The organism is Streptomyces sp. NPDC088354, from assembly GCF_044753585.1.
GTDB lineage: Bacteria > Actinomycetota > Actinomycetes > Streptomycetales > Streptomycetaceae > Actinacidiphila.
The window spans coordinates 172,238-229,908 of the sequence record NZ_JBIVNJ010000009.1; the positions used below are offsets into that span (position 1 = coordinate 172,238).

General features: G+C 72.8%; 34 protein-coding genes, 1 tRNA gene, 1 other RNA gene and 1 pseudogene (2 of these 37 running past the window's edge). 24 read left to right on the forward strand and 13 right to left on the reverse strand.

The genetic code is table 11. The annotated features are described in order from the left end of the window. The 3 genes from ACIP98_RS16610 to ACIP98_RS16620 all read left to right on the forward strand — a co-directional run. Positions 1–503 carry the end of a hypothetical protein gene (locus ACIP98_RS16610; protein WP_319663844.1) on the forward strand. It extends 616 nt beyond the left edge of the window, so only the last 503 of its 1,119 coding nucleotides appear in the window; its start codon lies off the left edge, out of view; the stop codon is at positions 501–503. A 58-nt stretch (positions 504–561) separates the two neighbouring features. Beyond that, positions 562–1,320, forward strand: coding sequence for an IclR family transcriptional regulator C-terminal domain-containing protein (locus ACIP98_RS16615; protein WP_319663845.1), 759 nt, complete (start codon positions 562–564; stop codon positions 1,318–1,320). Positions 1,321–1,439: 119 nt separating this feature from the next. Next, the gene (locus ACIP98_RS16620) at positions 1,440–2,543 is read left to right on the forward strand and encodes a PP2C family protein-serine/threonine phosphatase (protein ID WP_319663846.1); all 1,104 of its coding nucleotides are present in this window, start codon (positions 1,440–1,442) and stop codon (positions 2,541–2,543) included. Positions 2,544–2,564: 21 nt separating this feature from the next. Here ACIP98_RS16620 and ACIP98_RS16625 read toward each other — a convergent pair whose 3' ends face one another. Further along, positions 2,565–3,542: an RICIN domain-containing protein gene (locus ACIP98_RS16625; protein WP_319663847.1), complete on the reverse strand. Its 978-nt coding sequence runs from the start codon at positions 3,540–3,542 to the stop codon at positions 2,565–2,567. Between the two features lie 266 nt (positions 3,543–3,808). Here ACIP98_RS16625 and ACIP98_RS16630 point away from each other — a divergent pair, with 266 nt between their 5' ends. From ACIP98_RS16630 to ACIP98_RS16640, 3 genes are read left to right on the forward strand one after another with little or no spacing between them, the layout of a single operon-like run. Next, positions 3,809–4,384 (forward strand): sigma-70 family RNA polymerase sigma factor, encoded by a 576-nt coding sequence (locus tag ACIP98_RS16630; RefSeq protein ID WP_319663848.1) that lies wholly within the window; start codon positions 3,809–3,811, stop codon positions 4,382–4,384. Beyond that, on the forward strand, positions 4,384–5,559 hold the full coding sequence (locus ACIP98_RS16635; protein WP_401976472.1) for a hypothetical protein: 1,176 nt from the start codon (positions 4,384–4,386) through the stop codon (positions 5,557–5,559). The genes ACIP98_RS16630 and ACIP98_RS16635 overlap by 1 nt, the downstream gene beginning before the upstream one ends. Before the next feature lie 17 nt (positions 5,560–5,576). Then, the gene (locus ACIP98_RS16640; RefSeq protein ID WP_401976475.1) at positions 5,577–10,127 is read left to right on the forward strand and encodes an FtsK/SpoIIIE domain-containing protein; all 4,551 of its coding nucleotides are present in this window, start codon (positions 5,577–5,579) and stop codon (positions 10,125–10,127) included. A 90-nt stretch (positions 10,128–10,217) separates the two neighbouring features. Here ACIP98_RS16640 and ACIP98_RS16645 read toward each other — a convergent pair whose 3' ends face one another. Next, the gene (locus ACIP98_RS16645; RefSeq protein ID WP_319663852.1) at positions 10,218–10,526 is read right to left on the reverse strand and encodes a hypothetical protein; all 309 of its coding nucleotides are present in this window, start codon (positions 10,524–10,526) and stop codon (positions 10,218–10,220) included. 49 nt (positions 10,527–10,575) lie between these two features. Continuing rightward, positions 10,576–11,439 (reverse strand): hypothetical protein, encoded by an 864-nt coding sequence (locus ACIP98_RS16650; protein ID WP_401976478.1) that lies wholly within the window; start codon positions 11,437–11,439, stop codon positions 10,576–10,578. A gap of 180 nt (positions 11,440–11,619) precedes the next feature. Here ACIP98_RS16650 and ACIP98_RS16655 point away from each other — a divergent pair, with 180 nt between their 5' ends. The 5 genes and pseudogenes from ACIP98_RS16655 to ACIP98_RS16675 form a co-directional block, all read left to right on the forward strand. Further along, complete coding sequence (locus ACIP98_RS16655) at positions 11,620–31,614, forward strand: hypothetical protein (protein WP_401976481.1); 19,995 nt, start codon at positions 11,620–11,622, stop codon at positions 31,612–31,614. Positions 31,615–31,658: 44 nt separating this feature from the next. Next, complete coding sequence (locus ACIP98_RS16660) at positions 31,659–34,187, forward strand: right-handed parallel beta-helix repeat-containing protein (protein ID WP_401976483.1); 2,529 nt, start codon at positions 31,659–31,661, stop codon at positions 34,185–34,187. A 173-nt stretch (positions 34,188–34,360) separates the two neighbouring features. Further along, positions 34,361–34,576, forward strand: a complete 216-nt coding sequence (locus tag ACIP98_RS16665) for a hypothetical protein (RefSeq protein ID WP_401976485.1) — start codon at positions 34,361–34,363, stop codon at positions 34,574–34,576. Positions 34,577–34,723: 147 nt separating this feature from the next. Continuing rightward, on the forward strand, positions 34,724–35,410 hold the full coding sequence (locus tag ACIP98_RS16670) for a TetR/AcrR family transcriptional regulator (protein ID WP_401976487.1): 687 nt from the start codon (positions 34,724–34,726) through the stop codon (positions 35,408–35,410). A gap of 134 nt (positions 35,411–35,544) precedes the next feature. Next, positions 35,545–35,772 (forward strand): annotated as a pseudogene (locus ACIP98_RS16675) (site-specific integrase); the annotation flags it as partial. A gap of 79 nt (positions 35,773–35,851) precedes the next feature. Here ACIP98_RS16675 and ACIP98_RS16680 read toward each other — a convergent pair. After that, positions 35,852–35,939 (reverse strand) — tRNA-Ser (locus ACIP98_RS16680). A 95-nt stretch (positions 35,940–36,034) separates the two neighbouring features. On the opposite strand from ACIP98_RS16680, the gene ffs reads away from it, so the two are divergent. The 9 genes from ffs to ACIP98_RS16725 all read left to right on the forward strand — a co-directional run bounded on the left by ffs (position 36,035) and on the right by ACIP98_RS16725 (position 45,050). Further along, positions 36,035–36,131, forward strand: an RNA gene (gene ffs / locus ACIP98_RS16685) — signal recognition particle sRNA small type. Positions 36,132–36,234: 103 nt separating this feature from the next. Then, positions 36,235–38,481 (forward strand): DNA polymerase III subunit gamma and tau, encoded by a 2,247-nt coding sequence (locus ACIP98_RS16690; protein WP_401976489.1) that lies wholly within the window; start codon positions 36,235–36,237, stop codon positions 38,479–38,481. A 223-nt stretch (positions 38,482–38,704) separates the two neighbouring features. Further along, entirely contained in the window at positions 38,705–39,040 is a 336-nt protein-coding gene (locus ACIP98_RS16695) for a YbaB/EbfC family nucleoid-associated protein (protein WP_319663863.1), read from the forward strand. A 46-nt stretch (positions 39,041–39,086) separates the two neighbouring features. Next, complete coding sequence (gene recR / locus ACIP98_RS16700; RefSeq protein ID WP_319663864.1) at positions 39,087–39,686, forward strand: recombination mediator RecR; 600 nt, start codon at positions 39,087–39,089, stop codon at positions 39,684–39,686. Then, positions 39,679–40,326, forward strand: coding sequence for a DUF5063 domain-containing protein (locus ACIP98_RS16705; RefSeq protein WP_319663865.1), 648 nt, complete (start codon positions 39,679–39,681; stop codon positions 40,324–40,326). Before recR ends, ACIP98_RS16705 begins: the two co-directional genes overlap by 8 nt. Before the next feature lie 217 nt (positions 40,327–40,543). Beyond that, entirely contained in the window at positions 40,544–41,818 is a 1,275-nt protein-coding gene (locus ACIP98_RS16710) for an aspartate kinase (RefSeq protein WP_319663866.1), read from the forward strand. A gap of 553 nt (positions 41,819–42,371) precedes the next feature. Then, the gene (locus tag ACIP98_RS16715) at positions 42,372–42,944 is read left to right on the forward strand and encodes a SigE family RNA polymerase sigma factor (RefSeq protein ID WP_319663881.1); all 573 of its coding nucleotides are present in this window, start codon (positions 42,372–42,374) and stop codon (positions 42,942–42,944) included. Then, positions 42,941–44,104 (forward strand): hypothetical protein, encoded by a 1,164-nt coding sequence (locus ACIP98_RS16720; protein WP_319663867.1) that lies wholly within the window; start codon positions 42,941–42,943, stop codon positions 44,102–44,104. The genes ACIP98_RS16715 and ACIP98_RS16720 overlap by 4 nt, the downstream gene beginning before the upstream one ends. A gap of 85 nt (positions 44,105–44,189) precedes the next feature. After that, positions 44,190–45,050 carry an SURF1 family protein gene (locus ACIP98_RS16725; RefSeq protein WP_319663868.1) on the forward strand — a complete coding sequence of 287 codons (861 nt, stop codon included), beginning with the start codon at positions 44,190–44,192 and terminating at the stop codon, positions 45,048–45,050. On the opposite strand, the gene ACIP98_RS16730 is transcribed toward ACIP98_RS16725, so the two are convergent. The 3 genes from ACIP98_RS16730 to ACIP98_RS16740 form a co-directional block, all read right to left on the reverse strand. Next, positions 45,006–46,796 carry a prolyl oligopeptidase family serine peptidase gene (locus ACIP98_RS16730; protein WP_401976494.1) on the reverse strand — a complete coding sequence of 597 codons (1,791 nt, stop codon included), beginning with the start codon at positions 46,794–46,796 and terminating at the stop codon, positions 45,006–45,008. The genes ACIP98_RS16725 and ACIP98_RS16730 overlap by 45 nt on opposite strands. Before the next feature lie 120 nt (positions 46,797–46,916). Continuing rightward, the gene (locus tag ACIP98_RS16735) at positions 46,917–47,468 is read right to left on the reverse strand and encodes a DoxX family protein (protein ID WP_319663870.1); all 552 of its coding nucleotides are present in this window, start codon (positions 47,466–47,468) and stop codon (positions 46,917–46,919) included. A gap of 229 nt (positions 47,469–47,697) precedes the next feature. Continuing rightward, the gene (locus ACIP98_RS16740; RefSeq protein ID WP_319663871.1) at positions 47,698–48,456 is read right to left on the reverse strand and encodes a DeoR/GlpR family DNA-binding transcription regulator; all 759 of its coding nucleotides are present in this window, start codon (positions 48,454–48,456) and stop codon (positions 47,698–47,700) included. Positions 48,457–48,528: 72 nt separating this feature from the next. On the opposite strand from ACIP98_RS16740, the gene ACIP98_RS16745 reads away from it, so the two are divergent. Beyond that, a complete protein-coding gene (locus ACIP98_RS16745; protein WP_401976497.1) occupies positions 48,529–49,737 on the forward strand; it encodes an MFS transporter in 1,209 nt (402 codons plus the stop codon). A gap of 28 nt (positions 49,738–49,765) precedes the next feature. On the opposite strand, the gene ACIP98_RS16750 is transcribed toward ACIP98_RS16745, so the two are convergent. The 3 genes from ACIP98_RS16750 to ACIP98_RS16760 form a co-directional block, all read right to left on the reverse strand. Next, positions 49,766–50,134: a YciI family protein gene (locus ACIP98_RS16750; RefSeq protein WP_319663873.1), complete on the reverse strand. Its 369-nt coding sequence runs from the start codon at positions 50,132–50,134 to the stop codon at positions 49,766–49,768. Between the two features lie 109 nt (positions 50,135–50,243). After that, positions 50,244–50,627 carry a hypothetical protein gene (locus ACIP98_RS16755; protein ID WP_401976500.1) on the reverse strand — a complete coding sequence of 128 codons (384 nt, stop codon included), beginning with the start codon at positions 50,625–50,627 and terminating at the stop codon, positions 50,244–50,246. A 384-nt stretch (positions 50,628–51,011) separates the two neighbouring features. After that, positions 51,012–51,350 (reverse strand): hypothetical protein, encoded by a 339-nt coding sequence (locus tag ACIP98_RS16760; protein ID WP_319663875.1) that lies wholly within the window; start codon positions 51,348–51,350, stop codon positions 51,012–51,014. Between the two features lie 268 nt (positions 51,351–51,618). On the opposite strand from ACIP98_RS16760, the gene ACIP98_RS16765 reads away from it, so the two are divergent. After that, positions 51,619–52,848, forward strand: a complete 1,230-nt coding sequence (locus ACIP98_RS16765) for an MFS transporter (protein WP_401976584.1) — start codon at positions 51,619–51,621, stop codon at positions 52,846–52,848. Positions 52,849–53,025: 177 nt separating this feature from the next. On the opposite strand, the gene ACIP98_RS16770 is transcribed toward ACIP98_RS16765, so the two are convergent. Then, the gene (locus tag ACIP98_RS16770; RefSeq protein ID WP_401976502.1) at positions 53,026–53,652 is read right to left on the reverse strand and encodes a GNAT family N-acetyltransferase; all 627 of its coding nucleotides are present in this window, start codon (positions 53,650–53,652) and stop codon (positions 53,026–53,028) included. A gap of 417 nt (positions 53,653–54,069) precedes the next feature. Here ACIP98_RS16770 and ACIP98_RS16775 point away from each other — a divergent pair, with 417 nt between their 5' ends. After that, on the forward strand, positions 54,070–54,378 hold the full coding sequence (locus ACIP98_RS16775; RefSeq protein ID WP_401976587.1) for a tyrosine-type recombinase/integrase: 309 nt from the start codon (positions 54,070–54,072) through the stop codon (positions 54,376–54,378). A 925-nt stretch (positions 54,379–55,303) separates the two neighbouring features. After that, a complete protein-coding gene (locus ACIP98_RS16780; RefSeq protein ID WP_401976504.1) occupies positions 55,304–56,119 on the forward strand; it encodes a phosphotransferase family protein in 816 nt (271 codons plus the stop codon). Positions 56,120–56,532: 413 nt separating this feature from the next. Here ACIP98_RS16780 and ACIP98_RS16785 read toward each other — a convergent pair whose 3' ends face one another. After that, positions 56,533–56,946 carry a hypothetical protein gene (locus ACIP98_RS16785; RefSeq protein WP_401976507.1) on the reverse strand — a complete coding sequence of 138 codons (414 nt, stop codon included), beginning with the start codon at positions 56,944–56,946 and terminating at the stop codon, positions 56,533–56,535. A gap of 38 nt (positions 56,947–56,984) precedes the next feature. Further along, positions 56,985–57,671, reverse strand: the 3' portion of a protein-coding gene (locus ACIP98_RS16790; protein WP_401976510.1) for a helix-turn-helix domain-containing protein. The gene runs 549 nt beyond the window's last position; 687 of the gene's 1,236 nt are visible here — the last part of the coding sequence; the start codon falls outside the window, past its right edge; its stop codon occupies positions 56,985–56,987.

Consider the following 57,671-nt stretch of genomic DNA (forward strand, 5'->3'; position numbering starts at 1 on the left):
AAGGCCGCGGGTCCGTCCCGTGCCCGCAGTGCAAGGGCTCCGGCACCGTCCCGCACGACGCCTGCGGCGGCACCGGCGTGCTCACCACATGGACCGGCGCCGTCATCGAGGAGCGCGACCGCGCCGACGCGGTGACGCTGCCCCGCAAGCGGCCGCCCCAACGGGCGCGGCGCCGCGCCCGGTCCGCCGGCGACTGGCGCGAGACGGTCCTGACCTCCTCCCGCGCCGGTCTGCCGGCCGACCTGGAGCACGAGCACCACGAGGCGATCGCCCCCCGGCTGGGCCGCACCCCCGGCGAGGTCGCCCGCCGCGTCACCATCCGCCACCTGCCCCTTGCCCGGCTCGTCGCCGACCAGGATCCGGACCGGGTCTTCTACGTCTTCCCCGGCCGTTCCGGCCTGGAGGTCGTCCCGCTCCCCTCCCGGCGGCGGGTGGTGCAGGCGGCCGCCGTGGCGGTGGCCGCGCTGGTGGTGGTCGTGCTCGTGCTGGCACTGGTCCTGTAGCGCCCGGTCGCGGGGCAGGGGGGTTGCCCGGCCGGTGCGCCCGGCGCAGGCTGGGGGCATGGGTGCTCAGGACGGCCCGACGCTCATCACGTCCGTCCAGCGAGCTTTCCGCCTGATGGAGGCCATAGGGGCACACGAGGGCGGCGCCCCGGCGAAGCAGCTGGCACGCGAGGTGGGCCTGCCCCTGCCCACGGCCTACCACCTGCTGCGGACCCTGTGCCACGACGGCTACGCACGGAAACTGGACGACGGCGGCTTCGTCCTCGGCGACCACCTGCACTCGCTGTCGACCGGCGGCCGGGCCCAGTGCCTGCTGACCCGGGTCCGGCCGACGCTGGCCGTCCTGCGGGACGAGGTGTCGGCGGCGGCCTACCTGACGTTCTACGAGGACGGCGAGATCCGTGTGGCCGAGATCGTCGACGGGCCCCGGGCCCCGCGCGTCGACCTGTGGGTGGGGTCCGAGGAGGCCGGGCACGCCACCGCGCTCGGCAAGTGCGTGCTGCGCGAACTCGACGGCGAGGGCCGCCAGGACTACCTGTCCCGGCACCCCCTCGCCGACCTCACGCCGAAAACCGTCACCGACCGCCCGGAACTGCTCCGGCAGCTCGACGCGCCACCGCTGGCCCCCGCGGTGACGGACCTGGAGGAGTACGTGCTCGGCACCGTCTGCCTGGCCGTGCCCGTCCGCTGCGGCGACGTCCTCGGGTCGCTGGGCGTCTCCCTGCCGGCCGGCCGGCTTCCGCAGGCCGAACAGGTCCGGTCCCGGCTGCTCGCGGCGGCGGGCCGGGTCACCCGGAGCCTGTCGCTCACTATCTGAAAACGCGGCCCTTGCCGCCGCCCGGTCTGCCCTGTTCCCTGGAGTCCATTGGACAAAGCGGACATCCAGACGTCGCGTCCCGCGCGTGCGTCGTGAACGGGAGAAGTGCGGAAGCGGACATGACCAGCGCCCCGAACCGAGACCTCGAGCACCACCGCCCGTTCGCCGCCGGCTCCCGCCTCGCCGCGGCCCTTCCCGTACTCCTGCTGTGCACCGTCGCGCTCGCCGCGGTCGCGATCGGCGCCGGGCCCGGATGGCTGCCGCTGCTGGCGGTCGTGCCGGCGCTGGCCGCCGTCACCTGCCGGCCCTGCGGCGTGCTGGCGGTCGGCCTGCTCGCCGTGACACTGGGCTCCCTCGCCGGGTGCCGGGGCGACGGGCCGGGACGGGAACAGACCATCGTGCTGTGTACCCTGGTCGCCGTCACCCTCGCCGGCGCCCTGGCCAGCCGGCTGCGGGTGCGCCGCGAACGCGTCCTGGCCGCGGTGCGCTCGGTCGCCGAGGCCGCCCAGCACGCGCTGCTCCAGCCGGTCCCGGCCACCGTCGGCCGGTTCCAGGTGGCCGTCCGCTACAGCGCCGCCGCGGCCGAGGCCCGGATCGGCGGCGACCTGTACGCCCTGGTCCACAGCCCGTACGGGGTCCGGGTGATCGTCGGGGACGTGCGCGGCAAGGGCCTGCCCGCGGTCGGTACCGCCGCCCTCGTGCTGGGCGTCTTCCGCGAGGCCGCCTACGACGAGCCCGACCTCCTCGACGTCGTCGCCCGCATCGAGCGCAGCCTCGCCCGCAACCTCGGCCCGGACGACTTCGTCACCGCCGTCGTCACCGGCCATCCCGGCGCCGACCGCCTGGAGGTCGTCAACTGCGGCCACGCGCCGCCGCTGCTGATGCGCGGTGGCGACAGCGGCGGCGTCCGGACCGTACAGCCCGTCGAACCGCCGCACCCCGCGCCGCCGTTGGGGCTGCGGGCGCTGACCGGCCAGGCGCCGGCCCTGCAGGTGGTGCCCTTCGCCGACGGCGACCAACTGCTGCTCTACACCGACGGCGTCATCGAAGCCCGCAACCGCGACCGCGAGTTCTACCCGCTCGCCGACCGGGTCCCGCTGCACCTGACCGACGAGCCGTCCCGCACGCTGAGCACGCTCGGCGACGAACTGCTCAGCCATGTCGGCGGCCGGCTCCACGACGATGCCGCGCTCCTCCTGATGCGCAAGCCGGCGGCGGTCTGAGTCCGGCCCCGGGGGCGGCCGTCAGCCCTTGTGCCACTTCTGGTTGGACTGGCCGTTGCAGGTCCACAGCTGGAGCCGGGTGCCGGCGCCGGTTCCCTCGTCCACCACGTCCACGCATTTGTCGGCCTGAGGGTTCACCAGGTCGCCCGCGGCACTGAGCCGGAACTGCTGGGCGCCGCTGTCGTGGCAGTTCGCGAGTTGAATGACAGCGCCATTTTCATGGGATCCCCATGCCACATCCATGCAGAGGCCGAGTGCGCGCAGAGTGCCGTCGGAGGCGAATTCCCACTTTTGGTTGGCCCTGCCGTTGCAGTTCCAGATCTGCAGCGGGGTGCCGTCCTTGCCCTTGCCGTCGTTTGCGTCGGTGACGTCGATGCAGCGCTGGGAGGCGTTGCCGACCAGGGCCGTGCCGGGCACCGTGCCCGTGCCGCCGCCGGACCCGCCGCCCGACGAGCCGCCGGGGGTCGCGGAGGCGGTCGTCTTGGTACCGCCGCTGTGCACGGTGCCGGAGGGCTGCTCCTTGGTGCCGGTGCCGGACTGCGCCCCCGATGTCCCGGTGCCCGTGCCGGTGCCGCCACCGGTGCCCGCGGCCGGCAGGCCGACGCCACCGGAGCCGGAACCGCCGGAACCGCCCCCGACCGTGCCCGCGGCCGCGGACCGGGGCAGCTGGCCCGCGGGCTGCCGGCCCGCCCGCGCCGAGGGCACGGGGCTACCGGGCGCGGTCGCCGCCGCGTCCGGGGTGGCTCCCGCGACCGTCCTGACGGAGGTCGCCGGGGACTCGGAGAACAGGTCTATTCGTGCCAGCAGGGGCACGATCAGGACGCCCGCCACGGCCAGCGCCACCACCCCGACGGTGGTGGCCCACACACGGGCGCCGGGCAGCAGCCCGCGACGCGGCAGGGTGGGGCGCCGGGCGAAGGACTCGGTGAACCGTGCCGCCTGGTCGTCGCCCGGGTCCGTGGCGGACCCGGAGGACTTGGGAGAGAGAACGGACGGCACGTCGCCTCCTTGAAGCCGAGAAGAATTCATCGGAAATGCCCCTTAGGGGCTTGCGGGGGAAATCCGCCGCCCCGGCCCGATCCGCTGAGGCGTTCGAGGGGGCAGGGACACGGTAGCGAATTCTGGCGGCTGTACCATCACCGGAGTGAACGGTCGGCCGTTTTCCGGCCGCCCTCGCCCCGAGTGCGGTGTACGCCCGATGACGGGCGCTGATTTGATCTGCGCCACAAACACCGCCGCAAACACTTCCGACTCCTGGGGAGATTGTGAGCCTCGCCGACCATGACCGTGCGGACGACCTGGCCGACGCCGTCGGGCTCCTCGTCGCCGAACGGGACAGTCTCCGTCGCTATGTCGCGGGACTGATAGGACGCGACCCCCACACCGTGGAGGACGTGGTCCAGGAGACCCTGCTCCGGGCCTGGCAGCACGCGCCGCTCCTGGAGTGGCGCGACCGTCCGATCCGCATGTGGCTGTTCCGGGTCGCCCGCAACCTCGTCGCCGACCGGGTCCGCAGGAACCGGACCGTGCCGGTCGGCGTCACCCCCGACGACTTCGCCGCGGCGACCACCGCCTGCGTCCCGGACCACGCGGACGAGGTCGGGGACCGCCGCCTGCTGGTCGACGCCCTGCACACGCTGGCCCCGGCGCACCGCGAGGCGGTCACCCGGGTGCACCTGCTCGGTGAGGCCGGCGAGGACGTCGCCCGGAGCCTCGGGGTGCCGCGCGGCACCGTGAAGTCCCGCACCCACCACGGCATACGGGCGCTCCGCGACGAGCTGGGCGCGCGCGGCTACGGCCGCCCGGCGCAGGGCGCCGCTCGCGGAAAGGCCGCGGCGTGATGGGCGACGGTGGGCTGACCACCTGGTTCGGGCTGGCCGGCGCCGTCATCCTCGTGGTGGCGGTGACGCACTGGCTCGTCAGGCGCGGGGGCGGATGGAAGGCGCTGCTGCGCCGTACACGGCACGAAGCACGGCTGACGGTCCGGGCGTTCACGGGGCCGGTGCGGACCGAGATCCGCTACCGGAGCGGGCTGCGGCTGCTGGTGCGGCTGCTGCGGGACCGGGACCTGTGGGCCGACGCCGAGCGCGCCGTGGCCATGGCCGGTGACGTGGACCCGACGGCCCGCCCGTACGGGGTGCTCGCCGGCCCGGACCTGCTCGGGGTGCTGGTGGCCGCGGGAACGGCGAACGGCTCCCCGGCCCCCGTCCCGCCGGAGCCGTGGGCCGCGGACCCCGCCGACCCGCTGCTGTGGTGGATCTCCCGCGGCGACGTCGGCGGCGCCGGCGGGGCCGCCGCGCCGCTCCTGGTCTGTGCGGGCACCGACGGGCGCCACGCCGTCCTCCTCGACCTGGCCACCGGCCCCACCGCGGTCTCCGTGCACGGCGCGCCCCGGACCGCCCGCGCGGTCCTCCAGGCGCTCGCGGCCCAGCTGGAGGTGCGCCTCCCGGCGGGCACGGTGGCGGTCTCCGACGGCGTCCACCCGCGCCACCCGGGCCGCCCCGCGGACGAGATCGTGGACCAGCCGGGCGTCGGCTTCGTGGTCACCGCGCAGGCGCCGTCCCGGCCGGTGCCGGACGACGTCCGGCTGTTGACCCTCGGCCCGGCCCGCGGCCGGGTGCGGCTGCTGGCCGCCTCCCCGGACGGGATGCTCACCGTCCACGGCGCCCCCGCCGTCGGGCGGATCGACGCCCTGCCGCTCGCGCGCGCCGTGGTGAAGGCGCTGAACGCGCTGCCGCCCCACCCGGCGTCCGGCGGCCCCGGCCCCGACGACGAGCCGCCGGTCCAGATCGCGCCCGTGGAGCATCCCGACGTCCTGCCCGCAGGCGTCGCCGCGGCACCCCACGACGACCTGGCCGAGCCCGACTTCACGCTCGGTGTCACCTCCGAGACGCCCCCGGCCCGGGCCGCCGTCCGGACCCCGTCCACCGCCGTCGCCGACGACGGCCTGGACGACCTCGCCGAGCCCACGACGTCCGGCATCGCCGGCGTCTCCGCCGCGCCCCCGACGCCCTGACGCACCGACGGGACATCGTGAACCTCACCATCACCACCGTGGACAGCGCGGACGGACTCCGCCGCGACCACCAGCTGCGGCTGCCCGCCGACGCCACCGTCGGCGAGCTCGCCGCCGCCCTGGAGCACGAGGAGCAGCCGGCCGCCGGCCACGGACCGGAGTGGGCGGCCGCCGCCGCCCCCGCCGCCCGGCCCCTGTACGCCGGCGGCACCCGCCTCGACCCCGCCGCGCCGGTGGCCGGCACCGGGGTCCGGGAGGGCAGCCTGCTGGGACTGGGCGCCCCCGCCGGGACCGCCGACCTGGTGCGCCTGGCCGGCGACGACGAACTGGAACTGGCCGAGCTGCACGTCGTGTCCGGCCCCGGCGCCGGGCGGACCTGGCGGCTCGGTCCCGGCAGCCACGAGATCGGCTCCGACCCGCTCTGCGCGATCCGGCTCGACGCCGCGGCCGAGGGCGTCCCCGTCCGCGGCCTGTGGGTGACGGTCGCCGCGGACGGCACCGCCTCCTGGCACCGCACCGGGGAACTGCCCGGCGAGACGGTGCGGGCCCGGGTGGCCGCACCGCCGCCGGACGACGCGGTGACGGCGCTGCGCCGGATCCGCCCGCCGCGCGCGGCCACCGAGCGCACCGGCGCCCCCGGGCAGCCCGTGCCGTGGCCGGCCGGTGAGGACCTGACCGTCGGGGCGGTGCTGCTGCGCCTGAGCGGTCCCGTCGAGCCGGACGCCGCGGTGACGCCCTCCGCGGACGGCTACGGGATCGACTACAACCGCCCGCCGCGGATCGCCCCGCACCTGGACGCCGAGCGGGTCCGGCTGCCGTCGCCGCCGACGCCGCCGAACAAGCGCCCGTTCCCGGCCGTGATGATGCTGTCGCCGGTGATCCTCGGCTTCTTCATGATCAGCGTCTTCAAGTCGTACTACTACCTGGTCTTCATCATGCTCGGCCCGGCGATGCTGGTGACGAACTGGGTGACCGGCCGCCGCACCTCCCGCAAGGACTACGAGGAGGCGGAGCGGCAGTACTCCCGCCGCCGCGCCACGCTGGAGGAGGGCGTCCGGGAGGCCGTCGCCCGGGAGCGCCGGGTGCGCAACGTCACCGGCCCCGACCCGGCCGCGGTCGCCCTGATCGCCACCGGTCCCGGCGGCCGGCTGTGGGAGCGGCGCCGGCACGACCCGGACCACCTGGTGCTCCGGCTGGGCACCGCCGACCAGCCCTCGCTCCGTGAGCTGGAGGACCCCTCCCGCGACGAGAACCACCGCTCGATCCGCTGGAACATCCCGGACACGCCCATCGGCGTCGACATCCCCGCGCACGGCGTGGTCGGCCTCGCCGGCCCGGCGGCGGACGTGCAGCCGCTCGCCCGCTGGCTGGTGGTCCAGGCGGCCGTCCTGCACAGCCCGCGGGACCTGCGGATCGTCGTCCTCACCGAGCCCGAGCGGGCCGCCGACTGGGCCTGGGTGCGGTGGCTGGCGCACCTGCGGCCCGCGGCCACCGCGGGACCCGTGGTGCTGATCGGCAACGACCCGGAGTCCACCAACGCCCGTGTCGGCGAGCTGGTCTCGCAGATCCAGGCGCGCAAGCGGGCGGCCGGCACCGACCGCAACGCCGGACCCGGCGGCCCCGACGTGCTGGTGATCGCCGACGGCGCCCGGCGCCTGCGCGACGTGCCCGGCATGGTGCAGGTGCTCACCGAGGGCCCGGGCGTCCGCGTCTTCAGCGTCTGCCTGGACGACCAGGAGCGGCTGCTGCCCGAGGAGAGCACCGGCGTGGTGCTCGCCGCCGGCGGCCGCCTGACCGTCAAGCGGCCCGGCACCCCCGACGTCCCGTCGGTCCGCGCCGACCAGGTCGCGCCGCAGTGGTGCGAGCAACTGGCCCGCGCGCTGGCCCCGGTGCGCGACGTCAGCCCCGAGCACGACGCCGGGCTCCCCCAGCGGGTGGCGCTGCTGGACCTGCTGGACCAGGAGCCGCCGAACGCGGAAGCCCTCCTGGAGGGCTGGCGGAACCGGCCCGCGTCCACGTCCTTCGTGATCGGCACCGGCTTCGACGGGCCGCTCTCCCTGGACCTGGTGCAGGACGGCCCGCACGGACTGGTCGCCGGCACCACCGGCTCCGGCAAGTCCGAGCTGCTGCAGACCTTCGTCGCCTCGCTCGCCGCCGCCAACCGACCCGACGAGCTGACCTTCGTCCTGATCGACTACAAGGGCGGCAGCGCCTTCAAGGAGTGCGCGCAACTGCCGCACACCCTGGGCATGGTCACCGACCTCGACGCCCACCTGGTGGAGCGGGCCCTGGAGTCGCTCGGCGCCGAACTGCGCCGCCGCGAACACGTGCTCGCGGCCGCCGACGCCAAGGACCACCCCGAGTACCAGGCCAAGCGGGCCGCCGACCCGAGTCTGAAGCCGCTTCCCCGGCTGCTGCTGGTGATCGACGAGTTCGCGACCCTGGTCCGCGAGGTCCCCGACTTCGTCCCCGGTCTGATCAGCATCGCCCAGCGCGGCCGTTCGCTCGGCATCCACCTGATCCTGGCCACCCAGCGTCCGGCGGGTGTGGTGACCGGCGACATCCGGGCCAACACGAACCTGCGGATCGCGCTGCGGGTCACCGACCAGAACGAGAGCCAGGACATCATCGACACCCGGGACGCCGTCGACATCTCGTCGGCCACCCCGGGACGGGCCCTGATCCGCCGCGGTCCGAAGCAGTCCGAGCCGTTCCAGACCGCCTGGGTCGGCGCCGAACGCCCCCGTCCCAAGGAGGCGGGCGCGGTCGAGGACGAGGCCGGGAAGCGCAAGCCGGTCCGCGCCGCGGAGCTGTCCTGGGACGGACTGGGCCGGTCCGCCACGCTGCCCGCCGAGACGGTCACCGTCGCAGCCGGCGCCCCGCAGGCCCCGGCGCCGACCGACCTGCAGATGCTGGTCGCCGAGATCAGGGCCGCCGCGGACGGGCTGGAGGACTTCACGCCCGAGGCCAGCCCGTGGCTGCCGCCGCTCTCGGAGGAGATGCTGCTGGCGGACCTGGAGGCCATGGGCACCACCCGCGAGGGCCGGCTGCTCATCCCGTACGCGCTCGAGGACGTTCCGGCGCTGCAGCAGCGCCGGGTCGCCGTCGCCGACCTCGCCACGTTCGGCCACCTGTACGTCATCGGCTCCCCGCGCTCCGGCCGCACCCAGGTGCTGCGCACCCTGGCCGGTTCCGCGGCGCGCGCGGTGAGCAGCGCGGACGTGCACCTGTACGGCATCGACGCGGGCGGCGGCGGTCTCGCCGCCCTCAGCTCGCTCCCGCACTGCGGCGCCGTGGTCTCCCGGCACGACATGGAGCGCCTGGGCCGCCTGCTGCGCCGACTCAACCAGGAACTGACGAACCGTCAGGACTTGGCCCAGCAGCACAACGCGACCGGCATCGCCGAACTGCGCCGCCTGCTGCCGGAGTCCGAGCGCCCCGCCCACATCCTGCTGCTCATCGACGGCTGGGACTCCCTGTCGGCCATCCTGGACGACCACGACCACGGAGCCCTGGTCCAGGAGGTCGTCCGGCTGGTGCGCGAGGGCGCCGCGGCCGGCATCCACGTCGTCGCCAGCTCGGAACGCTCCCTGCTGGGCGGCCGGATGGCGGCGCACAACGACCACAAGCTGCTGCTGCGCCAGGGCGACCGCAGCGACTACCAGGCCGTCGGCCTGATGCCGGGCAAGATCCCCTCCAACATCCCGCCCGGCCGCGGCTGGCACGTCCTGACCGGCACCGAGACCCAGGTGGCGCTGCTCGCCCGGGGCGGCGGCACCGAGCAGGCCGAGGCGCTGCGCACCATCGGCGACGAAGCCCGCAAGCGGGACGCCCGCGTGCCGCAGGCGCGCCGGCCGTTCCAGATCGCCTCGCTGCCCCGCTCCGTGGAGTTCTCCGACACCTACGACAAGGTGCCCGCCGAGTTCCGGCGCCCGCTGTGGGGCCTGCTCGGCGTCGGCGGCGACGCGGGCGAGCCGGTCGGTGCCGACCTCGCCGGCTCCTCGTCGGTCTTCGGCGTGCTCGGGCCCGCCGGGTCCGGGCGCAGCAACACCCTCGCGTCACTGGCGGTGTCGCTGCTGGCCGGCGGCACTTCCCTGGTCGTCCTCACGCCCCGCGAGTCGCCGCTGCGCGCCCTCGCCCGGCACGGCACGGTCCGGGTGCTCACCGACGCCGACCCGTCGGCGGAGGACGTGCGGGCGGCGCTGGACGCGCTCCCCGGGCCGCGGGCGGTCGTGGTCGACGACGCCGACCTGCTGATGAACCCGGCCGCCGACAAGGTCCTCAAGGAGATCGCCCTCTCCGGCCGCGACCAGGGCCTCGGCCTGGTCTACGCCGCCTCGGCGGACGGTCTGCAGGGCGGCATGAGCGGCTGGACGGTCAGCGCCCGCCGGGCCCGCCGCGGCCTGCTGCTCGCCCCCAAGACGATGGCCGAGGGCGACCTGATCGGTGTGCGCCTGACCGGCAGCGTCGTCCGCGGGGTCACCCACCCCGGCCGCGGCTGGACCGCGGGTCCCGGCAGCACGGTGATGGCGGTCCAGGTGCCGCTGACCACGCTCCGGGCGGACTGAGAGCGCACGGCCCGCGCACCACGGCGGTACGACGAGGGGGCCGGACCGGAAGCACGCTTCCGGTCCGGCCCCCTCGTCGTGGCCCGAAGGTCAGTTGTTGCCCTGCAGGCTGCTGCTGATGCCCTGGTCGAACTGGATCGCGTTCTCCTTGATGCCCTTGAACATCTCGGAGAAGTCGTTGATGCCCTTCACCGCGGCGAGCAGGCTCGTGTCGAAGTTGTTGTAGGTGGTCCGGATGACCTCACTGGACTGCTGGAAGACCATGCCGTCGTCGACGAGCGCGTTGACCTGGTTGCGCAGGTTGCTCAGGGTGGGGAGCAGGTTCTCGTGCGCGTTGTGGAGGAGGTTGACGACCTCCTCGATCTTGGCGTAGTCGAGGTTGATGCCGTTGTAAGCCATGGTGTCCTGTCTTTCTGGGATCGAGTGGGGAACGCGGCAGGGGCTGCCGTCAGGCGATGCTCGGCCTGGAACCGCCGCCGCCACCGGTCGGGCGCGGGGGCGGTTGGTGACCGCCGCCACCGTCGCCGTCGTCCGGGTCGTTGCCGCCGACCTGGACCCAGTCCGGCTGATTGCCGTCGGCGCCCTTCGGGCCGCGGGTGTACTCGGTCTTGTCACCGTCGCTGTTGGTGACGACCATGCTGCCGCTGCCGTCCGTGTTGAGGTTGGTCTCCGAGTGGACGGTGGACCCGTCGGGGTACGAGGTGTCCGTCGTGTAACTACGACCGTCGTTGCTGTAGTTGGTGGTGGAGGTGTACGTCTTGCCGTCGTACGTGACGGTGGACACCTCCTTGACCACGTTGCCCTTGTCGTCCACCGTCAGCTGGGTGTGGACGCTGCCGCGCTCGGTCTCGATCGTCTGGTCCAGCGGGGGCTGGCCCGGGTCCGTGGCCGAGCAGAAGTCCGGCATCGAGCCGTCCGGTCCGGGCACGCACTGGTCCATGTGCTTCTGCTTGTAGTCCCACAGGTCTTTGTCGCGGTAGTAGTTCTGCAGGGCCAGGTTGCTGCCCGTGATGCCCATGCCCTGGGCCAGTTCCGAGTCGAAGGACAAGAACGCCTCGCCGACCGACCCGAAGGCGCTCGCCAGCTCCTTGATGCCCTTGTCGGCCCGGGTCATCGTCGAATGGGCGTTGTCGTAGAAGCTGCTCAGCGCCGAGGCCAGCCCGGCGTCGCCGAGCACCGCGGTGCCGTCGCCGTTGCCGAGCTGCGCGAACAGGCCGGTGTCGAAGAGCGGGCCGATGCCGCTCGCCAGGTTGTCCAGGTCGGTCTTGGCGTCGTTGAGGACGTCGTAGTCGATCTTGAGTTTGTCGGGCATGAGGGCCTCCCGGCTACCCCGTCGAGACTCCGGTCAGCAGGACCACGCACGGGTGGCCCCCGTGGTTCATCACCGGGCGCTTGTGTAACGCAGGTCACGTGAACCGCGCCCCGGGTTCGTGCGTGGTCGGGATGAGGGAGCGGTCCCTGCTCCGTCCCGTCGTCACCGGGAGGAAAACCCATGGCACGCCCGACCGACTGGGACGCGATCGGACTCTCCGGGGACCCCACTCCGGGTGACCCCGAGCAGATCAGGCAGCTGTCCACCGAGCTGAAGACCATGGGCGGCAACGCCCGGGAGATCAGCGCGGCCATCGACGCGGTGATGAACACCGCCGGGGACAGCATCTTCGTCGGCCAGGCCGCCGACGCCCTGCGCGGCAAGGTCGACGACCGGCTGCGCGGCCATATCGAGGACGTCGCCCAGTCCTTCGAGAAGGCCGCGGACGCGCTCACCACCTGGGCGGACAAGCTCGTCGAACTCCAGGGCAGGGCCGACGGCGCGCTGAACGCCGGCCGCGGGCTCTCCGCCGACGACCCGCAGCGCGAGACCTACGCCACCACCGCCAGGGGCGCGGGCACCGAGCACGGCGAGGCGGCCGGAACCGCCGCTTCCAGCATCAACGGCGTCGCCAACATCCAGCTCCCGATCTCCCAGTGCCAGGTGTTCTGGGAGGCCTTCCAGTGGCTGGCGATCATCCTGATCATCCCCGCGCTGATCTTCGGCGGCCCCATCGCGCTGCTCGCCCTGGGCGTCAACCTCACGCTCTTCATCAAGACCATCGTCGACTTCGCCAAGGGCGACGCCAACTTCCTCGACCTCTTCCTCGCCGGCCTCGGCATCATCGCCCCCACCACCAAGGCCCTGCCGATCTTCCAGATCATCAAGGCCGGCGGCACCGCCTTCGCCAAGGGGTTCAAGGCGATCGCGAGCACCGCCTTCCAGGCGCTGCGCAACCTGTTCACCAACGGCTTCCGGTTCACCACGATCATGCCGGGCCTGCGCGACTTCGTGCATCTGAGCACGACCTGGATCCGCGTCGGCGGTCTGTGGGTCATGCAGGGCATCCACAACCTGCCCGGCCTCGCCGGCATGGTCATCCAGCGCGGCGGCATCACCGTCGTGCAGGGCCTGCGCGGCATCCCCGGCGTGGTCCGCGGACTGCCGGAGATCATCAGCGGCGGCCTCGCCGCCGGCTGGAAGGGCCTCGGCCGCGGCCTGACCATCGGCTGGGAGGGACTGACCACCGGCGCCAAGGCCACCTACGACTTCGGCGTCCGCGAGCTCGGCGGCGGCAAGTGGCTGCGCCTGCTGCTCCCCGTGGACGCCGGCGAGATCGGCCAGTACGGCCTGGGCGGCGCCCTGCGCATCGGCTTCTTCGAGCGCGGTGTCATGGGCCAGCACATCTTCGGCGCGCCCCTCGCCGGGGCGGTCGGCCACGGCATCAGCGCGGTGCCGATCCCGCACGGCGGGCCGCACGGCCTGGACGCGCTCGTCGACATGCCGCGCGTCGAGCTGGGCAATGTCCGGCTCGGCGACTGGGCCGGCGCCAACGCCGGTATGCGGCCCTTCGACCTCAACCTCGGTCCCGTCGACCTCGCGTCCGCGCTGCGCACCCCCTCGCTGCACATGGGGAACGTCGGCGCCATCGGCGACCGGGCCGGACTCGGCTTCCACGCCTCCCGGCAGCTCGACGCCCTCGTCGACATCCCCAAGGCCCACCTGAACAACCTTCAGATGAACGGCTTCACCCCGTTCGGCGGCCGCACCGACGCCGGGCTGGGCGTCAGCGCCGCCTCCTCGGCCCCGAGCCTCCACTCCTCCGGTCTCTACCTGCCGGGATCCGCCGGGGCCCCCGCGGTGCAGGGTGTCAACCTCGCCACCGGCACCCCGGTCCCGGGCGCCGCGCACTCCGCGCTCACCGCCGTGCAGGCACCGCCCCCGGGCGCCGTGGGCCACCTCGACACCCTGCTGCCGGGCGCCGGCAGCGGCGCGCACGGCCACGGGAACATCCTGGTCGGCGGCGTGCAGACCCCACCGCCCGGCACCGCCGCCGCGGGCAACCTGCTCACCCCGGGCACCCCCGGCCCGGGCAACGGCGTCCTGCACTCCGCGGTGACCGGAGCCCAGGCGCCGCCGCCGGTCACCGCGGCCGGCCACGATCTCGCGGCCGGGGTGACCCCGGGCGGCGCGGCCGCGGGCGGCCACGTGCCGATCACCGGTATCGGGCAGGCGCACCACGGCGCCGACGGCACCGGCGCCTCCGCGTTCGACCTGCTCGCGGCGGGCGGCCGCAACGGCCCCCAGAGCCCCGTACCGGCCGGTTCCGGCGCCCAGTTCGGCGACCGTACCGCCAGCGCCCTGACGGCCAACCAGACCCGCCTCCACCTCGACGAACTCCTCCACTCCCCGGGCTCCCCCCGCAGCGGCGCCGTCCCCGACCGGCTCACCCCCGGCACGTCGGCCGCGAACGGTCCCACGCCCAGCCCGGTGCGTCCCGGCGGCGACACCCTCGCCCCGGTCGACGGCACCCGCGCCGCCGCCCTGGACCTCGTCGAGACCGGGCCGGGCGTGCGCCCCGCCGACACCCACGCCTTCGCCGGCGCCCCGGCCAAGAACGGCGACGCCGGCCACGCCTTCGCCGGTGCGCCCGCCCGTACCGGGGACCACCGCCCGGCGGTCCCCGCCACCGCCGACGACCTGGTAGCCACCCCGGTCCGCCCGGACACCGGCGGCCACGGCCCGCAGACCCCGCACACCGAGCCGCACTCCGCCGGCGCCCCCGGCGCCGGGACGGCCGTCCCGCACCACGGCCCGGACGTGTCGGACCTGCCGCACGTGTCGCCGAAGGGCAAGGGACGCGCCACGCCGGCCACGCCGCACGACCTCGACGCCACCCCGCCCGGCGGCGACTGGCGTGCCACGGGCGACGCGAGTGTCGCCCTCACCGACACCCGGCGCGCCTGGGACGACGCGCTGGACGACTTCGAGGACATCGAGCAGCGCCACCTGCAGGGCGTCGGCAGCTCCGGGCACGCCGACGGCTCCGCCCTCGCGCACGCCTGGGACCGGTTCGTCCGGGCCGACATGGACCAGGCCCTCGCCGAGCGGCAGTGGTCCGAGGCGACCGGCGGCTCCCCGCTCCCCGAGGTGCGCGAGGTCGAGGCCCGCTACGGCGTGCTGCCGGGCGGCTCGCCCGTCTCACGCTGGCTGCGGGGACTGCGCGGGCACCACGACGTGCCCGCCGGCCCTCCCGGCGTCGTCCAGTCGGTGACCCCCGTACCCCCAGCGAGCCATGTCGTCATCGACGGCACGAGGGCGGGCGAGGCCACCGGCCGCGACGTCCACGTGCTGATCCCCACCAGCCGCGACCTGACGGTGGCCCACTGGCTGCAGCACCCCGCCGACGCCCAACGCGCCTTCCAGGCCGACATGGACGCCCTGACCAAGGCGCGCGCCGCGGCCACCCACGACGAGCTGATCACGGCCCTGGACACGCGGATCGCCTCGCTCACCGACGACCTGGAGCTCTTCCGCGGCCTGGAGGGCCGACCGGTCTGGAACGACCTGCGGACCCCGCAGGTGGCCGCGCTCGTCATGGTGGAGCGGCGCGCCCTGCGGAGCCTGGAGATCGACCGTGCCGCACTGATCTCCAAGCTGCGCAGCGGCGACTGGGCGTGGGCCAAGCCGTACCTGGTGGGCGGCGGCATCGACGGGGTGATGGACTCCCTGGTCACCAAGGTCCTGCACCACCTGCGCAACGACATGACCCTGACGGTCAACGTCGACCTCGGCAAGGCGGTCAAGGGCACCGGCGGCTCCGTGCTGGACGCGATGGTGCGGGACAACACCGTGCTGGTGCGCAACGCCTGGGAGGCCACCCCGGACCACCTGCGCTACCTCTTCAAGAGCCGCGGCCCCGCCGAGGAGTCGTTGGGCTACGCCGGCACCGTCAAGCGCACCGGCGGCCCGGACCGGGCGGGGGTCTACCCCGGCCGTACGAACGACCCCGGGGAGCTCTTCGCCCCGACCGACCTCGACCGCTCGACCCTGCCGGGCTACGCGGCCCTGACCTCCTCCCACCGGCCGCAGGCGCTCCAGCAGTACGGCTCGGCCGTCTTCCACCTCAAGCCGCAGGTGATGGAGCGGGCCACCTTCACACCGACCGACAGCTTCGGCCGCGGCCCGCGCGGCGCGGAAGGCGTGACCGGCCTCGGCAACATGGCGCCGCTGCTCAACCACGGCCCCGACTCCCTGGTCCGGCTGGCGTTCGCCGAGGCGACCGACTTCGCCTTCGACGCGACCTACCGCGGCCTGCGGGACTCCGGCGACCTGCCGTCCCGGCTCCAGCAATACATCGAGGCGCAGATCCACGGCCGGATCACCTGGCAGGACCTGGACCGCGTCGTGCTCTTCCACGACGGCGCGGACGCGGCGAAGGCGGGTGAGGCCCTCACCCAGAAGACCGTCCTTGAGACGTTCGCCCGCGACAACAACTTCTCGTTCACCGTGGACACGGTGCCGGTCTTCCCCAAGCCGCGGCGCGGCGCGGCCCCGGCTCCCGCGGCCGGCGCGGGCGTCCACGAGAGCTTCGAGGACCTCCGCTTCACCGCGGGCCTGCTGGACCCGCACGGTGCCCCGCGGGCGGACCTGCTCGACGAGGCCGCGAAGGTCGCCGACACCCGGCCGACACCGCCGCCACCGGCACCCCGGCCGAAGCCCGCCCCCGCGCCGCCGGTGCCCGTGCGCGGTGAGTTGTCGCGGGAGACGGACCTGTTCCACACGGTGAACCTGGAGCTGAAGAAGCTCGGCCAGGGAGCGGTGTCGCGGGCGGAGTTCGACACGGCGTTCCACGCGGTGCAGGGCCGACTGGGGACGGTGGCGGACCGGCTGACGGTGCGGGCGCTGTCGCAGGATGTGACGGCGCAGCTGCTCGGGCACGAGTTCCCGCGGCTGCGGGGCGGGATGCACCCGACGACCGCGGGCGACGACCTGGCGACCGGCGGCCCGTCCGGCGCGCACCAGGCGCCCGCGCTGCCGGCGATCGACAACCGCTCGGTCGTCGGCATCCCCGGTCACGACGGGATCGTCGTCCGGGCCGAGCGCGGTACGCCCCCGGAGCTGGTGGGCAACGCCACCGTCGGCGGGCACCGCTTCGAGGTGGTGGACGTCCAGCGCGGCGGGGCCCAGTTCACCGTCCGTGAGCTGGACGCCGGCGGCTCGGCCGTCCACAGCTGGACGTACAAGCGGCTGGGTCCGCAGCTGCGTACGGCCGAGGAGTCGATGGCGTTCTCCGACGGCCACTTCGGCGGTTCCACCATCAAGATCACCGGCAACGCGGTGGGGGACGTGTCGGTCGGCGGTTCGGCGTGGCCGGCGAAGCTGGTCGGCGACGGCGAGATCCATGTGGCGTCGCCCGCGGGCAACCAGGTCTACGACCGCGCCACCGGCACGCTGATCAGGACCGAGACGTCCGGCCGGCCGCCGGTGAGCCCGCCCGCGGACCTGCACCTGCCGCCGGCCGAGGCGGACAGCTGGAAGGCCGCCACCGACCTGGCCCGTACACACCTGGGCAGGGCGACCGAGGACAACAGCCTCAAGCTGTTCATGCAGGGCGTCATCGGTGGTGCCTTCACCTCGAAGAAGGGCTACGGCGGATTCGTCAACCCCAGCGCGCTGACGGCGGACGCGGGCCTGGTCGGCAAGGTCGAGGAGTTCAACAAGGTCACCCGCGATCTGCTGCACCAGGGCGCCAATGAACCGATGACGGTGTGGCGCGGTGTGGCGATGGACCCGCACTCGGCGCGGGCCGACGTCTTCATCGAGCGGCTCCCGGCGTCGACGTCCAACAACCGCGCGTTCCAGGCGGAGTGGGCGAAGAACGGTGTCAACAGCAACCGTGTGGTCTTCGAGATCGAGGTTCCCGCGAACCACGGCAAGCTGGCGATGGCGTACCCGCCGGGCTACGAGAAGACCATCGACGACGCCATCGCGCTGAGCGACCAGTCGGAGGTGACGCTCTCCCCGACCAGGCTGGTGCGCACCGGCGAACCCCGGGTCGAGCCGGACGGCATCACCGTCATTCCGGTACGCGCGGAGCAGATCCCGAACGCCGAGCTTCCCGCGCTGATCCGCGCGGAGTGGGAGGGCCTGCCGTCGGGCACGGCCTTCGACGACTTCGGCCGGGCCTTCGAACAGGGCGCGGTGCGGCAGTGGGAGGGGCTGGGCGACGCGGTCGTCCGCACGGAGGCCACCGACACGGTCAAGACGTTCGTGGTCAGCCGCCCCGGTCTCGCCGACGAGCTCACCGTGTCCGTCACCCACCACCCGGAGCGCAACGCCGTCGAGGTGTCGATCACCGGTGGCGACCGCACGTTCACCAAGGAGTGGAGCGGCACGGGCTTCAGCAGCCTCGCCGCCGATCTGCGCGGCACCGTCCTCCACAACAACGAGCTGTTCAACCCGCTGCCCACCCCGTCGTCCTGGCAGCAGGCGCACACCGCGACCGCGGTCCGCACCGAGCTGTCGCGGGAGACGGACCTGTTCCACACGGTGAACCTGGAGCTGAAGAAGCTCGGTCAGGGAGCGGTGTCGCGGGCGGAGTTCCAGACGGCGTTCCACGCGGTGCAGGACCAGCTGGGCACGGTGGCGGACCGGCTGACGGTGCGGGTGCTGTCGCAGGATGTGACGGCGCAGCTGCTCGGGCACCCGTTCCCGCGGGTGCGGGGCGCCGCGCGCCCGACGACCGTCGGTGACGATCTGGCCGCGGGCGGTCCCTCGGGCTCGCACCAGCCGGCGCCACTGCCTCCGGTCGACAACCGTTCGGTCGTGGGTGTTCCGGGGCAGGACGGGTTCGTCGTGCGTGCCGAGCGCGGCAAGACTCCGGAGCTGCTGGGGAACCCTGTGGCGGGCGGGCACCGCTTCGATGTGGTCCAGGAGGGCCCCCAGTTCACCGTGCGTGAGCTGGACGGCGGCGGGACGGTCGTCCACAGCTGGACGTACAAGCGGCTGGGGCCGAATCTGCGCACCGCACAGGAGACGATGTCGTTCTCCGACGGCCACTTCGCGGGCGCCGAGATCAAGATCACCGGCAACGCGGTGGCGGACATGTCGGTCGGCGGTTCGGCGTGGTCGGCGAAGCTGGTGGGCGACGGCGAGATCCATGTGGCGTCGCCCGCGGGCAACCAGGTCTACGACCGCGCCACGGGCACGCTGATCAGGACCGAGACGTCCGGGCGGCCGCCGGTGGCGGTGCCCGGGAGCGTGTCGCCGGGTGAGGCCGGGAACTGGACTGCCGCCGCGGACCTGGCGCGTGCGCATCTGGGCAGGGCCGCAGTGGACAACGACCTGAAGTTGTTCATGCAGAACGTGATCGGTGGTGCCTTCACGTCGAAGAAGGGTTACGGGGGTTATCTCAACGCCGGTGTTCTGGAGGCGAATCCGGGCCTGATCGGCAAGGTCGAGGAGTTCAACCGGGTCACCAAGGGCCTGCTGCACGAGGGTGCGAACGAGCCGATGACGGTGTGGCGCGGTGTGGCGATGGACCCGCACGCCGCGCAGGCCGATGTCTTCATCGAGCGGCTCCCGGCGTCGACGTCCAACAACCGCGGCTTCCAGGCGGAGTGGGCGAAGAACGGCGTCAACAGCAACCGTGTCGTCTTCGAGATCGAAGTGCCCGCGAACCACGGCAAGCTGGCGATGGATTACCCGCCGGGTTATGAGAGGGCGTCCGACGACGTCGCGGTCGCGCTGAGCGACCAGTCGGAGGTGACGTTGTCGCCGACGCGGCTGGTGCGGACCGGCGAACCCCGCGTCGAGCCGGACGGCATCACCGTCATTCCGGTGCGTGCGGAGCAGATCCCGAACGCCGAGCTTCCCGCGCTGCTCCGCGAGGAGTGGCAGGGCCTGCCGTCGGGGACGGCCTTCGAGGACTTCGGCCGCGCTTTCGAGCAGGGCGCGGTGCGGCGCTGGGAGGGCCTGGGCGACGCGATCGTCCGGACCGAGGGCATCAACCCGGACGTCGTGAAGTTCGTGGTGAGCCGGCCCGGCTACCCGGACGAGCTGACCGTGACCGTCACCCACCATGCGGAGCGCAACGCGGTCGAGGTGTCGATCACCGGCGGTGAGCGGGCTTTCACGAAGGAGTGGAGCGGCACCGGTTTCAGCAACCTCGCCGCCGACCTGCGCGGCACCGTGCTGCACAACAACGATCTGTTCAACCCGCTGCCCACGCCCGCGTCCTGGAGGGAGGCTCCGACCGCGGTCCGCACCGAGCTGTCGCGGGAGACGGACCTGTTCCACACGGTGAACCTGCAGCTGCAGAAGCGCGGCGAGGCAATGGTGACGCGGGCGGAATTCCAGCAGGCCTACCACGTGGTGCAGGACCGGCTGGGCACCCTCGAAGGCCGGCTGACCGTGCGGGCGCTGTCGGAGGACGTGACCGCGCAACTGCTCGGCCACGAGTTCCCGCGGCTGCGCGGCGGCGTGCACCCGACGACGAGCGCGGGCGACGACCTGGCGACAGCGGGGCCCTCGGGTTCAGGCTCCCACCAGCCGCCGGCGGCAGCGCCCACGGCGCACACGCCGGTCGACCTCACGCCGCTGAACAACGCCCTGGAAGGCCACGCCGGTGCGGCGAGCAAGCTGCGCCAGGTCGAGAACGACCTTGCGCAGCTGTCGGACAACTCCCCCAAGCTGTCCGATGCCCAGGCCAAGGTGGACGACGCCCTCCTGAACGAGCAGAAGGCCACGGCGGTGCTCGACGGCGCTGTGGACGACCTCATCAGCTCCCGGAGCCTCACCCAGGTCGAGCTGAACAGCCTGGTCGACCGGCTCGCCGGTTCGAGCTACGTGGACCAGGCCGTACGGCTCCGCGCGCACGGCGACGACCTGGACGTCTTCGCCCGTACGCCGGAAGGCGCCGGACGTCCCGACCAGGGAGTGTGGACCGGGCCGGAGATCAGGACGCAGGCCGGCGACGTGCGGGTGCGGGTCGCGGACCTCGAGAACGCGCTGCTGCCCGGTTCCCCGGCGAGCCGCGCGGAGATCCAGGGCCTCGTCGACGAGCTCAAGGGCTCGGCCGGGCGGCTGGGCGTGATGACGGACGGATTCATCAAGGACGCCGCCCGTCTCGGTGGCGCGTACGCGCTGCGAGCCCAGAACAAGGCGCTCGTCGTCGCCGTGAACCACTACGTGAAGCTCGTCGACGACGCCCTCACCGCGGCCCGGCCGGGCGAGGCGGTGCACCTTTCCGAGCCGTTCCTCGTCGGCAAGGCGGCCCGCGGCCTGTCGGGCGGGGCTGTCGACGTCGCCCGCAGGTACCGGGTGTGGGGCGCGTACAAGGACGTACCGACGGGCAAGCAGTGGACGAAGGTCCTTCCCGACGCCGAAGGGAACTGGGCCCAGGCGATCGGCGACTTCCCCGACAACCTGACGCCCACGCAGAAGGGGGAGTTCGTCAAGAACCTCTCCGGCCGGAACATCCAGGTGCTGAGGGAGGAGTTCGACACCCTGCTCGGCAAGCTGGATGCCGGTGACGCCCAGGCCTTGCGCGATCTCCGCGCCCGGGTGGAGAACCTCCCGCACCACATCAAGCACGCGACACCGGCCTACCACACCATGGCCAACAGCGGATTCATGATGTCGCAGGGCGAACTGGAGCGCCGCGGACTGAAGTTCCTCGCGTCCGGCAAGAGCTCGGTGAAGAACACGTCCAACCTGGGCAACGACGACTTCGTGTTCTTCCGGATGGAGTCCGGCAAGGCCCCGATGCAGACCCGGTACGGGCCCACCACCATGATCTTCGACGCCAAGGTGCTGGAGGAGAGGGGCGGCTGGGTCTCCCTGCACGACCAGCTCAACCCCCTGGACCGTCCGACCATGCGGAACCTGGAATTCGAGGGGAAGAACGTCCGCGCGGCCGAGTTCGACGAGGGCTTCACGGGAACGGGCGAGCGGGCCCGGTGGACCTACACGTACCCGGACAGGTCCACCCGCACGGTCTCCTTCGAGCAGGAGGTCTTCCACGGCGCGGAGGTGCGGGAAGGGCTCGCCCTGTCGGTGGTGCGCGAAGTGCAGTCCATCGGGGGCGACTTCAAGGCCCATGCGCTCCGCGTCATGGACAACCCGGACGAACTGGGCAAGGTCGTCTCCGACCTGTTCCGCCCGGAGGCGAAGTTCGGCGGCAACCTCCCCTTCACGCCCCTGGGGTCCGAGGTCTCCGGACGCTGGGCGGGCCTCGTGGACGTCCACAACCCGGCGGGCGACGGACGGTACCTGCCCGACGGCACCGTCGACCCGATCGCCCGGGCCGCGGGCAAGCAGCACGACGAGGCGCTCGACAAGGTCCGCCAGGCCGACAACGGCATCGCGAGCGGGCACACCAACTCCGTCAGGTTCAACCTGCGCAAGGCGGAGCTGCACGCCCAGCAGTCGGTCGACCTGACCGACCAGTTCCGCAGGACCGCCACCGGCGACCGCCTGGAGATGGCCGAGAAGCTGTTCGCCGAGCGCACCAAGCTGCTGGACGACATCAAGGCCCGGCTGGCGCCCGCGGCGCAGGCCGCGCCCCCCGCACAGCCTCCGGTCGCGGCCCTCGGCACCGCCGGTGCGCAGCCGCCGGCCGCCGCCGTCGCGAGCGTGGAGGATCTGCTGCGGCGTCCGGCGCCCTGGGTGGAGGGCGCGCTGAAGGGCGCCGGGGTGGCGAAGGCCAACGGCCACATGGTGTCGGTGGCCAAGGTGCTGGCCCACTCCGACGGGTTCCGGCCGCTGCTGAACTCCAAGGTCGACCTGGAGACCAAGGCGGCGTTCGGGCTCAGCAAGAACCAGTTCTCCAAGGCCTTCTCGGCCTTGAAGGACGCCGGGCTCGTCAGGGGCGCGGACGACGGGCTCCATCTGACGGACAAGGGCCGCGAACTGCTGCTGCCCCCGGGCACGGCGACCGACGCCCACCCGTCGGCACCCACGCCTCCCGCCGTCGCCCACGACGCGACCACGACCCCTCCCCCCGCCGGTACCCACGGCGGCGGCGCCGACCCCTGGACCCACGACTCCCGTGCCCTGGACGATCTGCTCGGCGGCCAGGGGCAGCCGGCGCGGCAGCACTACGCGGACCTCACCTCGGCCCGCACCGACCTCGGCAAGGCCGAGGACCACCTCCGCGGTGGCGAGGCGGGCACGTCGCAGCACGTCAGCGTGGTCGATCAGCACCACCAGGGCGAGGTGCTGGCGGCGCGGGGCCGCGAGGCGGACGCGTTCCACCAGTTGCAGGACGCGGGTGTCGACCCGCTCGCCGTCGACGGGCGGATGCACGAGATCAACGAGCGGGCCGCCGTCGAGCGCGGCGCGATCAACGCGGGCAGCGGCGGCACCGTCCCGCGGGAGCACGTGCCGGTGTCCACGGACGAGACGCCCTTGTTCAACAGTGCGGTCAGCGGGGAGAACGGTCTGCTGATCCAGCGGAGCGTCTGGGAGAACGGCGACCGGACCCACCAGGTGCTGGGGAACGACCTCGCGGCGCACCCCGACTACACGGTCACCGTGCGCCGGGACGGCGGTTTCGACGTCCGCCACGCGCCCAGCGACACGATCGCCACGTACAACGACAACGGCCTGCGGATCGCCCACGACCTCCCGCTGCTGGACTCCACCTGGAACGCGACCGGTTCGCGCCTGCACGTCGAACTGGACGGGCGCGGGCACGCCACGGACGCCACGGTCACCGGCCCTGGCGGGCAGGCGCACCGCGTGGAGCTGTTCCGCGGCGACGTCGTGCGCGTCACGGACGAGTTCGGCTCGGCGGCCCGCTACACGATCGACGGCCGCCCGTGGAACGTGCTCGACCGGCTCGACGGCACCTTGTCGCAGCACGGCAAGGCCGTCGAGGAGCTGCAGGGCGTCGAGCAGCAGCTGGCCCAGAAGACGGAGACGGCCGCGAAGGACGGCAAGGCCGTCACGGGCACCGACGCGCTGCAGGGGAAGATCAACGACGTCCGCGGCAAGGAGACGCTGGCGCGGCAGGCGGTGACCGACGCCGTGCAGGACCTGATGGACGCGCGCTACCTGTCCCAGGACGAGGTGAACCACCTGGTCGAGCGGTTCGCCGGCCTCGGGGACGTCGAGCACGCCGAGATGCTGCAGGCCCACGCCCGGCGGCTCGACGAGCTCTCGCGCGACGCGACCGCGGAGGAGCCCGCGGGCCTCTGGCAGCGGATCTGGACCGGGCAGGAGATCGCGGACCAGTCCGCCCTCGTCGAGAACCGCGCCGTCCGGCTGCACGAGGCCCTGAACGGGACCGGTCCCCGGCCGACCCCCGACCAGTTGCGCGGCATGGCCGGTGAGCTGCGGCAGGCCGCGGACGACCTGGACACCGGGCTGCGGGGCTTCGTGAGGGACGCCGCCGGCTCCGGCGGTGTCTACGGGCTGCGCAACGCGCACACGCCGTGGGCGGCCGTCGGCCGGCACTACGCCAAGCTCGTCGACGAGGCCGTCGACGCCGCGGGACCGGGGGCGCCGGGTTCGCACGTGCTGGTACGGGATCCCGCGCACCCCGACCGCGCGTTCGATCCCCGGGCGGCGGTGGACCGGACCCGTTCGCTGACGGACCTGGTCCGGCGGTACCGGACCGACCAGGCCTTCAAGGCGGTGCCGGCCGGCACCCAGTGGAAGGCCGTCTTCCCGGGCGACCAGGGGCAGTGGTCCTCGGTGTTCGCGGACTTCGAAAGGCTCACACCCGCCGAGCAGACGAGCTTCGTCCGCACGCTCTCCGAGACGAACGTCCACAACCTGCGCACCGAGGTCGACACCCTCCTGGCCGGGATGCCGGATCCGGTCCGGGCGCAGTTCCTCGAACTGCGCAAGCAGCTCGACGCGGTCCCGTACCACGTCAAGCACGCCACCCCCGCGTACCGCGCCATCGAGAACAGCGGGCAGATGGCGTCACAGGGCGAACTGGGCCGCCGTGGCCAGAAGTTCTACGCCTCCGGCAAGAGCTCGGCCAACAACACCTCCAACCTGGGCAACGACGACTTCGTCTTCTTCCGGATGGAAGCGGGCGACGCGCCGATGCAGACCCGGTACGGGCCCACCACGCTGGTCTTCGACGCCAAGGTGCTGGAGGAGAGGGGCGGCTGGGTCTCCCTCCACGACCAGCTCAACCCGCTGGACCGGCCGGCCATGCAGAGCCTGGAGCACGGCGGGCAGCAGGTCCGCACCGCGGCGTTCGAACCGGGAGCCACCGGCACCGGGGCACGTACCCGGTGGACGTACACCTATCCGGACAAGAGCACGCGCCAGGTCTCCTTCGAGCAGGAGGTCTTCCACGGCGAGCACGTGCGCGAGGGCATCACGCTGTCCGTGATGCGCGAAGTGGCCTCCATCGGGGGCGACTTCCAAAAGCACGTCCTCGGCCTCCTGGGTACGCCCGACGAACTGGGCCGGATCGTCACCAGGATGTTCCGCCCCGAGGCCAAGTTCGGCGGCAGCCTGCCCATCACCGCCGAGGGCGTCGTGGCACACGGCGACTGGCCCAGCCCGGTGAAGGTCTGGAACGCGGACGGCGACGGCCGCTACTTCCCCGACGGCACCGTCGACCCGGTCGCCCGCGCCTCCGGCAAGCAGTTCGACCTGGCCTCCGACCGGCTGCGCCAGGCGCTGAGCGGCATGGACAGCATCGAGGCGACCGGGAAGCGCACCGACCTCACCGAAACCGGGCGTGCCGAGCGCATCACGGGTATCCATCGCAATGTGCGCTGGAACCTGAGGAAGGCGCACCAGCACGTCACGACGTCGCTCGAACTCACGCAGCGCTTCCACGCGTCCGCGGAGGGGGCGCGCAAGGAGCTGGCGCAGCGCCTGCTCGACGAGCGCAACGGGCTGCTGCGGACGATCGAGGAGAAACTGGCTCCGCGGAAGCCGGCGGTCCAGCAGCCGCCCGTGCGTGATCTGGCCGGTGAGATCGCCAGGGCGATGCCGGCTGCGGACAAGGATCTGCGCCAGGTGATCCAGAAGCTGGTCGAGAGCGACGGCAGCATCGAGATCCCGAAGTCCGGCGGCCCGAGCTACCAGGACGCCTTCGGCGTGGGCCGCAACCGGGTCGACAGGATGACGAAGGAATCGTCGACCTATGTGTACGCGTACCAGCGGACCGCGGAGAACGGGTCCCCGATCCGCGTGATCGCCCTGAGCGACACGGCTCGCGAGCTGTTCCTGTCCGGCCGGACCGCGCCGGAGGTCCCGGTGCCGTCCACGTCGCTCGGCGGGGTCACCCACGAGGTGCCCGCCCCCGCCCCCGCGAGCGGTTCGGGCCTGTCGCACACCCCGGCGCCGGCCGCCGTGCTGCACGAGGCCCCGGCCCCCAAGCCGGTGGACGACGCTCTCGCCGGTGGCCCGGCGGCGCGTGTGCTCACGCCGCCGAAGGCGGTGGACGGCGTCCTGTCGCGGCCCAGCGTGCTGGACGACCTCCTGGCCGGCCGGCGGGACGGCGGTCCCGTCCGGCACATCGAGGAGACCCGTCCGCTCGGCAGTGGCAGTGGACGCGGCACGGACGCGGTTCCGCCGGCGCCGCCGGCCGAACTCCCGTCCCGCCCGGCGCTGGTCGACGACCTCGTCGTCCGCCCGGCGGGCAACCCCGGCCGCCCCGCCGCGCCGGACCTCACCGTGCACGCCGGGGGCGGAGCCGGGACCGCGCGGCCCGCGCACACCGATCTGCTGGACCCGGACGTCTTCCGGAACCGGACCGCGACCAGGACGGGTATCCGCAGCCAGTCTCAGATCCACGCCGTGGACCAGGCCCTGAACGACCTGCGGGGCGTCCCCGAGACCGACTTCGCCCGGCGGGCCGACGCCCTGGACCGGGTGGTCACGGCGGCCGACGGGTTCCTGCGCGTCCGGCCCGGCTCGGAGCGCGCTCCCGGCGTCCGGGACCTGCGGACCCAGGCCCGGGACGAGGCGGCCGTCTACCGCGCGCTGGACGACGTCCAGCAGGGCGGAAGGGGCGACCTGGCGCGCGGCGCCCGACCGCTGCTGTCGGGGGACACCCTGCGCGCGAGCACCCGCGGCCGCCTCGACGGAGCCCTGACCTGGCTCGCCCGGGCCGACGAGACGGACCAGCCCGCGTCCTGGTCCCAGTACCGTGCCGTCGAGGACCTGCTCGGCGGGGAGGGGCGGCCGTTCCGGCAGCGCTACTCCGACCTCACCTCCGCCAGGACGGACCTCGGCAAGGCGGAGGACCACCTGCGCGGCGGCGGGGCGAGCACGTCCCAGGGCGTGAGCGCGGTCGACGCGCACACCCGGGGCGAGGTGCTGGCGGCGCGGGAGCGCATGCAGTCCGCGTACCACAACCTGCGGGACACCGGCCTGGATCCGCACATCGCGGACCAGCGGATGCACGCGGTCAACGAGCAGGCCGCCAGGCGCGGCGCGGTCAACGCGGGCGGCGGCGGGAGCGGTTCGTCGACGGCCGCGCCGGCGGCGACGGTCACGACCGCGCTGTCCGACCCCGGCCCGGCCGGGACCCAGGGGCTCAGGATCGAGCGGAACACCTGGGCGGACGGCAGCGTCACCCACCGGGTGGTGGACCAGAGTTCTGTCCCCGACCCGGACCGCACGGTCACCGTCCGGGGGGACGGCGGCTTCGACGTCCGCCACACGCCCACCGACACGGTCGTCAGGTACGACCAGGGCGGCGTGCGGATCGGCGAGGACGTCCCGATGCGCGACGCCGGCCACCAGCCGACCGGAATGCGCCTCCAGCTGCGCATCGACGCCGACGGGCGCCCGGCGGACCCCCGGGTCGTCACCACCGGGGGGCAGCCGCCGCACGCGGTCCTCCTGGGCGACGGTCATGTGCGCGTCACCGACACGGGCACCGGCGTCACCACGCGCTTCACCGCGCAGGGCCACCACGTCGACCAGGGCATCCGGTTGAGCGGCGGCGACGGCGCTCCGGCGGACGCGGACCGGGTCCTGATGACCGAGGGCGCGGCCCACCACGTCACCGACCTGAACGGCGCCCGCCGTTCGGGAACCGTCACCGATCTCGGCCACGGCAACGGCTTCCGGGTGACGGACGACGCCACCGGCGGCTTCGTGGTCCACGGCGCCGACGGCCGTCTGCGGGACACGGGTGTGGCGCTCGCCGACGCGGACGGTGTGCGGGGTGGGTTGTTCGTGGTCGGTCGCGGTGCGGCCGGGCATGTGCTGACGGACGCGGCGGGTACGGTGCGCGGCGAGCGGTTGACGGTGCTGCCGGAGAACGCGGGCTTCCGGGTGACGGACGACGCCACCGGCGGCTTCGTGGTCCACGGCGCCGACGGCCGTCTGCGGGACACGGGTGTGGCGCTCGCCGACGCGCACGGTGTGCGGGGTGGGTTGTTCGTGGTCGATCGCGGTGCGGCCGGGCATGTGCTGACGGACGCGGCGGGTACGGTGCGCGGCGAGCGGTTGACGGTGCTGCCGGAGAACGCGGGTTTCCGGGTGACGGACGACGCGACGGGCGCGACGACGCGCTACGGCGCCGACGGCCGCCCGGTGGAGACCGGCGTGGTCCTCGCCGACCCGGTGACGGGAGCGCGGGGCGACCGGATCGCGGTGCCGGACGGACAGGGGGGCCACCGGCTCACCGACACCGCCGGGAGCGCGCTGGACGACGAGGTCACGACCCTCCCCGACAACCAGGGCCTGCGGATCGCGAACCGCACGGGATACGACACCTTCGGGCCCGACGGCGCCGTCACCGGCGACGGCCTGCGGCTCGCCGGACGTGACGGCCGACCTGCCGGCCACGTCGACCGCCCGGCGGGCGGCGCGGCCCGGTGGCTGGACGACGCGTTCGCTGCCGACGCCGGCCGCGTGCTCACGCAGCGCCCGAACGGCGACTTCGAGATCGTGCTGCCCGGCGGCGGCCACGAGGTCTTCGACGGGGCGACCGGGCGGTTCCTGGGGGACAGGACCCCGCTGCCCGGTGGCGGCCACCAGGTCACCGGGATCGACGGCACGTTCAGCCGCTACGACCGTGCCGGTGTCCGCACCGCCGACGGCGCGCCGCTGCCGAACGAGCCCGGTGGCCGCGTCCTCGTCACCGAGCAGCCCACCGCGGCCGCCCCGCAGGGCGCCCGGTGGCTGGAGGACGGCGCGGGCACGCGCCTCGCGCACTGGGACGTCACCCTGCGGCAGAACAATGCCGTGCGCGCCGAGTTCAACCTGCCCGGCACGCCCCGGCACGGGGAGTTCGTCGAGATCGCCGGGGACGGCACTCTGGCCCGGCAGTCCTTCAACGTCCTGGACAACGGCCGGGCGACCGGCTTCCGGTACGAGGTCGACCACGCGGCCCGCACCTGGCGGCGCACCGACGCCGTCGGCGACCCCGTCGGCACCGGCTCCTTCCACCGCGGCGGCGTCGACCACGCCGGGGAGGCGAACGGCCGGGTGCGCCTGCTCGGCTCGACCAAGGCGTCGGTCGCGGTCTTCGAGCGGCGGCTGCTGCCCGGCGGCGACGTGCTCGACGCGTTCCGCCGTACCGATACCATCCAGTTCGGCCGCACCAACGCCCGTACCACGTGGGCACGGTGGGACCGGGACGGCGGCGCGCCGCTCGGTTCCGGCACCCGGCACTACGACACCGCGGGCACCGGCTGGCGGGACAAGGAGGGCCTGCAGACCGTGCGCGAGTACCGCGACGGCCTGCAGAAGTACGACGGCCTGGCAGGCCACACCCTGGCGGAACACAACGCCGACGGCACCTGGACCTGGCACCGCTACGACGGCGCCGCCCGGGAGCTGGACCAGGGTCCGCGCACCCGGGACCTCCATGACGCCGGCTGGACCGACCGCACCGCGGGCGGCGCGATCGTCCAGCGGCAGTGGGGCATGGGCCGGACGCCCGACTACGCCGGGCAGTACCAGGAGTGGACGCTCACCCGTGACCGCACGCTGCCCGGTACCTGGGAGCGCCAGTCGCCGCACGGCAAGGAGAGCGGCAAGCGCGAGGTGTTCGGCGACGGCCACCTCACCACCGAGCGCTGGCGCGAGCAGCGCCCGCCGGCCTTCGTCCGCAACCACTGGATGCCGGATGCCGGGCGCGCGGAGGGGATGTACGCGCACGTCCTCCGCGACAGCACCTACCAGATGTTCACCTGGGTCAAGGAGTCCCCGACCGCGGCCGGGTCGGGCGTGCGGTACGTCGGCCTGGACGGCGGCATCGTCGACCTCGCGGCCGACGGCTCGTTCGCCCGGTCGGTCACCAAGCTGCACGACGGCACGACCCTCAAGGTCGGCGACAACGTCGCGCGGCCGCAGCCCGATCCCGGTCACGGGCACCAGCCGTGGACCGACGGCACCCGCAGCGGCTACCGCGTCCCGGTGCAGGGCTCGCCCGACGGCATCGTCTGGCGGGACGAGTTCCGCGACGCGCAAGGCGGGGTACGGATCGCCCGCGAAGGCCTGCCCGACGGCGTCGTGCGCGAGTACGCCGACCCGCGGACCCCCGCCGACCGCGTGGGCCGCGGCACCTGGGTCACCCGCGACGCGCACGGCAACCTGACCGGACAGCAGCACCCGGACCCGAGCGGCGCGCAGAACAGCTTCGTCCGGGGCAGCGGGCGGATCGACTCGTCCCGCTGGACCTGGCGGCGGATGGACGGCCAGGACAACGAACTCGCCCATGGCCGACGGGAGTTCCTCCGAGGCTCGAACGACGCCCGGCTGCCCTGGGACGACTCCTACCGGGACTTCGACGCGCAGGGCAACCTGGTCCGCGAGCGCCGCATGCTCGACTCCGGCCGCTATGTGGACGCCTGGCTCGACCCCGACCCCGCGCACGCCGGCGACTGGCTCACCGCCAAGTTCGAGCGCAACGGCACGCGGGTCGACCCCGGAGCCGGACGCGAGGTCCGCACCTGGTGGAACGGGCACGCCTGGCAGAACCAGTGGCGGCCCGGATTCCGCCACTTCCGCGACGAACTCGTCCCGCCGGCCGGCCAGGGCGGCGTCCAGCCCGCCCCCGTCAGGCTCCGCGAGACCCCGGTGCACTCCGGCGGTCCGCTGCGGGTGCGCGAGTTCGACACGGGCGCGGCCACCGCGCACTCGGTGTGGAAGGAGTTCGACCACGGCGCGGTCGTCCGGCAGCGCGCGGTCGAGGGCCAGGGCTACCTGGAGACCGACGCCTGGCGCGGCCAGTGGAACCGCTACGACGCCCGGGGCCGGCTCGTCGCCCAGCGCACCGACAACGGACTGGTCTTCGAGACCGACACCCTCGGCCGGATGCGCCTGGTCGGCAACGAGTACGACTTCCGCGGCCCGCTGACCGAGATCCGCGGCTGGGGCCGCCGGGTCCGCGAGGCCCAGCGCATGCCGTGGTCCGGCACCGCCCTGCCCGAGGGGCCCGGCGCGGGTGCGGCGGCGCTGCGCGAGGCCCGCTACCAGCCGTACTGGCAGACCGTGGCGTACAAGGCGGCCCTGGAGTTCGGCCAGGAGTTCATCCTGGAGTTCGGCGCCAACCTGGCGGTGAACGGCATCGTCGCCGCCGCCCAGGACAAGCCGTTCACCGGCAAGGACGCGCTGAAGGCGTTCGCGAACGCCGCGGTCGGCGCGACGGTCAAGACCGGCCTGAGCACCGCGGTCCACGAGAACCGGGGCGCGATCTTCCGCGACCTCGGCGACTTCAAGGCAGGCTGGGCCAACATCGACAGCGGCAAGCACTGGAACCGCCGCCCCGGCAACCACGACAAGAACTGGGCCAACGAGTGGGGCGGCAACGAGACGCCGACCCGCTGGCGCGGAGGCATGTACGACTTCTCCTTCAGTGCCGGCAGCAGCGTGATCTCCGGCTGGATCAACGGCAGCATGAACGCCGCGGTGTGGGGCGTGACCAACGCCGACGGCCAGACGGTCAAGCTGCACGGCGCCGACGCCTTCCTCGACGGCGGCATCAACGCCCTGGCCTCGCTCACCACGGCCGCCTCCACCGCGCTGGTGAAGAACGTCTTCGTGATGGGCGGCGGCAGCCGGTTCTTCCACCGGCAGGGCTTCGCGGACTTCTGGATCCAGCTGCCGTTCAAGATCTTCGAGAAGACCATCCAGTCGATGTACCTGACCAGTGCCTACCGTGCGAGCATCAATCCGTCCTGGTTCCAGGTCCCGCCGCCGCCCCCGCAGCCGGCCGCGGGCGGGAACCAGTAGCAGGGACCGTGGGAACAGCAGCAGAGCCAGTGAAGGATCCGGACATGACGCGTCACACCGTGGCCCCCAAAGGACAGGGCGGCAAGGGTGCCTTCCACCGGATCGCCGACGCGGTGCGGGCCGCCGCCCCCGGCGATCTGGTGGTGATCGCGCCCGGCACCTGGACCGAGGCCGTCGTGCTCGACCGCGCGGTCGTGCTCGCGGCGGAGCACGGCCGGGGCAGCGTCGTGCTGGCCGCGCCGGCCGGCGACCGGCCGGCGGTCACCGTCGACGGCCCCGACTGCGCCCTGCACGGGGTGACCGTGTGGGGTTCCGACGAGGGCGCCCCGGCGGTCGCGGTGCAGCCCGGTGCCGGGCTGGTGATGGAGGACTGCGCCGTCGAGGGCGGCCGGATCCAGGTCCGCGGCCCGGACGACGAGGAGGCCGGCACGACCGCCGTGATGCTGCGGCGGTGCCGTCTGGAGGGTGCCCGGCTGGCCGGCCTCTACCTCGCCGGAGGGGTCCGCGCGCAGGTGGAGGACACCACCGTCACCGGCGTGGACGGCACCGGTGTCGTCCTGTCCGGATCGGCCCGGCTCGACGCCGTACGCCTGCGCCTGGGCCGCACGACGGGCTCCGGCATCCGGCTGCGCGGCCACGCGCGGCTGCGGCTCGCCGACTCCACGCTGACCGGGACCGGCCGGGCCGGGCTGCTGCTGGAGGACGGTTCCGAGGCGACGGCGGGCGAACTGCGCATCGAGTCGCCCGGCGCGGCCGGCGTGCACCTCACCGGATCGGCGCGCGCCGAACTGACCGACTGCCGCATCCGCGGTGCCGCCTCCGTCGGCCTCGCCGTGCAGGACAAGGCCCAGCTCAAGGCCACCGGCTGCGCGGTGGCCGACGCGGGCGCCAACGGGGTGCTCATCAGCGGCGTGGCCACGGCTCGCCTCGCGGACTGCCGGATCGACGGCAGCGCCTTCAGCGCCGTGCACGCGTCCGGCACCGCCACCGGCCACCTCGCCGACTGCCTCGTGCGCGGCGGCGCCGAGCACGGCGTCCACGCCGCCGGGGAGGCGCGGGTGGAACTCGCCGACTGCGGCATCCGCGACGTCGCCATGACCGGCGTCGCCGTGGTCGATCAGGCCACCGCCACCGTCACCGGCTGCCGGATCGACGGCGCGGCCACCGGCATCGGTGTCGGCTCGGCCACCGGCACCCGGGTGGAGCGCACCACCGTGACCGGCACCAGGGAGATCGGCGTCCAGATCGCCTCCGGCGGCACCGCCGTCCTGGCGGGGATACGGATCACCGGGGCGGGTGCGGCGGGCGTCGTCGTCGACAAGGGTGCCGACGCCACGGTCGAGGGCGGATCGGTGGAGGACTGCGGCGGCTCCGGTGTCGTCGTGTGGACGGGCGCCCGGCCCTCCGTCACCGACCTGCGGATCAGCGGCCCGGCCAAGAACGGCGTCTTCCTCGCCGACGGCGCCGGCGGCACCTTCACCAGCCTCGACGTGACCGGCTCCGGATTCCCCGCCCTGCACGTCGGCGCGTCCGCCGACCCGCTGTTCCGGCAGGTCCGGACCCGGGACTGCGCGGAGGCCCTCGGCACGGACGAGGGCGCCGCCCCGCGGCTGGAGGACTGCACGGCCGACGGCGTCCCGCTGACCTTCGGCGCGCCCGCCCCCTCCGCCCGGCCGGGCTCCCCGGCCACGCCGCCCGCGGCATCCGGCGAGCCGCGCACCGCGGGGGCCGGCGACGACCAGGACGTGCCCGAGGAGCACCTGGAGGACCTGCTCGGCGAACTCCACGCCCTCGTCGGCCTCGACCGGGTCAAGCACGACGTCGGCTCGCTGGTGAAACTCATGCAGACGGTCCGCCGCCGCGAGGAGGCCGGACTGCCCGCGCCGCCGCTCAGCCGCCACCTGGTCTTCGCGGGCAACCCCGGCACCGGCAAGACCACCGTCGCGCGGCTCTACGGCAGGCTCCTCAAGGCGCTCGGCCTGCTGCGCCGCGGCCACCTCGTCGAGGTCGACCGTACCGCCCTGGTCGGCGAGTACGTCGGCCACACCGGCCCGAAGACCACCGCCGCCTTCAACCGGGCGCTCGGCGGCGTCCTGTTCATCGACGAGGCGTACTCCCTCGCCCCGCTCGGGGCAGGAAACGACTTCGGTACCGAGGCCGTGGCCACCCTGGTCAAGCTGATGGAGGACCACCGCGACGACGTCGTCGTCATCGCCGCCGGCTACCCCGGCGACATGGACCGCTTCATCAGCTCCAACCCGGGCCTGTCCTCCCGCTTCGGCCGCACCCTGCTCTTCGAGGACTACGACGCCGCCGAACTGGTCTCGATCGTGGAGCACCAGGCCGAGGAGCACCAGTACGAACTGACCCCCGCCGCCCGCGCCGAACTCGCCCTGCTCTTCGAGCGCCTGCCGCGCGGCGAGGGTTTCGGCAACGGCCGCTCCGCCCGGCAGATGTTCCAGGAGATGACCGAGCGCCAGGCCCAGCGCGTCGCGGAACTTTCCGCCCCGACCCCTGAGGAGCTCATCAGCCTCGAAACCCAGGACCTCCCGGTCCCGGCCACCCCGTCCTGACCCGCGCGGTCCGTGACCGGGTCCTGGGTGCTCGACGACGATTCCGACGTGCCGCTGACGCCGGCAGCGGTCCTGGGGAGGCTCCGGGCGCGGATCGAGGCGGGCCGAGGCGAGACACGGCTGACCAGCTCGTCCGGCCGGCTGCCGGCCGTCGTCACAACACCGAGCGCGCGATGGTGGCGGTGTCCGACGGCGAAGGTGACCCCGGCGGGCACGCCGGGGACCCGGGAGCCGAGGGATCGAGCCGGGGCTTCGTCCTGTCCCGCGGGCAGCACGACGCGTACGCCGACGAGGACACGGTGCCGCTCGCGGAGGCGTTCCGCATCGTCGGTCACCTCGTCCATGAGGGATCCCCGCCCACGGACGCGTCCTGGACGGTCGATCGCTGACCGGCGGCGGCAGGCCGAGTCGGTCGGACGGGGCGGCGGCACGGGCAGCGGCGCGGCGATCACCGCCGGCCTCCGTGCCCGGTCCGACCTCCCGCGACCGGACCGACGGCCGGAAGCCAAGAGACTGGGGGTCCGTAACATGAGGGCATGACGTTCCAGCGCGCACGCAGCGAGGAGCAGCGGGAGATCCGCCGCCAGGCGATCTTGAACACCACCGCCGCGATGCTCGACACCATGCGGGTCGGCGAGGTCGGTCTGAACGCACTCAGCGCCCAGGTGGGCCTGGCCAAATCCAATGTGCTGCGCTACTTCGAGTCCCGCGAGGCGATCCTGCTGGAGCTGCTCGACCGCGACACCAAGCAGTGGCTGGGCGGGCTCTCGCAGCCGCTGGCCGACGCGGTCGACCCGGACGCCCCGGGCCGGGAGCGCGGCAGGCAGCTCGCCGCCGCCCTCGCCCGTTCCCTTGCCCCGCACCGAGTGCTGTGCGACCTGCTCGGCGCCCAAGGCGGCGTTTTGGAACACAACGTGTCCGCCGAGACCGTCGCCCGCTACAAGTACGCCATGGTCGACAACAACGGCACCCTGAGCGGGCTGGTCCGCCGGCACCTGCCCGAACTCGGCGCCGACGCCGCATGGAAGGTGTCCGCGATGGTCTTCGTCCTGGCCGGCGCCCTCTGGGGCCAGACCCAGCCTTCCCACAGCGTGCGCGCCGCCTATGCGGCCGACCCCGAACTGGCGGCATTGTGCTGGGACTTCACCGAGACGCTGGAGGACACGCTCGCCACCCTCATCGCCGGGATCCTCGCCGGCGACGGCGCCCCGGCAGGCCGCTGACGCCCTTCCGGAGTTGAGGGTGGCCGCCGGTCGCGGCTGAATCCCCCGCCGGCGCCGAACGCGTACCACCGCCACGGGAAGGGCCCCGTGACGCCGGTCGTCGTCAACGCCCCTCATCGCAGGCCGAACATGCCCGGCGCGCTGGGGTACGGGACGGCCGGCTGCACGACGCTCGCCACACCGCGGCGACGGTCCTGCTTCTGCTCGGCGTCCCGGATGTCGTCGTGGACGCGATCGTGGGCTGGGAACCGGGTGGCTCGGCCCGGATGCGCTCGCGGTACATGCACGTGACCGGACCCGTGCCGAAGAACGTGGCCCGCCAGGTCGGCGATGCTCTGTGGGGCTCGCCCGGGGCCAACTGAGATTGAAACCGAGACGGAGAACCTCGAAGGGCCCCACCGCGACCGGTGGGGCCCTTCGACAACGTGCCCGGTGAGGCACTGGCGGAGGATACGAGATTCGAACTCGTGAGGGGTTGCCCCCAACACGCTTTCCAAGCGTGCGCCCTAGGCCACTAGGCGAATCCTCCGCGGCAAACATTACTAGATCGGAGGGAGTGCTCGCGAACTCGTTCCCGCGGAGCGTCGGCGTGCATCCGGGGGTGATCGGATCGGGTACGCTGGGTGCAGCCCCTCACGTGGCGCTATCTCGCTGAACCCCCCCAGGGCCGGAAGGCAGCAAGGGTAGGTGGGCTCTGGCGGGTGCGTGAGGGGTCTTTCCTTTGTCCCGGAGGGCCGGTTCCCGTGGGGTCTCCGTGGGGTCCGTGTGGGCTCCGTCACACGGCCGGGGCCCGGGTGTCGGCGGGGGCCGATATCGTCGTAGGCGTGTCCCTCGCTCTGTACCGCCGCTATCGCCCCGAGACCTTCGCCGAGGTCATCGGGCAGGAGCACGTCACCGACCCGTTGCAGCAGGCGCTGCGGAACAACCGGGTCAATCACGCGTACCTCTTCAGCGGGCCGCGCGGCTGCGGGAAGACCACCAGCGCGCGCATCCTGGCCCGCTGCCTGAACTGCGAGAAGGGCCCGACGCCGACACCCTGCGGGGAGTGCCGGTCCTGCCGCGACCTGGCGCGCAACGGCCCGGGGTCGATCGACGTGATCGAGATCGACGCGGCGTCGCACGGCGGTGTGGACGACGCGCGCGACCTGCGGGAGAAGGCGTTCTTCGGGCCGGCCGGCAGCCGGTACAAGATCTACATCATCGACGAGGCGCACATGGTCACCTCGGCGGGCTTCAACGCCCTGCTGAAGGTGGTCGAGGAGCCGCCGGAGCACCTGAAGTTCATCTTCGCGACGACGGAGCCCGAGAAGGTCATCGGCACGATCCGCTCGCGCACCCACCACTACCCGTTCCGGCTGGTCCCGCCGGGGACGCTGCGCGACTACCTGGCGGAGGTCTGCGAACGCGAGGCGATCCCGGTCGAGGCCGGGGTGTACCCGCTGGTGGTCCGGGCCGGGGCCGGCTCGGTGCGTGACTCGATGTCGGTGATGGACCAGCTGCTCGCGGGGGCCGGCGAGGCCGGTGTGACGTACGCCATGGCGACCTCGCTGCTGGGGTACACCGACGCCGCGCTCCTGGACGACGTGGTGGACGCCTTCGCCGCCGGGGACGGCGCGTCGGCGTTCGAGATCGTGGACCGGGTGATCGAGGGCGGGCACGACCCGCGCCGTTTCGTGGCCGACCTGCTGGAGCGGCTGCGGGACCTGGTGATCCTGGCGGCGGTACCGGACGCGGTGGAGAAGGGCCTGATCGACGCCCCCGCCGACGTCCTGGAGCGGATGCGGGCGCAGGCCGGCGTCTTCGGTGCGGCCGAACTGAGCCGCGCGGCCGACCTGGTCAACGCCGGCCTCACGGAGATGCGCGGGGCGACTTCCCCGCGACTGCAGCTGGAACTGATCTGCGCGCGGGTGCTGCTGCCCGCGGCGTACGACGACGAGCGGTCGGTGCAGGCCCGCCTGGACCGGTTGGAGCGGCGCGCCTCGGCGGGCGGTTTCGCGGCCTCGGCGGCCGGGCCCGCGGCCGCGGGCCCGCCCCCGGTCGTGGAGTTCGGCGAGCCGCTGCCCCCCGGCGGTGGCCGTGCGGCGGCCCGTGCGGCGATGAATCCCCCGACGCGTCCCGCCGACGAGTCCGCCGCGCCACCCGCGCCCCCCGCTCCTGCCCCCGCGCAGGCCCCCGTCCCCCCGGAAACCACCCCCGCCGCGCCCGCCGCGCCCGCCGCTCCGCGTCCCGGTGCCTGGCCGAGCGCGGCCGCCCCCGGCGGAGGCCAGCGCCCCGGCGCCTGGCCCTCCGCGGCCTCACCGGCCTCACCGGCGTCTTCGCCCCCCGCTCCCGCGGAAACGGCACCGGCTCCGGCGGCCCACGCCCCCGCGTCCGGGGCACCCGGCGGCGACCCCTCCCGGGTCCGCCAGATGTGGCCGGACATCCTGGAGGCCGTCAAGAACCGGCGCCGGGTCACCTGGATACTGCTGGAGCAGAACGCCCGCCTCGTCGGGTTCGACGGCTCGACGCTGCAGATCGGTTTCGACAACCCGGGCGCGCGCGACAGCTTCGTCAACCGCGGCCACGAGGACGTCCTCCAGCAGGCGATCACCGACGCGCTGGGCGTCCAGTGGCGCATCGAGGCGATCGTCAGCCCCGGGGGCCCGGGCGGCGGCTCCTCGGGCGGTTTCGGCGGCGGTTCCCGTCCCGGTACGGGACACCCGCAGGGCCCCGCGCCCGCGGCGCCGCAGCATTCCCAGCCGTCGCAAGCGCCACAGCAACCGCATCAGGCCCAGGGCCAACAGCCCTACCAGCAGCCGCCGTCGGCCGCTTCCGCCGTTCCTGCCCCGCAGGCCGCGTCGCCCGCCTCGGGCCGTGCCGCCGCCGCCCGCGCCGCGGTGGGGGCGCCGTCCGCGGCGTCGGGTGCGGCGTCCGCCGCCGCGCACGCACCGATCGCCGACGAGCCGCCCCCGGTCGAGTACGACATGCCCGAGGACGACGACCCGGATCTGGACGAGACCGCCCTGAGCGGCCACGACCTGATCGTGCGGGAACTGGGGGCCACCGTGATCGAGGAGATCGCCAACGACTAGCCGGGGAGCAGGGGGAGAGCAGCCGGAGACCGGCCGGCGACACCGTCCGGCGACCGGCGGGCCGCCGCCCGGCAACCCGCCAACGACCGGCCCTCGCCGGTCCTTCCGGCAGGAACGGGCGACGCGTGTCGGTCGTTCCTGGCTACGGGTAGCGCGAGCGGGCGCCCGAGCACGTAGGCTCGCCCTACCCGCACAACCGACGTCGTGAGGCAGGAGCGAGACCGTGATCCCCGGTGGTGGTCAGCCGAACATGCAGCAGCTGCTCAAGCAGGCCCAGAAGATGCAGGAGAACCTCGCGGCGGCCCAGCAGGAGCTCGCCGAGACCGAGGTGGAGGGCACCGCGGGCGGCGGCCTGGTGAAGGCGACCGTGACCGGTGCCGGTGAGCTCCGGGGTCTGGTCATCGACCCGAAGGCGGTCGATCCTGAGGACACGGAGACGCTGGCCGATCTGGTCGTCGCCGCCGTGCAGAACGCGAACGCGAGCGCGCAGGAGCTGCAGCAGCGCAAGCTCGGCCCGCTCGCCCAGGGGCTCGGGGGCATCCCGGGCCTTCCTTTCTGACGGCCCCGGGTCTTCCGGACCGTCCGAGCGACGAAGAGGGCACAGCGTGTACGAGGGCGTGGTTCAGGACCTCATCGACGAGCTGGGCAGGCTGCCCGGCGTGGGTCCGAAGAGCGCGCAGCGGATCGCGTTCCACATCCTTCAGGCCGATCCCGCCGACGTCCGCCGGCTCGCGCACGCGCTGAGCGAGGTCAAGGCGAAGGTGCGGTTCTGCGCGGTCTGCGGCAATGTCGCCGAGGCCGACCAGTGCCGGGTCTGCCGCGACCCGCGCCGCGACACCACGGTCATCTGCGTGGTCGAGGAGCCCAAGGACGTGGTCGCCATCGAGCGCACCCGCGAGTTCCGCGGCCGTTACCACGTGCTCGGCGGCGCGATCAGCCCGATCGAGGGCGTCGGCCCCGACGACCTGCGGATCAGGGAACTGCTCGCGCGCCTCGCGGACGGCACCGTCACCGAGCTGATCCTCGCCACCGACCCCAATCTCGAGGGCGAGGCCACGGCCACGTATCTCGCGCGCATGGTCAAACCGATGGGACTGAAAGTCACCCGTCTCGCCAGCGGCCTGCCGGTCGGGGGCGACTTGGAATACGCCGACGAGGTCACGCTCGGCCGGGCCTTTGAAGGAAGGCGGCTGCTTGATGTCTGACAACGCCCTTGACCCCGACGACTTCGCGTCCTCGATCGTGGACCAGATCGAGAGCTTCATCCTCTCGGTGCGGGAGGTCGCCAAGGGCGACGACCCGGACAGCGCGGTGCCCTATCTCCTGCTGGAGGTCTCGCAGTTGCTGCTGGCCGGCGGCCGGCTCGGCGCGCACGAGGACATCGTCCCGGACGAGCGGTACGAGCCGGACCTCGGGCCGGAGCCGGACGCCGACGAGCTGCGCGAGCGGCTCGCGGTGCTGCTGGAGCCGATCGACGTCTACTCCGAGGTCTTCGACCCGTACGTGCCGCGCAGCACGCCGGTCGCCTGCCGGATCTCCGACGACCTCGCGGACGTGGTGACCGACCTCGCCCACGGCCTGGCGCATTTCCGGGCCGGCCGGATCACCGAGGCGCTGTGGTGGTGGCAGTTCTCGTACCTGTCCAACTGGGGCCCGACCGCCTCGGCGTCCCTGCGCGCCCTGCAGTCCCTGGTGGCGCACGTGCGGCTGGACAGCCCGCTGGACGCGCTGGACGGCCTGGACACGGACGCGGGCGCGGACGACGACGACCGGCTCGCGGACGAGGCGGGCCGTGTGATGGCCGCCGAGATCGCCAAGCCGCTGGGGCTGCGCCCGGCGAAATGAGGTCCGCCGGGGGACCGCCGGTGGTCACCGGCGGTTCACGAGGGCGTACGCCGGGGGCAGTGATATTGAGCACGACGCACGGCGCGATTACGCCGGCGGGCCGTTGGGCAGATGGCCCGCTGAGTGAGCCGGGCGTCTCAGTATGTGGTGGTAAGGGGTCGATCCCGGCCTGCTCGATAAACTGAGCCGAACGCAGTACCAGATTTGAGGAGCGCACGTGGGCCTTGTCGTGCAGAAGTACGGCGGCTCCTCCGTTGCGGATGCCGACGGCATCAAGCGGGTCGCCAAGCGGATCGTCGATGCCAAGAAGACCGGCCACCAAGTGGTCGTCGTGGTCTCGGCGATGGGTGACACGACGGACGAGTTGATCGAGCTCGCCGAACGGGTGTCGCCGATGCCCGCCGGCCGCGAGTTCGACATGCTGCTGACCGCCGGAGAGCGGATCTCCATGGCCCTGCTGGCGATGGCGATCAAAAACCTCGGACACGAGGCGCAGTCGTTCACCGGCAGCCAGGCGGGTGTCATCACCGACTCCGTCCACAACAAGGCCCGCATCATCGACGTCACGCCGGGCCGCATCCGCACCGCCCTGGACCAGGGCAACATCGCCATCGTGGCCGGCTTCCAGGGCGTGTCCCAGGACAGCAAGGACATCACGACGCTGGGCCGCGGCGGTTCCGACACCACGGCCGTCGCGCTGGCGGCCGCCCTGCACGCCGAGGTCTGCGAGATCTACACCGACGTGGACGGCGTGTTCACCGCCGACCCGCGCGTGGTGAAGAAGGCGCGGAAGATCGACTGGATCTCCTCCGAGGACATGCTGGAGCTGGCCAGTTCCGGCTCCAAGGTGCTGCTCCACCGCTGCGTGGAGTACGCCCGCCGATACAACATCCCGATCCATGTCCGGTCGTCGTTCTCCGGCCTCCAGGGCACCTGGGTCAGCAACGAGCCGCGAGAGGACGCCAAGGGCATGGAGCACGCGATCATCTCCGGTGTCGCGCACGACACTTCCGAGGCCAAGGTGACGGTCGTCGGTGTGCCCGACAAGCCGGGCGAGGCTGCGGTGATCTTCCGGTCGATCGCGGACGCCGAGATCAACATCGACATGGTGGTGCAGAACGTGTCGGCGGCCTCCACCGGCCTGACCGACATCTCCTTCACCCTGCCCAAGAGCGACGGCCCGAGGGCGATCGAGGCGCTGAAGCGCACGCAGGCCGGCATCGGCTTCGAGGCGCTGCGCTACGACGACCAGATCGCCAAGATCTCGCTCGTCGGCGCGGGCATGAAGACCAACCCCGGTGTCACGGCCCAGTTCTTCGAGGCGCTGTCCAACGCGGGCGTCAACATCGAGTTGATCTCGACCTCCGAGATCCGCATCTCGGTGGTCACGCGGGCCGACGACGTCAACGAGGCGGTGCGCGCGGTGCACACCGCCTTCGGGCTGGACACCGAGAGCGACGAGGCGGTCGTCTACGGCGGTACCGGCCGCTGAGGCGCCGGACATTCCGTCACTGTCCGCCGCTCCCGCCCCACACCTACCACCCGTACCACCCGCTTTGTCCCACGACCGTCGGTCCACCCCCTGCCGGGGCGGACCGGCGGTCGTGGCGTTACGGAATGCCACCCGCCACATCCCCGTCCCGTCCTGCGGCGTTCACTGAACCGGCGAGTATCGATCGTGTGATCAAAATATGGTCAGGATCGCTTGAAGGAAAGCTGCAAGCGCCAGACAATTTGAGCTCCCTGTGTTCCGCAACCGGGCGGCGCGCGGGGAGCGTCCTTGTGTCAGCGCACCCGCTTAATGTGCTGCTGCACGCCGGACGCGGCGCAACAGCGCCGGGTTAAAAGGGGTATTGAGGATAGTTGGTACGCATGGGGATATGCGCGGCGCCATCAAAAACGGTGCCCCGACCGCACAACCCTGACGGGGGGAAGTGTGTCCAACAGTCGTGGCAGAGGCACTCGGCATCGAAACGGCGCTCCTGGGGCGCGGCGCGGCTCCCGCGCGACCGCACGCGCGGCGGCCGTCCGGCGTGGTCGGCGGTATGCCGGTGATCGCGCCCTGGCCTGTCCTGCAGAGTCCCTCGGGCCGCGACCGGGGGGACGCTGACGACGCGATGTCGGCCGGGACCACCGTCGACCACCTCACCGAGACCTACCGGGCGCACTACCGCTCCCTGCTGGGCCTCGCCGCGCTCCTGCTGGACGACACCGCCTCGTGCGAGGACGTCGTCCAGGAGGCCTTCATCCGCGTCCACTCCGCCCGCAAGCGGGTCCGTGAGCCGGAGAAGACCCTCGCCTACCTCCGCCAGACCGTCGTCAACCTCTCGCGCTCCGCGCTGCGCCGCCGCATCCTGGGCCTGCGGCTGCTGGCCAAGCCCATGCCCGACATGGCGAGCGCCGAGGAGGGCGCCTACGAGCTGCTGGAGCGCGACCAGCTCAAGGCGGCGCTGCGCACCCTGCAGCGCCGTCAGCGCGAGGTCCTCGTACTACGCTATTTCGCCGACATGACCGAAGCCCAGGTGGCCGAGACCCTCGGCATATCCATAGGGTCCGTGAAGGCGTACGGCTCGCGCGGCATCGCGGCGCTCCGCGTCGCGATGGAGGCCCCGGCATGACCGAACCGAACACCCCCGAGGGCATGGACCCCGAGCACACCGAGCACACCGAGAGCCCGAAGAACGCCGAGAGCCCGCGGAAGGCGACGGCCGGCACCCCACCCGAGCCACTCGCGGTGCCCGACGTGACCCCCACCGCGGGCGAGCGCCCGCGCGCGGAGGACGAGCCGGACCTGAGCCCGGACGAACTCGCGCTGCGCAGGCTGCTGCGGGACGCCGTGCAGGACCTCCATCCCGGTCCCGAGACGCTGACGCACCTGCGCCGGGCCGTGCCCGCGCGGCGCGCGCACCGGCGGCAGCTGCTGGTCGGTACGGCGGCCGCGGGCCTGCTCGCGGTGGCGGCCGTGCCGGCCGTGCTGCACGCCACGAACACCTCCGGCTGGGACACCCCCAACCCGGTGGCCGCCGCCGGCGCCTCGTCGTCCGACAGCAGCGACGCCGCGCACTCCACCGAAGGCACGAAGGACGAGCAGCCGTCCGGCCCCGCCACGGGCGTCGTCGCCGCTCCCACGGCGGGCGGCGGCGGCAAGCACGATGCCCCGGGTACCCCGGACGGCGACCCGACCCCGCACACCACGGAGTCGTCCGGCGACACGGTCGTCTCGTCGCCGGCGTGCACCGCCGCCGACCTCGGCAGTCCGACGGGCTGGGCCGGAGCGGCCGACGCCGCCGGCCGGATCACCGGCTACTTCCGGGTGGCCAACGTCTCCGCGGGCCCCTGCACCATCGACGGCGGCGGCGTGGTCAACGCCACCGCGCAGGGCTCCGCCGACCCGACGCGGATCAGCGTGCTCGACCACGTGGCGGGCGACGGCAGCGGCCTGCCCGACGCCGGGCCTGAGCCGCTCGTCCTGCAGGCCGGCGCGAGCTACGAGGTGCAGTTCGCCTGGGTCCCGGCCGCGGGCGGGGACATCAGTGGCTGTGCCGCCCCGCCGACCTCGCCGACGCCCACGCCCACGGGCAGCGGGGAACCGACATCCGGCAGCACGACGTCCGGTCAGACGATCACGACCCTGGACTCCGCGCCCGCCGACGGAGCCCCCGCCGCGAGCGTCCAGCTCAGCCACACCCCCGACGCCGGGTCCCCGGTCGTGACCGCGACCCTCGCCGGTGCCTGCGCGGGCACGATCTACCACACCGGGCCGCTCGCCGTGTCCTGAGCACCGCCCGGGACGGAGGCGGGAAACGGGGGCCGGAGGCGGGGGCGGGTCCGAACGGCCCGCCCGAGCCCCGTACCTTGGTGGGGTGTACCGGTTCCTGCTGACCCCGCGCTGGCTGGGCGGGCTCCTCTTCGTGGTGTGCGCCGTGGCGTTCTGCACCTTCATGGGCAGCTGGCAGCTGGGCCGCTTCGAGGACCGCGTGCAGACGCACCGCGCCGCGCAGGACGCGCCGTCGCGGGACGCCAGGACAGCCGCGGTGCCGCTCGCGGAACTGCTGCCCACGGTCCGCTCGGTGGTCACCGCGGAGACCTCCGGCCGGACCGTCACCGCCACCGGCCGCTATGACGGCGCCCACCAGTTCCTCGTGCCGGGCCGCGAACTCGACGGCCGCACCGGCTACTACGTGCTGACCCCGCTACGGGTGACCGGCGGCCAGGCGCTGCCCGTCGTCCGCGGCTGGCTGCCCGGGGACGCGTCCAAGGCATCGCCCGCGGCGGTCCCGGCCGCCCCGTCCGATGAGGTCACCGTCTCCGGCGCCCTCCAGGCCCCGGAGACCGACAGCACCGACGGCGTCGTCACCCGCGGCGGGCTCCCGGCCGGTCAGCTCGGGATGATCAGCGCCGCCTCACTGGTCAATCTCGTCCCGTACCCGGTGTACGGCGCGTGGATCACGCAGACCGAGGGCGTCCCTGCGCCCCTGACGGCCGTGCCGCCCGCCGCGCCCGCCGGTACCGGCCTGGACCTCAAGGCCTTCCAGAACCTCGGCTACACCGGCGAGTGGTTCGTCTTCGCGGGCTTCGTGCTCTTCATGTACGTACGCCTGCTGCGCCGCGAGGCCGAGACACGGCGGGACGCCGCGCTCGGCCTCGTGGAGCAGGCACCCGAGGCACCCGCGGCGGCCTCAGCCGCCCAGGTGCCGGCGGACGAAGTCCAGCTCCAGCCGTAGCTGCTTGATCCGCTCGTCGACCACGAGCGAGCCGTGCCCGGCGTCGTAGCGGTAGACCTCGTGCGCCTTGCCCAGGCCCTCCAGCCGCTCGACGTAGTTGTCGATCTGCCGGATCGGGCAGCGCGGGTCGTTCAGGCCCGCCGAGATGTAGACCGGCGCCTTGACCTGGCCGACGTAGGTGATCGGCGAGGACGCCTCGTAGCGCTCCGGCACCTCGTCGGGGGAGCCGCCGAACAGCGTGCGGTCCAGAGCCTTGAGGGCCTCCATCTCGTCCTCGTACGCGGCCACGTAGTCGGCGACCGGCACGGCCGCCAGGCCCGCCGTCCACAGCCCGGGCTGCGTGCCCATGCCCAGCAGCGTCAGGAAGCCGCCCCAGGAACCGCCGGAGAGCACGACGCGCGCCGGGTCCGCGAAACCGGACTCCACGGCCCACTCCCGCACCGCCGCGATGTCCTCCAGCTCGATCAGGCCGACGCGGTGCTTGAGCGCGTCCGTCCACTCCCGGCCGTAGCCGGTCGAGCCGCGGTAGTTGATCCGCACGACCGCGTAGCCGTGGTCCAGCCAGGCCGCCGGACCCGCGGCGAAGGCGTCCGAGTCGTGCCAGGCCGGGCCGCCGTGGATCTCGAAGACGGTCGGGAACGGTCCCTGTCCGGTCGCCGGGCGCTGCACGAGCGCGTGCACCCGTCCGCCGGGACCCTCGACCCACACGTCCTCCACCGGCACCGACCCCGGGGCCCGGAAGCCGGGGGCCTCCAGCACCACCGCGCCGGTCGTCGACCGCACCTCGGACGGCGACTGCGCGGACGACCACAGGAACTCCACCGTGCCGTCCGGGCGCGCCGTCGCCCCGCTCACCGAGCCCGCCGGGGTCTCCAGCCGGGTCAGCTCGCCGCTCTCCAGCCCGTAGCGGAAGATCTCGCTGCGGGCCTGGTACGAGTGCACCACCAGCAGCGCGGAACCGTCCGGGTACCACTCGGCGGCCACGTCGCCCGGCAGGTCGATCGCCAGCGGCGTCTGGGTGCCCGCCGCCACGTCCCAGAGCATCGGCTCCCAGCGGCCGCGCCGCTGGTGCGCCACCAGCAGGCGGGTGTCGCCCGGCACGGGCGCGAAGCCCAGGCACTCCAGGCCCAGTTCCCTGGTGCCGCCCTCGCTGTCGTCCAGCTCCGCCACGGTGGACCCGTCGGTGCGCACGACGCGCAGCGCCGAGTGCATCGCGTCCCCGTGCTCGGTGTGCTCGATCACCACGAGGGTGCCGTCCTCCGACAGCGCGCCGACCCCGCCCGACTCCTCGTGGCGGTAGATCTCCACCGGCTCGGCCCCGGGGCGCGCCACGTGGACGGTCGTGCCCTCCTCGTCGGTGGAGCGGCCCACCACCGCGAGGCCGTCCCGGCCGAGGGCGAGCCCAGCCGGGTACGAGGGCTCCAGCCCCGGCGCGGCGGTCTCGTCGGTGCCGCCCTCGAAGGGCTGGCGCATCCACACCCCGAACTCGTCGCCGTCCTTGTCGGCGAACCACCACACCCAGGCGCCGTCCGGCGTCAGGGTCCCGTCCGACGTCCCGTTCGGCCGGTCGGTGACCTGCCGCTGCGCCCCGGTCGTCCGGTCCCACGCGTACAACTCGTACGTGCCTGTCGCATTCGACACGAAGAGGCTGCGGTGGGGTGCGTCCTCAGCCCACTCCGGCAGTCCGACGCGCGGCGCCCGGAAGCGCTTCTCCCAATCCGGCATACCAGCCATGACGTCGCTCATGACCCCATCCAACCGGATGCGGGACCGCGGCGGACCGTGGGCGTCGTCACCTCTCGGTCACAGACCGGTTTTTCCCCGGGCCTCCTGGTGTGTGGCGTGCCCCCGGGGACCGGGGCGGGTCTACAGACTGAGCACGATCGCGGATCCGACGCCGGCCAGGCCCAGCGCGATGCCGGCCTCCTCCCAGCCGCCCTTCCCCCAGGGGAACGGCCGGTCGAGGGAGAGCCGGCCGGGGCCGATGGCGGCGACGGCGAGGGCGACGGCCGCGATGCACATCGTGTACTCCAGGCCGCCGTTCATGGCCCACAGGCCGTGCGCCGCCGTGACGGTCACCATGGCGTTGATCATCACGGCGATCAGGGCGGCCGCAGCGAGGGGTGTGAACAGCCCGAGCGCGAGGCCCAGACCGCCGAGGAACTCCGAGAGGCCGCCGAGGACGGCGTAGAAGGTGCCGGGGTGGTAGCCCAGCGCCTCGAACCCCTTGCCCGTCGCGGTGAGGCCGTTGCCTCCGAAGATCCCGAAGAGTTTCTGGCAACCGTGCCCCGCCATCACCAGGCCGACGGTGATCCGCAGGAGCAGCAGCCCGCAGTCGGCGGCGGTCACCGCATGCGACGGCGGGGCGTGGGCGCCGGGGTCGGGAGTGGTACGCAGGCGTTCGGCGATGTGCATCATGGAGGGCTCTCTTCCGTACCGGGTGCCGGGCGGAACCGGACGCCGCTCGGAGAACCGGCAGAGAGGTTTGTCAGTACATGCACGCTGATGCGTGAATTGTTCTACCGCTCAATCATTACTCCTGACCCGGCGGAAACGGACCCGCGCCGGGTCGCGGGAGCCGTGCCCCCGCCCGGTAGCCGGCGATCTGCGGGGCAGGCCGTCGAAGAGCCCGTCGTCCGGCGCCGGTTCACACGCGGTGCACGGCCACACCGGCCGCGGTGATCGCCGCCGTTCCGTCCTCCGGGGCGTCGGTGTCGGTCACCACGGCGTGCAGCGCCGAGACCGGCGCGACGAAGGCGAGCGCCGTGCGGTGGAACTTCGCGCCCTCGGCCACGGCGACGACCCGCCGGGCGGAGGCGATCGCCGCCCGCTTCACCGCCGCGTCGTCCAGGTCGTACGCGGTCAGTCCCTCCGTCGCGCCGAGCCCGCAGCAGCCGATCACGGCGGTGTCGAAGCGCAGCGCGGACAGCGACGCCTCGGTCAGCGGCCCGGTCAGCGCCAGTTCCCCGGCCCGGGGCCGGCCGCCGGGCACCAGCAAGGTCAGCTCCGGCGCCCCGGCCAGCACGTTCACCGCGTGCAGGGACAGCGGCATCACGGTCAGCCGACGGTGCCGCAGCACGCGGGCCACCTCCAGGCACGTGGTCCCGCTGTCCAGCACCACGGACTCGCCGTCCGCCACGAGCCCGGCGACCTCGGCGGCGATGCGCCGCTTGACGTCCAGCCCCTCCTGGCTGCGCAGCGCGAAGGGCGGCTCCTCGCCGCGCAGCAGCAGGCTCCGCGCCCCTCCGCGATAGCGCTCCAGCACACCCTGGTCGGCCAGGACCTCCAGGTCGCGGCGGATGGTCATCTCGGAGGCGCCGGTCAGCGCGGCCAGTTCCGTGACGCCGAGGCTGCCCGCCTCCCGTACGGCCTCGGTGATCCGCCGGAGCCGGTCTGTACTCACCATGGGAGAAGTGAACACCGGGATCGCTCAGGAATCAATCTTTCGCACATCGGGATTGTTCGTTATGTTCGAAGCATGGAGAGATCCCTGCGAGCCGGGCGGCTGGCCACCTTCGTCTACTTCACCCTGAACGGCTTCCTCATGGGGATGTGGATCGTCCACATCCCCGGCATCGAGCAGCGCGCGGGCATCGGCCACGCCGTGCTCGGCTGGCTGCTGCTCCTGCTCGGCGCGGGCGCCTTCGCCGGCATGCAGGTCGCCGGCCCGCTCACCGACCGCTTCGGGGCCCGCACCGTCGTCCCGCTCGGCGCGGCGCTGTGCAGCGCCGCCATTCTGCTGCCCGGGCTGGCCACGGACGCCTGGACGCTGGGCGGCGCGCTGCTCCTGCTCGGGGTCGGCAACGGCTGCCTGGACGTCTCCATGAACGCCCACGCCGTGCAGGTCGAACGCGGCTACGGGCGGCCCGTGATGTCCGCGTTCCACGCCACCTTCTCCATCGGCGGTGTGCTGGCCTCCCTCGCCGGCGCCCGCGCGCTCGACCGGGGCTGGAGCCCGGCCGCCACCCTGGGAACGGTCGCGGTCGCGGGTCTGGCCGTGGCCGCGGCGACGGCCCCGGCGCTGCTGCGACCCGACACGGCCCCGGCCCCTGCCTCGACCCCGGCCCCGGCGGACAGCGCCCCCGTCGCACCCACCCGGCGCCGGACGCCGCAACGCATCTGGGTGCTGGCCGTACTCGCGTTCATGGTCATGCTCAGCGAGGGCGTCGCCAACGACTGGAGCGTGCTCCACCTGCGCGACGTGCTCGACGCCCCCGCCTCCACCGCCGCCCTCGCCTACGGTGCCTTCGCCACCGCCATGACCGCCGGCCGCTTCCTCACCGACCGCGTCGCCGCCCGCTTCGGCCCGGCCGCCGTCCTCCGCCACGGCGCCGCCGCGGCCGCCCTCGGCCTCACCACCGCGGCACTCTCCCCGTCGATCCCGCTCGCGCTGCTCGGCTGGACGGTGTTCGGTGCGGGGCTGTCAGGCTGCGTCCCGCAGTTGTTCAGCGCCGCGGGCCATGCCGACCAGGACGCCTCGGCCACCAACGTCTCCCGCGTCGCAGGCCTCGGCTACCTCGGCATGCTCGCCGGGCCGGCCGTCATCGGCCCGCTGACCCACTTCGTACCGCTCAACGTGACGCTCCTGCTCCCGGTGGCCTTCTGCGTCACCGCGGCCTGCGCCGCAGGCGTCCTGCGGCCCCGGCCGGCCGTCGCGGCCCGCACCCCGGAGGTGGAGCCGGTCTGACGGCCGGGCCGGGCGGGCGCCGGACCGATCAGGCCGGGGGCTCCAGGTCGTCGAACTCCACGACCTGCCGCACCTCGACCTCCACCTCGTCGAACAGCTCGGCGTACTGCCGGGCCAGTTCGACGGCCTCCGCCCGGTCCTTGGCATTGATCAGCCCGAAGCCCCCGATGACCTCCTTGGCCTCGGTGAAGGGCCCGTCGGTCACATGCGTCGCGCCGCCCCGGGGCTTGCGCACCAGCGCGCCCCTCTCGGAGGGATGGACACCCTCCGCCGTGATCAGGATGCCCTTCTCGGACCAGTCCTGGATGAACGCGCCCATCTTCTCCATGAACTCCTGGCTGGGGTTCCACGCCTCCGGCGCGCTCTCGTCGAGCCGGTGCATCATCAGAAAACGCATGATCGCTCCCTCGGTGTCCCGGGCTGGGATCCGGTCGCTCCCGGACACGCTGACCAGCCCGTCGTCCACGCGTCGAACGGCAGCGCGCGGAATCGACACGTGCCGCACATCAATTTTCCGGCGTCGTCATCGCGGCGTCGTCGGCGTCGGACGCGGGCATCTTTCCGGGGTTCCAGCCGACCGCGACCGCCCAGGTCACCCCGGGCCCCGCGGTCACCTTGACCTGGCCGGCGGTCCTCGTGCCCATCCCCTCGAAGGCGTTGAGGCTCCCGTCCGGCTGCTCGGAGCAGTGCTCCGTGCTGGTGCCGTACCGGCCTGCGTCCACCGTGAGCGTGCCCCAGCCCTCGCACTGCGTGCTGACCCAGACCGTCCCCCCGTGGGACGCGGGCAGGTCCGCCTCCCATCCGCCGGTACGCCGCCCGCTCGAAGCCCACACCGTGGCATCACCCAGCGCCTGGGCAGGGTCCCGCCAGGGGGCACGCGCAGTCGCCACCGGCGCGGAACCGCGCGCCACCGGCCGCTCGGGAACGGCAGCCCGGTGCTCCTCCGTACACCCGCCCAGTGCCAGAAGAACCGCACCGGCGCACCCGAGCACCGTCCATCGCCTCGTGCCACGCGTCACAACGATCCCCCGTCATCCCGGTGCGGCCCCCGGCACCGGTCGCCCATGCCGGCACGTCCCCCCCGCCCCTGCCGGTCGAATCGCGCACGCGAGCCGCCCTCGGACACGGGAGTTGCCTCCGCCCCGGCCGCTACGGAGCGCCTGATGCCAGAATTGCCGAGGAATCCCCGCTGGGCCAGCGATCGTTGGCCGCCACGCGGCGTAGCCGCGGATCGTCACACACGCAACTGGGCGGCCGCCCAGGGAACTTCGCGGTCATGACGCAGGCGGGTCCTGCGGATCGAGAGTCCACGTCATGGTGACGCGGTCTCCCTCGTACTCCACGCAGTCACCTGTCCGTGCGAGGGCGTCCATGGCCTCGTTGTGGAATCGCCGCTCGTCCTCCCTGCACGGGGCGCTGAAGAACGCGCGTTGCGCCTCGCCGAGGTCGCACCGCATGAGCTCCTTGGTCACGAGCACAGCGTCGATCCCGTGGCAGTCGAGCTCCATCAGGCGCTCCTGCAAGAGATGCGGATCGTGACCCGGCTCCCAGAACGGGCGGACCCGCTCGGCCATCGCGGCGATACGCGCCAGGCGCGCGTCGTCCAGTCCCATGCGGCCCTCCCCTCCTGCGGCCGTAGCGTACCGAGAGGTCGGTGGCGACGGCCGGCATCGTCGATCGAGACCCGGAGTCACGGACGCCGGACGACAAGCGAGCGTCCGCGTCCGTGCGGGGCTGTAGTAGCGCGGTTGGACAATCCTTGATCCGATGAGCCTGCGGGGGTAGCGATCCAGGAGTCGGGCAGGGGCCGGCGGTTGACTGTTGGGCGGGGGAATGACTTCATCAGGCTTGACATCCCGATTCGTATCGGCATAGGCACCTCTGTCCGTTCCCATGTTCAGACGGCACTTCACTGCCCGGGTGCTCTCCTGGACGGGCACTGCTGTCTCGCCGGTCGCGCTGGCGTTCGCTGTCCTTGGGATGGGCGGCGGCGTGAGCGGGCTCAGCGTGGTGCTGGCTGCCGATATGGCGGCGCGTGCGGCACTGCTGCTGGTCGGTGGGGTGGCGGCTGATCGGTGGTCTCGGACCGCGGTTCTGATCGTCGCCAACACGGCCGCCGCTTCAGGCCAGTGCTGCGCTGCGGTGTTGGTTTGGACGGGTGCGGCTCAGGTCTGGCACCTGGCCATGCTGGCGGTGCTGGGCGGGGTGGCAGGTGCCTTCATCGGCCCGGCTTCCGGCGGAGTGCTGCGCACCGTGGTGCCGCCGGAGCAGCTTCGCCAGGCCAACGCACTGATGCGCTTGGCACAGAATTCGGTGAAAGTGGGCGGCCCGGCCCTTGGCGGCGTCATCGTCGCGGCGGTGGGTCCCCAGTGGGCCATCGCATGGGATGCGGCCACGTACCTGGTCGCGGCGCTGATCTACACCGGCCTCCATATGCCGAAGCCGCCCGGCCCATCAAAGCGCGCGAACCGTGTGGGCCTGGGTGAGGGATGGCGCGAGATCGCCATCCGCCCGTGGCTGTGGCTGATGCTCGCCCAGGGCCTCGTGGTGGTTCCCATCTGGCTGGTGTCGTACCAGGCGTTGGGCCCGGCGTACGGTCACGAGCGACTGGGCGGGGCGGCAGGGTGGGGTTTGGCGATGACCGGCTTCACCGCGGGACTACTGGTGGGAGCCGCCCTGGCGCTGTGGTGGCACGTCCGCCGTGTGGGGTGGCTCTTCTGCTGGGGAACGGCCCTGATGGCGACTCCCATGCTGGCCATGGCCTGCGGGAGTGGCCTCGTCCTGGTGGTGCCGGGGTACCTGATGGCGGGAGCCGGAGAAGCCCTCACAGCAACGCTCTGGACGGTTCTGCTCCAACGACGGATCCGCGATGAGGTGTTCGGCCGGGTCATGGCGTTCTCCAACCTGGCGCAGCTGGCTCCGGTGCCGCTGGCATCCCTGGCGGTCGGCCCGATAGCGCACGAGTCCGGCGTACGAACAGCGTTGGCCGGCTGCGGCCTGATCGTCCTCGGCGCTGCCGCGGCCCCCTTGGCGCACCGCCGAGTACGCGCACTCTCCCTGCCGCCGAGACCGGAGACGGTGGCCCGCCGCGAACCGCAGCCCCAGCCTTGACCTCTACTCGCCGCACCAGTTCGAAAAGGACCGAGGCTGTGGGTTCCTGCTGAGCTGGGCGGACACCGCCCTGCCGGTCTGCGCCGGCCTCGTCGCGATTCCCCGCGGCTCCCCAGGACACCCGCCCAATCCGGCACGACTGTGGCACAGCGATGCCTCCGGCGACCCTGGAGCGGTTCAGTGGAGTCCTGGTTCCAGACCTGTGGCGACGTAGTCGGCACATGACCGATCAGTCGCAGTGCCGGTTCCATGGAGATCCCGGGGAGTGAGTGAGAAGAGGACGAGGTCAATGCGGCCGGTGTGAGTGAAGCCGGCGTTGCGCATGACTCCTTCGCGATGCAGACCGGCGCGCGTGGCCACTCTCTGAGAGGCAACGTTCTCAGTTGCGGCCTTGAGCTCCATGCGTGCGAAGCCTTGGTGGTCCAACAACCAGTGCCCGAGGGCGCGAGTCGCCGCGGTCGCGATCCCGGATCGCCTGGCCCAGGGGGCTGTCCAGTAGCCGACCTCACTGACGAGTGCTCGCCAATCCGTCTTCTTCAGGCCTACCGTGCCCAAGAGACGCTGATCCTGTGCTCCGGTGATCGCGAAGTGGATGCCATCACCGGACTCCCGCAGAGCATGTGCGACGTTCGTGCACCAAGCGGTGGCGTCGTCGAGCGTGTATGGCTGAGGCAATGGCAACCACCGTTGGGTCAGCTCGTCCGAACAGGCTGCCTGGGTGGCTTCGACGTCTTCCTTGGCGAATGGACGGAGCGTGAGCTCACCCGCGCGTATCGACACATCGGGGAAAGTGCGGTCTGTCATCCGGCGCAACTTACCGTGGCGGCGCGTACTGCGTGGGGCGTTGGCACGACCCATGGCCGGTGGCCTGCCTGGGCTGGGGTCGGACATGGCAGGGCACCGCACGCTGGTGGCGACTTGGGCAGGCTTGTGCGAGTGGCGGGTGGCAACCGCCGTGCCTCGCGCCGCCCGTCGTGCGCCTGGACCTACGTCGGGGACACCTTCCACTTGAGCCGTGCGGGCCTGACGCCGTGCACTTCCACGCCGCCACTGCCCGCGTCTCGGTGCCAGTCCCGGCCGCGGTCCGCTCCGGGGAGACGTGAAGACCAGGAAGTCACGCCGCGCGCTCCCAGCCCGGTGCGCGGGGCGTGGCAGCACTGTGAGGACCAGCACGGGCGGCCGCCTGGCGGCCTGCGACACCTGGGAGGAGCACGGGCTCGTGTGCTGCTCGGCTGTGGGCAAGGAGGTGGACGCGTCCCACGTCCGCCGGGTCTTCCGCGCCGCCCTCGAGAATATGAACGGCGTGAACGCGCTGAGTGGACGCCACGGGAGCTGCGGCACAGATTCGCCGCGGCGCTCTCGGAACGCGGCATCCCGCTTGAGGCGATCGCCCGCGTCGTCGGGCACAGCAGCACGGCCACGACGGAGGCGGTCTACCGCATGCAACTGCGACCGGTGATCACTGAGGGTGCCGGCGCGATGGATGAGATCTTTGCCCTCGGAGGGGAGGGGGAGCAGGAGACGGCTTGATCTCCTCCAGGGTGGCTCCCTGTTTGGCTCCCAGATAACGCAGTAGGGACCTACTCACGTGAGTAGGTCCCTACTGATCTGGGTCGGGGTGGCGGGATTTGAACCCACGGCCTCTTCGTCCCGAAGCAATGGGAGCGACTGTGTGACCTGCGGTCGGACCACCGGTGACCTGCGCGAACTGTCCGCGAGCGTCCGTGGTTGTGTGCCTCTGTGCGGGGTCGTTGTAGCGCAGTTAGACACTCAGCCGATGCTTGCGCCGTGCCTGATCCGTATTGCCGACTGGGCCGGTCTGAGCCTGCCGTGGCAACATGCCGGCATGCCGAGTTTCGCAAGCAGTGGCGACCTTACGGAGGCAATCGAGGACGGTCTGTCGCCCTCGTGGTCCGTGCGGGCCGCTGCTGGCCCGCGACTTGCCCCGCACGCGGGAGTTGCGCCCGCTGCGGCCGTTCTGGAACGCCTGTTGCTCGATCCAGAGGACACGTTCGTGACCAGGGTTACCGCAGAAGCCCTCTTGAGGCAGGGGTCATTGGCGGCGGTGCGGCTTGTGGCCCGTGCTGTCGCTCGCGCTGACGACAACCACGGCGATTGGTTGCAGACCGCCGCGCACGATGTGGCCTGGCCGCCAGGTGAGGCGGGTCGTGCCGTTTCGGCTGCGTGCGCTGCTCTTGCTGACGATCCGGATGGGGCCGTCCGCCGCGGTGTCGTGGAAGTCGCGGAATGGGTCCGCACATAGCCGACAGCGCTCGCTCGCGGAAGATCCCCAGTTTGGAAGACTGAGGCTGCTGGTTGCCTCTGAGCTGTGCTGACGCCGACCTGTGGCGAAGCGGTCGAGTCACCGTGGTTCCCCGTGAGCCACCGGTGTTCCCTGCCCCATCTGGCACCGGTGTGGCACGCGATGCAAGACACCGATGGCAGGATCACCCCCATGTCCGATCAATGGAGCACTCACGCCGTCGAGCTGCATCCCGACTCTGTGACTAAGCGATTCCGGGACGGGGATCGTCAGCGAGGCGCCCGCGAGTGGCGCGCTTTGACGTTGCTCGCTACCTATGCGCCCGGCCTCGCTCCTGCCCCTCGGGAGTCGGATCTCTCCGGGCCCATCCCCACGATTGTGATGTCCAGGTTGGCTGGCACGCCCTTGCGTGGTCGTTCTCTCAAAGATGACCAGATCAAGGCGCTGGCGGCAGCGGTGACTAGGGTGCACGACGCCGTGCCGCCTGACGTTCTGGCTGAGGTTCCTCTCAGGCCTGGGCGGCAAGCCGAGCTCATCGCGCAGATACATTCGTGGTTTCCGCAAGCCCGGCCTCGGGTCAACCACGAGGTGGGCCGCGCTTTGGACCGCGGTATGGATTGGCTCGCCCGGTCAGCCCTGGACTCTACGGGTCACCCGGAAGTCCCCGATGTTTTCGGGCCCGGAGATGGCAACCTCGCAAACTACCTGTGGGATGGAGAGCGAGTCCAGGTCGTTGACTTCGAGGACTCGGGTCTCAGCGATCGCGCTTTCGAGCTCGCAGAGATCACCGAGCACGTGGGCAGCTGGGTAGAGCACCCGCTGGACGTCGACGCCTTCCTCGCACACTTCGATCTGACAAACACCCAAGCTGCACGCTTGGTGGACTGCCGGCGCCTTCTCGCGCTCGTCTGGCTGTTCCTGCTGACCTTCGACGACGCCGACAATCCGAGAAACCCGCCCGGCACCGCAGAGCGACAAGCCAGTCGGTTCCTGGATCTGCTCGCCTGAGACGTGTGCCGGGGCCAACGCCACACGGTTGGGCACGAGGTCGGTGTAGCGGCTTTGGGCGGGAGCTGCCATGGGGCGAGAGATCGGGGCCCGTAAGCTTGCAGCGACTCGGGCGGTCTGTGGACCTGCCCGCTAAGGCCCGACGTGGGCCCCGATCTTCGAGGCTCGCCCCATGGTGGCTGCGTAAAGCCGCGGAGCCGACCGCCCCAGCCACAGCGGGTTTCTCCTCAGTCCACCCTTCGCCGTCTGGCGGGCGGCCGGCGGCCGGGCCGGAGCGGGACGAAGGCAGGAGCGGCGGCCCGAGACGCCGGGCCGCGCGCCGCCGCGCTCTGCGCGGCGGGAGCGCCTTGATGAGGTAGAGAAACCCGTAACAAGCATCGCCTGAGATTTGCTGGTCGGCATGCGCAGCCGGATTAGCCGTGCTGAGGCTGCTCGTAGTGCAGGAGAGCCGCCGCCTGAAGGTCGTTGGTCACCATCACTTGCGCCAGCTTGGCCGCGATTTTGATCACCGACCCCCACTCTGGACTGTCTAGGTAGTCCTGATCTTGGGCTCCTCGGCCTACCTGTTCCTGCACGACGGAGTACGCCTTGCCAAGATCCTTCATCAGCGTGACCTCCTCCTGCGTGCGTAGGCTCTTGCCCAACCACGGGGCGGGATCGTCTGCGTCGCAGAAGTCGTCGAAGAGAACGGTGACCACGTAGTCCAGATCCTCGAACTCCTCCGGCCGCAGCCACACATCGCGCTGCCAAGACGGGCTCGCGAGCGCCAGGACCGCTGGCACAACGTGGAGTCGGAAGACTGGGAACTCGATGCCGTGGTCTGTCACGTTGCGAGCCTAGTGACGTGCTGTGTCGCCAGGAAGCCTTACGCGATCGCCATGCGGTCGGCGAGGCCTGCCAGGGGTTCGGGGATTCGGTGGCCGGAGAACTGGATGAGGTCGCGGACTGCTTCGCGGGCCAGGTGGTGGGAGTGGACCTGTTGCGGGGCTAGGGCTTCGGCTTCGAGGAGTGCGGCTGTGGCCTCGCCGACGTGTCGCCGCTGCGCGTGCGCTCGCGCCACGTCAACCAGGAAACGTGCCTGGCGCTCCGGGGACAGTCCTGAGGGGTCGACTCGTTCGGCTACGTCCAGGGCCATTCCGGCGTCGCCGAGGTCGACGGCTGTGCTGACGGCGTGGATTTCGACGTTGGTGGGGCCGAACTCGGTGTCGAAGTCGTTGCGGTCGGATCTATTGGTGGCGGCGATGCGCCGGGCTTCGGCGATGTGGGCGTGGGTGGCGGAGCGGTCTCCCTCGCGGGCGCTGATGACGGCCATGACCAGGTGCATGGCGCCTGGGAGCGACCTTTCCTCCGGGGGGCTGGCGTCTGCCTGGCTGCGAGGTGTCAGCACGTTGATCGCCGACATGGCGGCTTGTTCGGCCTGGTCCGGGCGCTGTTGCCTTATGAAGGCGTGAGCCAGGCGGAAGAGACCCGCAACGACTTCCAGCGGTTGGCCGGCGCGTTCGGCTGCCTGGAGTGCTCGGTCGGCGGCGACCCATGCGGCGTCCGGCTCGTC

Bases quoted from the DNA above. Each gene is read 5' to 3' on its own strand.
- ACIP98_RS16615 (WP_319663845.1), top strand. From the start codon at position 562: ATGGGTGCTCAGGACGGCCCGACGCTCATCACGTCCGTCCAGCGAGCT.
- ACIP98_RS16620 (WP_319663846.1), top strand. From the start codon at position 1,440: ATGACCAGCGCCCCGAACCGAGACCTCGAGCACCACCGCCCGTTCGCC.
- ACIP98_RS16635 (WP_401976472.1), top strand. From the start codon at position 4,384: ATGGGCGACGGTGGGCTGACCACCTGGTTCGGGCTGGCCGGCGCCGTC.
- ACIP98_RS16645 (WP_319663852.1), bottom strand. From the start codon at position 10,526: ATGGCTTACAACGGCATCAACCTCGACTACGCCAAGATCGAGGAGGTC.
- ACIP98_RS16650 (WP_401976478.1), bottom strand. From the start codon at position 11,439: ATGCCCGACAAACTCAAGATCGACTACGACGTCCTCAACGACGCCAAG.
- ACIP98_RS16655 (WP_401976481.1), top strand. From the start codon at position 11,620: ATGGCACGCCCGACCGACTGGGACGCGATCGGACTCTCCGGGGACCCC.
- ACIP98_RS16660 (WP_401976483.1), top strand. From the start codon at position 31,659: ATGACGCGTCACACCGTGGCCCCCAAAGGACAGGGCGGCAAGGGTGCC.
- ACIP98_RS16665 (WP_401976485.1), top strand. From the start codon at position 34,361: ATGGTGGCGGTGTCCGACGGCGAAGGTGACCCCGGCGGGCACGCCGGG.
- ACIP98_RS16670 (WP_401976487.1), top strand. From the start codon at position 34,724: ATGACGTTCCAGCGCGCACGCAGCGAGGAGCAGCGGGAGATCCGCCGC.
- ACIP98_RS16705 (WP_319663865.1), top strand. From the start codon at position 39,679: ATGTCTGACAACGCCCTTGACCCCGACGACTTCGCGTCCTCGATCGTG.
- ACIP98_RS16715 (WP_319663881.1), top strand. From the start codon at position 42,372: ATGCCGGTGATCGCGCCCTGGCCTGTCCTGCAGAGTCCCTCGGGCCGC.
- ACIP98_RS16720 (WP_319663867.1), top strand. From the start codon at position 42,941: ATGACCGAACCGAACACCCCCGAGGGCATGGACCCCGAGCACACCGAG.
- ACIP98_RS16730 (WP_401976494.1), bottom strand. From the start codon at position 46,796: ATGAGCGACGTCATGGCTGGTATGCCGGATTGGGAGAAGCGCTTCCGG.
- ACIP98_RS16735 (WP_319663870.1), bottom strand. From the start codon at position 47,468: ATGATGCACATCGCCGAACGCCTGCGTACCACTCCCGACCCCGGCGCC.
- ACIP98_RS16740 (WP_319663871.1), bottom strand. From the start codon at position 48,456: ATGGTGAGTACAGACCGGCTCCGGCGGATCACCGAGGCCGTACGGGAG.
- ACIP98_RS16745 (WP_401976497.1), top strand. From the start codon at position 48,529: ATGGAGAGATCCCTGCGAGCCGGGCGGCTGGCCACCTTCGTCTACTTC.
- ACIP98_RS16750 (WP_319663873.1), bottom strand. From the start codon at position 50,134: ATGCGTTTTCTGATGATGCACCGGCTCGACGAGAGCGCGCCGGAGGCG.
- ACIP98_RS16760 (WP_319663875.1), bottom strand. From the start codon at position 51,350: ATGGGACTGGACGACGCGCGCCTGGCGCGTATCGCCGCGATGGCCGAG.
- ACIP98_RS16770 (WP_401976502.1), bottom strand. From the start codon at position 53,652: ATGACAGACCGCACTTTCCCCGATGTGTCGATACGCGCGGGTGAGCTC.
- ACIP98_RS16780 (WP_401976504.1), top strand. From the start codon at position 55,304: ATGTCCGATCAATGGAGCACTCACGCCGTCGAGCTGCATCCCGACTCT.